Annotated in this window: 50 protein-coding genes, 1 tRNA gene and 1 pseudogene (1 of these 52 running past the window's edge); 22 read left to right on the top strand and 30 right to left on the bottom strand. The window is 56.0% G+C overall.

Going from position 1 to position 57,671, the window contains the following annotated elements; genetic code table 11:
• The 3 genes from hemC to ACFQ14_RS09100 all read left to right on the top strand — a co-directional run.
• Window positions 1–310, top strand: partial view of a hydroxymethylbilane synthase gene (gene hemC / locus ACFQ14_RS09110; protein ID WP_377212422.1) — the 3' portion only. Its footprint begins 620 nt before the window's first position; 310 of the gene's 930 nt are visible here — the last part of the coding sequence; its start codon lies beyond the left edge, outside the window; its stop codon occupies window positions 308–310.
• Window positions 311–368: 58 nt separating this feature from the next.
• Window positions 369–1,982, top strand: coding sequence for a bifunctional phosphoribosylaminoimidazolecarboxamide formyltransferase/IMP cyclohydrolase (purH, locus tag ACFQ14_RS09105; RefSeq protein ID WP_377212421.1), 1,614 nt, complete (start codon window positions 369–371; stop codon window positions 1,980–1,982).
• A 93-nt stretch (window positions 1,983–2,075) separates the two neighbouring features.
• A complete protein-coding gene (locus ACFQ14_RS09100) occupies window positions 2,076–2,612 on the top strand; it encodes a hypothetical protein (protein WP_377212420.1) in 537 nt (178 codons plus the stop codon).
• A 503-nt stretch (window positions 2,613–3,115) separates the two neighbouring features.
• Here the strand turns inward: ACFQ14_RS09100 and ACFQ14_RS09095 are convergent.
• From ACFQ14_RS09095 to fsa, 4 genes are all read right to left on the bottom strand, one after another.
• The gene (locus ACFQ14_RS09095; RefSeq protein WP_377212419.1) at window positions 3,116–3,904 is read right to left on the bottom strand and encodes an NAD(P)H-dependent oxidoreductase; all 789 of its coding nucleotides are present in this window, start codon (window positions 3,902–3,904) and stop codon (window positions 3,116–3,118) included.
• Window positions 3,905–4,143: 239 nt separating this feature from the next.
• Window positions 4,144–4,752, bottom strand: coding sequence for a LysE family translocator (locus tag ACFQ14_RS09090; RefSeq protein ID WP_377212939.1), 609 nt, complete (start codon window positions 4,750–4,752; stop codon window positions 4,144–4,146).
• Window positions 4,753–4,960: 208 nt separating this feature from the next.
• Window positions 4,961–5,269, bottom strand: coding sequence for a Dabb family protein (locus tag ACFQ14_RS09085; protein ID WP_377212418.1), 309 nt, complete (start codon window positions 5,267–5,269; stop codon window positions 4,961–4,963).
• Between the two features lie 51 nt (window positions 5,270–5,320).
• Window positions 5,321–5,974, bottom strand: a complete 654-nt coding sequence (gene fsa / locus ACFQ14_RS09080; protein WP_377212417.1) for a fructose-6-phosphate aldolase — start codon at window positions 5,972–5,974, stop codon at window positions 5,321–5,323.
• A gap of 116 nt (window positions 5,975–6,090) precedes the next feature.
• Between fsa and ACFQ14_RS09075 the strand changes: the two genes are divergently transcribed.
• Both ACFQ14_RS09075 and ACFQ14_RS09070 read left to right on the top strand, forming a co-directional pair.
• On the top strand, window positions 6,091–8,304 hold the full coding sequence (locus ACFQ14_RS09075; RefSeq protein ID WP_377212416.1) for a primosomal protein N': 2,214 nt from the start codon (window positions 6,091–6,093) through the stop codon (window positions 8,302–8,304).
• Between the two features lie 11 nt (window positions 8,305–8,315).
• On the top strand, window positions 8,316–9,470 hold the full coding sequence (locus tag ACFQ14_RS09070) for an MFS transporter (RefSeq protein ID WP_377212415.1): 1,155 nt from the start codon (window positions 8,316–8,318) through the stop codon (window positions 9,468–9,470).
• Between the two features lie 15 nt (window positions 9,471–9,485).
• Here the strand turns inward: ACFQ14_RS09070 and ACFQ14_RS09065 are convergent.
• Window positions 9,486–9,935: pseudogene (locus ACFQ14_RS09065) on the bottom strand (DUF2780 domain-containing protein); the annotation flags it as partial.
• 110 nt (window positions 9,936–10,045) lie between these two features.
• On the opposite strand from ACFQ14_RS09065, the gene ACFQ14_RS09060 reads away from it, so the two are divergent.
• From ACFQ14_RS09060 to ACFQ14_RS09030, 7 genes are all read left to right on the top strand, one after another.
• Entirely contained in the window at window positions 10,046–10,456 is a 411-nt protein-coding gene (locus ACFQ14_RS09060; protein ID WP_377212414.1) for a hypothetical protein, read from the top strand.
• 39 nt (window positions 10,457–10,495) lie between these two features.
• Window positions 10,496–10,894, top strand: coding sequence for a DUF4345 family protein (locus ACFQ14_RS09055; RefSeq protein WP_377212413.1), 399 nt, complete (start codon window positions 10,496–10,498; stop codon window positions 10,892–10,894).
• Between the two features lie 244 nt (window positions 10,895–11,138).
• Window positions 11,139–11,711: a F0F1 ATP synthase subunit delta gene (locus ACFQ14_RS09050; RefSeq protein WP_377212412.1), complete on the top strand. Its 573-nt coding sequence runs from the start codon at window positions 11,139–11,141 to the stop codon at window positions 11,709–11,711.
• Window position 11,712: 1 nt separating this feature from the next.
• Complete coding sequence (atpA, locus tag ACFQ14_RS09045) at window positions 11,713–13,242, top strand: F0F1 ATP synthase subunit alpha (protein ID WP_377212411.1); 1,530 nt, start codon at window positions 11,713–11,715, stop codon at window positions 13,240–13,242.
• A gap of 58 nt (window positions 13,243–13,300) precedes the next feature.
• Window positions 13,301–14,185: a F0F1 ATP synthase subunit gamma gene (locus tag ACFQ14_RS09040; RefSeq protein ID WP_377212410.1), complete on the top strand. Its 885-nt coding sequence runs from the start codon at window positions 13,301–13,303 to the stop codon at window positions 14,183–14,185.
• Between the two features lie 52 nt (window positions 14,186–14,237).
• Window positions 14,238–15,797 (top strand): F0F1 ATP synthase subunit beta, encoded by a 1,560-nt coding sequence (gene atpD / locus ACFQ14_RS09035; RefSeq protein WP_377212409.1) that lies wholly within the window; start codon window positions 14,238–14,240, stop codon window positions 15,795–15,797.
• A gap of 62 nt (window positions 15,798–15,859) precedes the next feature.
• On the top strand, window positions 15,860–16,276 hold the full coding sequence (locus ACFQ14_RS09030) for a F0F1 ATP synthase subunit epsilon (protein WP_377212408.1): 417 nt from the start codon (window positions 15,860–15,862) through the stop codon (window positions 16,274–16,276).
• Between the two features lie 101 nt (window positions 16,277–16,377).
• Here the strand turns inward: ACFQ14_RS09030 and ACFQ14_RS09025 are convergent, their stop codons facing one another.
• The 14 genes from ACFQ14_RS09025 to ACFQ14_RS08960 form a co-directional block, all read right to left on the bottom strand.
• Window positions 16,378–16,890, bottom strand: coding sequence for an RNA pyrophosphohydrolase (locus ACFQ14_RS09025; RefSeq protein WP_377212407.1), 513 nt, complete (start codon window positions 16,888–16,890; stop codon window positions 16,378–16,380).
• Window positions 16,887–17,999: a divergent polysaccharide deacetylase family protein gene (locus ACFQ14_RS09020; protein ID WP_377212406.1), complete on the bottom strand. Its 1,113-nt coding sequence runs from the start codon at window positions 17,997–17,999 to the stop codon at window positions 16,887–16,889. The genes ACFQ14_RS09025 and ACFQ14_RS09020 overlap by 4 nt, the downstream gene beginning before the upstream one ends.
• Before the next feature lie 110 nt (window positions 18,000–18,109).
• Window positions 18,110–19,456 carry a S41 family peptidase gene (locus tag ACFQ14_RS09015; protein WP_377212405.1) on the bottom strand — a complete coding sequence of 449 codons (1,347 nt, stop codon included), beginning with the start codon at window positions 19,454–19,456 and terminating at the stop codon, window positions 18,110–18,112.
• Complete coding sequence (locus ACFQ14_RS09010) at window positions 19,446–20,852, bottom strand: murein hydrolase activator EnvC family protein (protein ID WP_377212404.1); 1,407 nt, start codon at window positions 20,850–20,852, stop codon at window positions 19,446–19,448. Before ACFQ14_RS09010 ends, ACFQ14_RS09015 begins: the two co-directional genes overlap by 11 nt.
• 106 nt (window positions 20,853–20,958) lie before the next feature.
• A complete protein-coding gene (rlmH, locus tag ACFQ14_RS09005; RefSeq protein WP_377212403.1) occupies window positions 20,959–21,438 on the bottom strand; it encodes a 23S rRNA (pseudouridine(1915)-N(3))-methyltransferase RlmH in 480 nt (159 codons plus the stop codon).
• A 10-nt stretch (window positions 21,439–21,448) separates the two neighbouring features.
• Window positions 21,449–21,829, bottom strand: a complete 381-nt coding sequence (gene rsfS / locus ACFQ14_RS09000) for a ribosome silencing factor (protein WP_377212938.1) — start codon at window positions 21,827–21,829, stop codon at window positions 21,449–21,451.
• A 107-nt stretch (window positions 21,830–21,936) separates the two neighbouring features.
• Window positions 21,937–22,548, bottom strand: a complete 612-nt coding sequence (locus tag ACFQ14_RS08995) for a nicotinate-nucleotide adenylyltransferase (RefSeq protein WP_377212937.1) — start codon at window positions 22,546–22,548, stop codon at window positions 21,937–21,939.
• 37 nt (window positions 22,549–22,585) lie between these two features.
• Window positions 22,586–23,872, bottom strand: a complete 1,287-nt coding sequence (locus ACFQ14_RS08990) for a glutamate-5-semialdehyde dehydrogenase (RefSeq protein ID WP_377212402.1) — start codon at window positions 23,870–23,872, stop codon at window positions 22,586–22,588.
• On the bottom strand, window positions 23,865–25,013 hold the full coding sequence (gene proB / locus ACFQ14_RS08985; protein ID WP_377212401.1) for a glutamate 5-kinase: 1,149 nt from the start codon (window positions 25,011–25,013) through the stop codon (window positions 23,865–23,867). Before proB ends, ACFQ14_RS08990 begins: the two co-directional genes overlap by 8 nt.
• Window positions 25,014–25,017: 4 nt before the next feature.
• Window positions 25,018–26,091: a GTPase ObgE gene (gene obgE / locus ACFQ14_RS08980; protein WP_377212400.1), complete on the bottom strand. Its 1,074-nt coding sequence runs from the start codon at window positions 26,089–26,091 to the stop codon at window positions 25,018–25,020.
• An 86-nt stretch (window positions 26,092–26,177) separates the two neighbouring features.
• Complete coding sequence (locus ACFQ14_RS08975; RefSeq protein ID WP_377212399.1) at window positions 26,178–26,735, bottom strand: DUF3833 family protein; 558 nt, start codon at window positions 26,733–26,735, stop codon at window positions 26,178–26,180.
• Between the two features lie 85 nt (window positions 26,736–26,820).
• Window positions 26,821–27,381, bottom strand: coding sequence for a GNAT family N-acetyltransferase (locus ACFQ14_RS08970; protein WP_377212398.1), 561 nt, complete (start codon window positions 27,379–27,381; stop codon window positions 26,821–26,823).
• Between the two features lie 140 nt (window positions 27,382–27,521).
• Window positions 27,522–27,791 (bottom strand): 50S ribosomal protein L27, encoded by a 270-nt coding sequence (gene rpmA, locus ACFQ14_RS08965; RefSeq protein WP_377212397.1) that lies wholly within the window; start codon window positions 27,789–27,791, stop codon window positions 27,522–27,524.
• 32 nt (window positions 27,792–27,823) lie between these two features.
• On the bottom strand, window positions 27,824–28,495 hold the full coding sequence (locus ACFQ14_RS08960; protein ID WP_377212396.1) for a 50S ribosomal protein L21: 672 nt from the start codon (window positions 28,493–28,495) through the stop codon (window positions 27,824–27,826).
• 348 nt (window positions 28,496–28,843) lie between these two features.
• On the opposite strand from ACFQ14_RS08960, the gene ACFQ14_RS08955 reads away from it, so the two are divergent.
• Window positions 28,844–28,933, top strand: a tRNA-Ser gene (locus ACFQ14_RS08955).
• 232 nt (window positions 28,934–29,165) lie between these two features.
• Here ACFQ14_RS08955 and ACFQ14_RS08950 read toward each other — a convergent pair.
• The 4 genes from ACFQ14_RS08950 to ACFQ14_RS08935 all read right to left on the bottom strand — a co-directional run bounded on the left by ACFQ14_RS08950 (window position 29,166) and on the right by ACFQ14_RS08935 (window position 38,848).
• Window positions 29,166–31,046, bottom strand: coding sequence for a recombinase family protein (locus ACFQ14_RS08950; RefSeq protein WP_377212395.1), 1,881 nt, complete (start codon window positions 31,044–31,046; stop codon window positions 29,166–29,168).
• A gap of 26 nt (window positions 31,047–31,072) precedes the next feature.
• Window positions 31,073–31,639 carry a DUF2924 domain-containing protein gene (locus ACFQ14_RS08945; RefSeq protein ID WP_377212394.1) on the bottom strand — a complete coding sequence of 189 codons (567 nt, stop codon included), beginning with the start codon at window positions 31,637–31,639 and terminating at the stop codon, window positions 31,073–31,075.
• Window positions 31,640–31,651: 12 nt separating this feature from the next.
• A complete protein-coding gene (locus tag ACFQ14_RS08940) occupies window positions 31,652–31,921 on the bottom strand; it encodes a DUF3489 domain-containing protein (RefSeq protein WP_377212393.1) in 270 nt (89 codons plus the stop codon).
• Window positions 31,922–32,437: 516 nt separating this feature from the next.
• Entirely contained in the window at window positions 32,438–38,848 is a 6,411-nt protein-coding gene (locus ACFQ14_RS08935) for a peroxidase family protein (protein WP_377212392.1), read from the bottom strand.
• Window positions 38,849–39,465: 617 nt separating this feature from the next.
• On the opposite strand from ACFQ14_RS08935, the gene ACFQ14_RS08930 reads away from it, so the two are divergent.
• Window positions 39,466–40,185 carry a response regulator transcription factor gene (locus tag ACFQ14_RS08930; RefSeq protein WP_377212391.1) on the top strand — a complete coding sequence of 240 codons (720 nt, stop codon included), beginning with the start codon at window positions 39,466–39,468 and terminating at the stop codon, window positions 40,183–40,185.
• 156 nt (window positions 40,186–40,341) lie between these two features.
• Here the strand turns inward: ACFQ14_RS08930 and ACFQ14_RS08925 are convergent, their stop codons facing one another.
• From ACFQ14_RS08925 to ACFQ14_RS08915, 3 genes are all read right to left on the bottom strand, one after another.
• Window positions 40,342–41,703 carry a transposase gene (locus ACFQ14_RS08925; RefSeq protein WP_377212390.1) on the bottom strand — a complete coding sequence of 454 codons (1,362 nt, stop codon included), beginning with the start codon at window positions 41,701–41,703 and terminating at the stop codon, window positions 40,342–40,344.
• A gap of 200 nt (window positions 41,704–41,903) precedes the next feature.
• Window positions 41,904–42,413, bottom strand: a complete 510-nt coding sequence (locus ACFQ14_RS08920; RefSeq protein ID WP_377212389.1) for a hypothetical protein — start codon at window positions 42,411–42,413, stop codon at window positions 41,904–41,906.
• Between the two features lie 28 nt (window positions 42,414–42,441).
• Window positions 42,442–43,149 carry a response regulator transcription factor gene (locus tag ACFQ14_RS08915; RefSeq protein WP_377212388.1) on the bottom strand — a complete coding sequence of 236 codons (708 nt, stop codon included), beginning with the start codon at window positions 43,147–43,149 and terminating at the stop codon, window positions 42,442–42,444.
• 635 nt (window positions 43,150–43,784) lie between these two features.
• Between ACFQ14_RS08915 and ACFQ14_RS08910 the strand changes: the two genes are divergently transcribed.
• From ACFQ14_RS08910 to ACFQ14_RS08885, 6 genes are all read left to right on the top strand, one after another.
• Window positions 43,785–45,512 (top strand): hypothetical protein, encoded by a 1,728-nt coding sequence (locus tag ACFQ14_RS08910; RefSeq protein WP_377212387.1) that lies wholly within the window; start codon window positions 43,785–43,787, stop codon window positions 45,510–45,512.
• A gap of 160 nt (window positions 45,513–45,672) precedes the next feature.
• The gene (locus ACFQ14_RS08905) at window positions 45,673–47,655 is read left to right on the top strand and encodes a hypothetical protein (protein ID WP_377212386.1); all 1,983 of its coding nucleotides are present in this window, start codon (window positions 45,673–45,675) and stop codon (window positions 47,653–47,655) included.
• Between the two features lie 5 nt (window positions 47,656–47,660).
• Window positions 47,661–49,613: a type I secretion system permease/ATPase gene (locus ACFQ14_RS08900; protein ID WP_377212385.1), complete on the top strand. Its 1,953-nt coding sequence runs from the start codon at window positions 47,661–47,663 to the stop codon at window positions 49,611–49,613.
• A 28-nt stretch (window positions 49,614–49,641) separates the two neighbouring features.
• A complete protein-coding gene (locus tag ACFQ14_RS08895; RefSeq protein ID WP_377212384.1) occupies window positions 49,642–50,979 on the top strand; it encodes an HlyD family type I secretion periplasmic adaptor subunit in 1,338 nt (445 codons plus the stop codon).
• A gap of 345 nt (window positions 50,980–51,324) precedes the next feature.
• Entirely contained in the window at window positions 51,325–51,876 is a 552-nt protein-coding gene (locus ACFQ14_RS08890; RefSeq protein WP_377212383.1) for a Panacea domain-containing protein, read from the top strand.
• Window positions 51,809–52,234: a hypothetical protein gene (locus ACFQ14_RS08885; RefSeq protein WP_377212961.1), complete on the top strand. Its 426-nt coding sequence runs from the start codon at window positions 51,809–51,811 to the stop codon at window positions 52,232–52,234. Before ACFQ14_RS08890 ends, ACFQ14_RS08885 begins: the two co-directional genes overlap by 68 nt.
• On the opposite strand, the gene ACFQ14_RS08880 is transcribed toward ACFQ14_RS08885, so the two are convergent.
• On the bottom strand, window positions 52,231–52,452 hold the full coding sequence (locus ACFQ14_RS08880) for a DUF6471 domain-containing protein (protein WP_377212382.1): 222 nt from the start codon (window positions 52,450–52,452) through the stop codon (window positions 52,231–52,233). The two genes, ACFQ14_RS08885 and ACFQ14_RS08880, sit on opposite strands and share 4 nt — an antisense overlap.
• A gap of 103 nt (window positions 52,453–52,555) precedes the next feature.
• Between ACFQ14_RS08880 and ACFQ14_RS08875 the strand changes: the two genes are divergently transcribed.
• Together ACFQ14_RS08875 and ACFQ14_RS08870 are read left to right on the top strand one after the other, a co-directional pair.
• Entirely contained in the window at window positions 52,556–53,521 is a 966-nt protein-coding gene (locus ACFQ14_RS08875) for an IS1595 family transposase (RefSeq protein WP_377212381.1), read from the top strand.
• Between the two features lie 236 nt (window positions 53,522–53,757).
• Window positions 53,758–54,567, top strand: a complete 810-nt coding sequence (locus ACFQ14_RS08870; RefSeq protein WP_377212380.1) for a KilA-N domain-containing protein — start codon at window positions 53,758–53,760, stop codon at window positions 54,565–54,567.
• A gap of 16 nt (window positions 54,568–54,583) precedes the next feature.
• Here the strand turns inward: ACFQ14_RS08870 and ACFQ14_RS08865 are convergent, their stop codons facing one another.
• The 3 genes from ACFQ14_RS08865 to ACFQ14_RS08855 all read right to left on the bottom strand — a co-directional run bounded on the left by ACFQ14_RS08865 (window position 54,584) and on the right by ACFQ14_RS08855 (window position 57,455).
• On the bottom strand, window positions 54,584–55,012 hold the full coding sequence (locus ACFQ14_RS08865; RefSeq protein WP_377212379.1) for a hypothetical protein: 429 nt from the start codon (window positions 55,010–55,012) through the stop codon (window positions 54,584–54,586).
• A 261-nt stretch (window positions 55,013–55,273) separates the two neighbouring features.
• Entirely contained in the window at window positions 55,274–56,986 is a 1,713-nt protein-coding gene (locus ACFQ14_RS08860) for a DUF4166 domain-containing protein (protein WP_377212378.1), read from the bottom strand.
• Between the two features lie 4 nt (window positions 56,987–56,990).
• A complete protein-coding gene (locus ACFQ14_RS08855; protein WP_377212377.1) occupies window positions 56,991–57,455 on the bottom strand; it encodes a thiol-disulfide oxidoreductase DCC family protein in 465 nt (154 codons plus the stop codon).
• Between the last annotated feature and the right edge of the window lie 216 nt (window positions 57,456–57,671).

The following is a 57,671-nucleotide window of genomic DNA, read 5'->3' as shown; positions in this document are numbered from 1 at the left end:
GGACGATGTGGCGACGCGTGAATTGGTGGCAGCCATCAACGATGGCGATACGGAATTGGCGCTGACCGCCGAGCGTGCCTTCCTGCGGGCGCTGGATGGTTCCTGCCGCACGCCGATTGCGGGGCTTGCGCAAATCGGAACGGATGCAATTTCGTTCAAGGGCATGATCCTTTCTGAAGACGGGCAGACTGCCTATGACGCTGCCGATACTTGCAGTCTGAGCGTCGATGCGGCCCGTGCAATGGGCGAAAAGGCCGGCACGGCGTTGCGCCAACAGGCGGGGGATGACTTCTTTCAGCACTGGACCTGATCGGCCCGCGGACTTTAAGAACAGGCATCCCGCCAACCCCATCTGACGAGTGCCCCTCATGGCCATCGCGTCCCGTTCCTTTCCCGCGCCAGACCGTGTTCCGGTGCGGCGCGCTCTGCTTTCCGTTTTCGACAAGACCGGCCTGATCGATCTGGCCAAGGCTTTGGCGTCCCACGGGGTTGAGCTGCTCTCCACCGGCGGTTCGGCGAAGGCGCTGAAAGATGCGGGGCTTGCGGTGAAAGACGTGTCGGACGTGACGGGCTTTCCCGAGATCATGGACGGGCGGGTGAAGACGCTGCACCCGGCTGTCCACGGTGGCCTGTTGGCGATCCGCGATGCGGACGACCACGTGGCCTCGATGGAAGAGCATGGCATCGGCGCGATCGATTTGTTGGTGGTCAATTTGTATCCTTTTGCGGAGGTGATGAAATCCGGTGCGGATGCGGCGACCATCATCGAGAACATCGACATTGGCGGGCCTGCCATGCTGCGGGCGGCGGCGAAAAACCACGCTTATGTTTCGGTGCTGACGTCTCCTGATGATTACGCTGGCTTTATTGCAGAACTGGCGGACAACGATGGCGCATCGCGCTTGGCGACCCGCCAGAAACTGGCGCAGGCAACCTATGCTCGCACTGCTGTTTACGACGCGGGCATTTCCAACTGGATGGCTGAGCAATTTGACGTTGCCGAGCCTGCCAATCGTGCCTTTGGCGGGCCGCTTTTGGCAACGATGCGCTACGGCGAAAACCCGCACCAACAAGCCGCGCTTTATGGCGGCGGCGTGGCGCGTCCCGGTGTGACGACGGCGCGGCAACTTCAGGGCAAGCAGCTTTCCTACAACAACATCAACGACACCGATGCGGCGTTTGAACTGGCGAGCGAGTTTGACGCCGACCAAGCGGCGGTGGCGATCATCAAACACGCCAATCCGTGCGGTGTGGCTACGGGAGAGACGCTGGAGGACGCCTATCAGCGGGCCTTCGACTGTGACCCGGTTTCCGCCTTCGGTGGTATCATTGCGATGAACCGGCCTTTGACGGGTGCGGCTGCGGAGAAAATGGTCGAGATTTTTACCGAGGTTATCATCGCGCCCGATGCTGATGATGCAGCCCGCGAAGTTTTGGCGGCGAAGAAAAACCTGCGCCTGCTGGTGACGGGCGCGATGGCCGACCCTGCTGAGGCGGGGCTGACCGTTCGAAACGTGGCGGGCGGTTATCTCGTCCAGGGGCGCGACGCGGGGCGGGTAACGGCAGACGATCTGAAAGTCGTCACCAAACGCCAGCCGAATGCGCAGGAAATGGCCGACATGCTGTTCGCTTTCCGCGTGGCGAAACACGTGAAATCGAACGCCATCATCTACGCCAAGGACGGCGCGACGGTGGGTATCGGCGCGGGCCAGATGAGCCGTGTGGATTCCTCCCGTATCGCCGCGCGCAAAGCGGTTGATGCCGCCGAAGCTGCCGGATGGGATGGGCCTAAAACAGTTGGTTCGGTAGTGGCATCGGATGCGTTCTTCCCGTTTGCCGATGGGCTGTTGTCAGCCGCCGAAGCTGGCGCCACGGCGGTGATCCAACCCGGCGGATCCATGCGCGACGATGATGTGATCGCGGCGGCGGACGAAGCCGGCTTGGCGATGGTGTTCACAGGAATGCGGCACTTCCGGCATTGAGGAGCTGTAGGATGCCAACCGGTCTCCAGCGTTAGTCAAGTGGTAACCGTGACGTTTAATGGGCTTTCAATTTGAGAATTGTAATATTTCCAAATGGATAAATTAGACCAGCCAGTCACCGATGAAAACGCAGCTCCGTCCAATCAGAATGGGGTTTTGTTTCCGTATATCGTCAGTTGGGCCAGCGCATTCATGCTCTTTGGCGTGGTCACTTTGCTTGGGTTTTTCCTTTCTATATTAGATGGGCGCGCTGTGTCGGATGAAAAACTCATTCAGATTGTGATGATCTCTGTCTTTATGCCGGTGATCGGTGTGATGTGCGCTTTCACCATAGGTCTACCGGGCTTGGGCCTGATGTTCTGGATGCGCAATGCGCAGATCGAACCATGGTATGCCTATGGCGGTGCGTCGATACTCTATGCTTGCTTCTGTTTGAAATTCGTCGGCAATCTTGGCTTCCCGATTGCGGCCCCTGTGGTGTTCTGGAACCTAGTGCTTGGTGCAATTGGCGGTATGATTTTCTGGGCTATGACCACATCGACATCAAATCGGTTCACATCCATCGTCCAAAGCTTCCAATTCGTGGTTCTTTCAGCCTTGGCCGTCTTGCATCGCGTGAAGCGCCGCTAGGAGCATTGATTGACCAAAGTTGGTGCGCCGCTTCCCACACAGCGTCATCAACTTTTGCCCCCTGCCGGAGTTTCGCATTCAGCATCGATGAATGAAGCGGCGTTCCGTAGCCCCCCGCACTGGGGCGGAGAATGACCTGATAGCGGCAGAAGATGAGGCGGGTCTGGCGACGGTGCGTACGAGAATGCGGCACTTCCGGCATTGAGGGCTGGGCCTAACGGCTCTTCCTATCGGTTCCGTCTCCTGCGCTGACCACCCTTCACCCGAACCTTAGCCACCGTCATTCCGGGGCTGGTATCGCCAGAGCCTGGAATCCAGAACCGCGCGGGCCACCCTCTCAGCACTGGATCCCGGACTCGGCCTCCGGCGTCTCCGGAATGACGAATTGGGGTGCGGTGCTTGAACGGAAATATTTCGAGTGCATCAAAAACCTACGACGGCAGCTTCGAGCCCTCTTTGACCGATGCTGCAACTGCTATGAATGGCGGCTATAAAGCAAATGCTTAGTCAGACTCTGCAACTGGCCAAGGACCGTGCTTGGTCGATGAAATGAACGGTGAATAGATCGCTGCGGCTGTCTTTAGCTGTTTCTTCCCATCAAAATCATCGTCCCTATTGTAGGGCGTCACTCTACGATAAGAGATTGTTTCAAGCGCCTCGCCCCACTGATCAAGCAGCGGTTTAAGTTCACCCAGTCCCTGATCGATCCCCTCCAAATAGGATGTGCTGCCAACGCCGTGAAGGACGAATGGCTCCAAGACGTCAAAGCCAATGTAGCGGAACGGGTAGAGAAGTGGCCAAAGGTGCAAATACGTGTCTCCTTCGATCCCATCATGGCTGCATGCATCGCTAGATGACCCTGTCGTAACACAAGCAATCATTTTCTTGCCACGCCAGATGCCTAGGTCGTGCCGCATGGTGCTCTTGTAAACGGAACCGTAGACAAAGACCCGGTCGATCCAGCCTTTTAGGATCGCTGGCATTCCAAACCACCAAAGCGGGAAGTGGACGACCAAAAGATCTGCATTGATCAATCTATCGGCTTCAGCGGCGATATCCGTCGGTGTTGTGCCAGCCTCCGCATGACGGCGCTGCTCCGATTGCACATGAAAACCAGCCAGATCGCGTTGGTCGTCATAATGCTCCGGGCGGTCGTAGGGATCAAACCGCATGGCATAAAGATCGGAAAACGTAACTTCGTAAGACTCGCTCAGTAGCTGCTCTGTCATACGTGCAAGACTACTATTAAAGGACTTGTGTTCTGGATGAGCTAAAACGATGTGCGCTTTCATTTTGTAATCCTTAAAAATTTTACAACTTTTTAGAATTCCTAGTCATTTGCCAACGTGAAAACCAGACCTCGAATTAGCATATGGAAACGGCAGTTTTGTCCGCTTTGCTGGTCTTCGTTGTCGCCAAAACCATGGTTTTTGCGACAGTTGAAAGGCAAATTTACAGGCAAAAGTTGACGTCAGAGATTGCGTCGCCAATGGTCGTTTCGCTCGATTCTGTTTCGTAAAGCCTTACACAATCAACGTTGCAAAGTCATCAGGCGACCAGCGAGAGCTATGAGCAAAGCGCCAAGCGCTCGATCCAACCATTTTGCTATTTGGGGACTGTTGCGCAGCCGTTCGGTGAACCTTCCACCGACCATAACTAGAGGTGGTTCGATAACAGCCGCCACGGCGATAATCAGGACGCCGTGCAGCAGCAGTTGCGATGGCACAGAGCCTGCGCCCGGCACGACAAATTGCGGCAGGAATGCGAGGAAGAATATCGCGACTTTCGGATTAAGCAGGTCGATTAGTACACCTTGCCTGAAGATTGGCCAGAAAGTTTGCTTTGCTTGAACATCATCGGTGACAAAAGCACCCCCAGATGAGCGGATCATTTGCACACCAAGCCATACGAGATACACGACCCCTGCCCATTTCACGATGGTGAAAGCGACTTCAGATGTTGCTAAAATGGCAGAGACCCCAATAACCGCCAGCAGAACATGGACCAGAGCGCCAGTCCAAATGCCCAATATTGCCGCAAAGCCAGCACGGGTTCCGCCTTTGACCGTGTTGCCGAGTATGAAGGCAATATCAGAGCCTGGTGACAAGTTCAGCAAAACCGCCGCAGATAGAAACGTCATCCAGTGAACAAGATCGTAAGCCAATAAAATTTCCTTGCGGAAGTAACAGTAATCGTTTGATTGAACTGTATGGTTACAACATCCCTTCACGCCGAACCATCCGTCCAGACGCATAAATAGAAAATCCAAAGGAGGTGTCGTCCAGCGACAGGGCTGCTTTGGTCACTTTGTCCGCATTGCTGCCAACCACACAGCACGTCTCGTCCCCCTATACCTCCAAATCCACAACCAGTATCCCGTCTCGTGCGCCAACGGCGTTCTCTGTGAGTTGGGTGCCTAGTGTGCGGTGGTCGGGGTGTTGGGCGTAGGCTTCAAGATCGGCCCAGCTTTCGAAATCGATGACGAAGCCGTGCATGTAGCCCCGTTCGATTTGCTCGGGGCTCTGGGAGCGTCCGCCGGTGAAATTTTGGGCACCGGGGAGCCTGTCCGTGAGTGCGGAAAGGCTTGCGAAGATTTCAGCGATCTTGGCTTCGTCAGTATCCGGCTTGAATTTGATGAGGACGATGTGGCGGATCATGGCTGCTGTTTACGGTGAGTGAACAGAACCGCCCCGCTGTTCATCTCCGCCTCACCCAATCGTCTGACCTGTCTTTTCCCAATCCGCAAGGAACGCGGCCAAACCTTTTTCCGTGAGCGGGTGGTCCAGCAGTTTGGCTATCGTGCTGGTGGGGATTGTTGCCACATCCGCGCCTGCAATCGCGCAGTCTTTGACGTGGTTTGTGGTGCGGATGGAGGCGGCGAGGATTTCTGTCTCGAAATCGTAATTGTCGTAGATGGCGCGGATGTCTTCGATGAGTTCCATGCCGTCGATGCCCATGTCGTCGAGGCGGCCGATGAAGGGGGAGATGAACGTCGCGCCTGCCTTGGCAGCCAGCAATGCCTGCGTGGCGTTGAAGCACAGCGTCAGGTTGGTCTGGTGGCCCTCGTTGGTGAGTATGTTGCAGGCCTTGATGCCGTCGAGCGTGGTCGGCAATTTGATGCAGATGTTGTCGGCGATTGACGCCAGCGCCTTGCCTTCTTTGATCATCGTATCAACGTCGGTGGCGGCGACTTCGCCGGAGACGGGACCGTCGACGATGTCGCAAATCTCGGCCAGCACTTCTTTAATGTCGCGGCCTGATTTAAGAATCAGCGAGGGGTTGGTGGTCACGCCGTCGAGCAGGCCGGTGGCGTTCCATTCGCGGATTTCGTCCACATCTGCGGTATCGAGGAAGAATTTCATGGGGCTTGTCTCCAGAAGTTGCGGCTTTTGGCCTGTGCGCGGTGCGGCTGGCCTTGATTTGACGTCAGCTTTAGCGAACCTGAGGGAGAAGGTCACGGAAATTAAGGCACAGGTGTTTGAGCGCAGCGGGTGATGATCTGTTTGGCAAGACGCAAACCGTCTTCGTGCTGCTGCCTATCCCGGCGGAGCAGGCGTATTCCTATGCCGTGCCGGAGGGGATGAACCTCGCGCCGGGCGATTTCGTCCAAGTGCCGCTGGGGCCGCGCAAGGTGGCGGCGGTGGTGTGGGATGCGCCGGATGAGGCGAAGGAAGTCGATCCGAAAAAGCTGCGGCCTGTGGAGGTGAAGTTCGATTGCCCGCCGCTGGCCGCGGACATGCGCAAGTTTGTCGATTGGGTGGCGCAGTATACCGTCTCGTCGCCGGGCATGGTGTTGCGCATGGTGCTGCGCGCGCCCGGTGCGCTCGATCCGGAATCTGCGATTGCCGGCATCCGCTACCTGGGTGGCACGCCGGAGCGGCTGACGGATGCCCGCAGGCGGGTGATGGAATTGCTTGAGAACGATATGGCGTGGACGCGCTCCGGTCTGGCGCACGCTTCCGGCGTGAGCACGTCTGTTGTTGATGGGCTGGTGAAGCAGGGGCTTTTTGAGGATATCGAAATCCCGCCCGGTCCGGTCGTGCCGCCGCCGTTTCGTGGCGAGGAGGCGGAGGCGCTGGCGGTGGCTCTGTCGGACGATCAGCGAGCGGTTTCCGATGCGCTGGTGGAGCGGGTGCGGGAGGAGAAGTTTTCCTGCACGTTGCTGGACGGCGTGACGGGTTCGGGCAAGACGGAGGTTTATTTCGAAGCCATTGCGGCGGCGCTGGAGCAGGGGCGGCAGGTCTTGATTTTGCTGCCGGAGATCGCGCTGACATCAACGTTTCTTGACCGCTTTGAGGAACGCTTCGGCGCGCCGCCTGCCCAGTGGCATTCGGGCCTTGCGCCAAAGACGCGGGAGAAGGTCTGGCGGCAGGTGGCTGAGGGGCGTGTGCGCGTGGTGGCGGGTGCGCGGTCGGCGCTGTTTTTGCCGTTCTGTGAGCCGGGCTTGATCATCGTGGATGAGGAACATGACAGCGCCTACAAGCAGGAAGACCGCGTATTTTATAATGCCCGCGACATGGCGGTGGTGCGTGCTTCGCTGGGAAATTTCCCCTGCGTGCTGGCCTCGGCCACGCCGTCGGTGGAAAGCCGGGTGAACGCGCAGACGGGCCGCTATCATCACGAGCGGCTTGAGGCGCGACACGCGGATGCGGTGCTGCCGGATCTGTCGGTCATCGACATGCGCAAAGACCCGCCGCCGCGGGGCAAATTCATCTCGCCGGTTTTGACGAAGGCGATGGAAGAGGCGCTGGGGCGCGGCGAGCAGGCGCTGCTGTTTCTCAACCGCCGTGGATACGCGCCGCTGACGCTGTGTCGTGTCTGTGGACATCGGTTCGAGTGCAAGAATTGCTCGGCCTGGCTGGTGGAGCATCGCTTCCGCAACCAGCTGCAGTGCCACCATTGCGGCCACTCGGAACAGACGCCGGAGGCCTGCCCCGAATGCGGCACGCTTGATCATCTTGTGGCCTGTGGGCCCGGTGTCGAGCGGCTGGCGGAAGAGGTGGATGAGACCTTCCCCGATGCGCGGATCATTGTTTTGTCGTCGGACATGCTGGGCGGGGTGACACGGCTGCGGCTGGAACTGGAAGCGATTGCGAAGGGCGAGGCGGATATTATCATCGGCACGCAATTGGTGGCGAAGGGGCATAATTTTCCGTTGATGACCTGCGTTGGCGTGGTGGACGCTGACTTGGGACTTGCCAACGGCGATCCGCGGGCGGCGGAGCGGACGTTTCAGCTCTTGAGCCAAGTGACGGGCCGTGCTGGCCGAGCAGGCGGCGCGTCGGTTGGTCTGTTGCAATCCTATGCGCCGGAGCATCCGGTGATTCAGGCAATTGAGGCGGGTGACCGCGAGGCGTTCTACGAGCGCGAGATCGGACTTCGCCAGTCTGCGGGTCTGCCGCCGTTTGCGCGGTTGGCGGCGATCATCGTTTCGGGTGAGGACAAGCGGGCAGTCGAGGTTCATGCCCGCGAAATGAAATTCGCCGCGCCGCAATCGGGCGACGTGCACATTCTTGGCCCTGCCGAAGCGCCGATGGCGCTGGTGCGGGGGCGGCACCGTTACCGTCTGCTGGTTCACGCGCCCCGTGCCTACGATCTGCAATCATGGCTGCGGGCGTGGCTGGCAGCAGGACCAAAGGAGCGCGGCTCGGTGCGGGTGCAGGTGGATGTTGACCCGCAGAGTTTCCTGTGAGGGCGTTGCTGTTGATCCTGCTGCTGTGGTGTGCCGGGCTGGGCGCTGCCGCCCAATTTGCAAAAATAGCGGTTCCGTTTCCCGCGCTGCGCATGGTCTATCCCGATGCCGGGGCTGAACTGGGCTGGCTGTTGTCACTGCTCAGTCTGGTGGGAGCGGTTCTTGGAATTGTGGCGGGAGAGCTGGTTGGTCGGCTTGGCGCAAAACGGCTTGTCCTCGTGGGCATGGGAGTTGGCGCGGCGGCGTCTTTCTATCAATCGTTGTTGCCGTCTTTTGAATGGATGTTGCTTAGCCGCGTTGTTGAAGGAGCAGCGCATCTTGCCATCGTGGTCGGCGCTCCGACATTGATCGGGCAGATTGCCATTGTGCGTTTTCTCGGGGCTGCCATGACGCTGTGGAGCACGTTTTTCGGCGTTGCGTTTGCGCTGGTGGCTTGGGTGGGGCTGCCGCTTGTCGAAACTTACGGCTTAACTGGCTTGTTCCTGGCCCATGGAACGGTGCTGGTCGTGGCGGGCATCCTGATCGCGCTGGTTGTGCCATCGGTGGAGCCTGTTGCTCACTGCCCAACCACCAATGGTTGGTTCAAACGTCACGCACAGGCTTACAGCTCGCCCTTTGTCGCAGCTGCGGGAGCGGGTTGGTTTTTCTACACCCTCACTTTTGTGGCTCTGTTGGCAGTTGTGCCTGATCTTTTACCAGCCGATCAGGCGGGCCCAACCCTTTCGCGCATGTCTCTTGTCAGCATTGGCGTTTCACTTGCCATCGTGCCTTTGCTGATACGCCGTGCCAGCAGTGTCAGCGTTGTTGTGGCGGGTTTAGCCTTGGCGATTGCAGTCGTGATACTTGGTTTTGGAGGCGAAAACCTTGCTCTTTGGGCTGTGGTTCTGTTTGCGGTGTTGGGTCTGGTGCAAGGCGCCAGCTTTTCAGCGGTGCCGGAACTGAATTCGGCTGTGCAAGATCAGGCCTTGGCCTTCGGATTGATGGCGCAAACGGGCAATATCGGCAACTTGCTGGGCACGCCCATCTTGCTGCTGGTTTTGGCTCTCGGTGATGGAAACCGCGCGGCACTCATTGTCGCGCTGGCTGTGATTTATGCGCTGGCCATCTTGGTTCATGCACTACTGGCGCTGCGTCGCCGGGCCATTGGGCGAGCAGCCGCGCAATAGCAGATGGTGCCGCGCTTAAAGAAACGCGCCGATGCCGGGGATTTTGCTGGTGATCTGATTCACCACGTCTTCTCCAGCTTGCTCTTTGGCGTAAGCGAAGGTTTCGGTGGCCACGCCTTGTATCTGACCCATGTCGAGGCCTTGGGACATTAAGCCTTGCGCCACATCCATCATGCCGCCGCCTTCGCCGCCAGTAACCTTGGAGACGAGGCCCATGACGGTGCCCATGATGCCTCCACCAGCCGCCGCCGCGCCGCCCTCAACGGCCTCTGCTGCGCTGCTACCGTATTGTGCGATGAAATCGGCAGCCCCGGGGATTTGCTCCAGCAAACTTGCAACAGCTGAATCTTCGCCCATGTTTTGGACATAGCCCAAAATGGTGCCAACGGCCTGATTGGCCATGTTCTCGTCAATGCCGACAGTTTCGGTGATTCTGGTGATGAGTTCTTGCATGGGGCGCCTCTTGGTTGGGGTACTTTTGCAGCTAAGTGCGCTTTCTGACGCAGTGGCGCAAGTTTACCTTTTGTCTCACATTTGCAACTGCTGCCCCGCACGCCCGTTTGGAGAATGCCAAGTTGAATTTTTCCCTGCCATCATCATCCAGCGAGACGCTGGCTTTTCTCGTTTTGCTGATTGCGCTGGCTGGTGGATTGATCACGTTATTCGCGCCGCGCATGATCATGCGGTGGACGGGACTGGCGCTGGCAGACGGACGGGCATTTGGTCTGTCTGAAATTCGTGGGGCGCTCGGAGGGTTCTACGTTGGTGTGGCGCTTTACATCCTGCTGAGTGAACCGCGTCCGTATATTATTCTCACATTTGCTTTCGGCTTTTTCTGTTTCGGACGCATTCTCGCATTTGTCGTCGACAGGGTGCACAATCCGCAGCATATGGGCGCGATTATGGGCGATGCTATTTTGGCGACGATTCCGGCCATGCACACGTTTGGCGGCTTTTCGTTTTTGGAAGCCATTCTTGGCTGGTAGTGTCACGGCCAATGCGAATCAGAGCGGCGGCTTCCTTTAATGATTGAGATCTCCTTTCCCGACCAATGGCCGGAGCGTTTGGCTTGGATAACAGCGTTGGCAACCGTTCTCATTGGCCTTGGCCTGATGCTTGCGCCGCGTCCTTTTATGAAGTTTCTTGGCCTTGCGACCGATGGAAAGACTCAAAACGGCGTGTCGGAAGTGCGCGGGCCGTTTGGTGGCATGTGGGTGGGCATGGGGCTTGCCTGCTTGCTGTTGGCGCAGCCATTCACCTATTTTGCGCTGGGCTTGGCCTTTCTATTTGCGGTGATCGGCAGAGTGATTTCTTTCGCCGCTGACCGCACTTTCAACATCCATTGCTGTGTTGCGACCTTCTTTGAGGTTTTGTCGGCTTATTTTCCGCTCAGATTCGCGGCGGAAGCCTTTGGTTTGCTGTGATCGGTGCAAGCAGCTGTTGATAGGTGCGACAATCGGTACGAAAGAGGCATGGTCACCGTGTTGCGACTCATTTGAGTGCGTGTTAGGGGAAGCGCGGTTTCATCAAAGTGTGCCTGTTTTGGCCGCAGTGTGCGGCTTATCAGGCCTTTGATGGAAAACAATTTTTCACACCGTCCCGGACGGCTTTTCACATATTGTGTGAAAGTCCTCGCCGGGCCTGCTACCGAGAAGAAGAACACAGACCGTGTCTCAATCCTCTTCAGAAAAATCGGGTCCGGTATCCGATGTTGCGGCGCGTTATGCGTCTGCGCTGTTTGAACTGGCTGAAAGTGAGAAGAAGACCAAAGTTGTCGAGAAAGATCTCGGCAGCCTGGACGCCATGCTGAAAGGGTCTGACGATCTGATGCGGTTGGTCCGGTCTCCTGTATTCTCATCCGAAGATCAGATGGCTGCTATCAGCAAGGTTTTGGCCAAGGCCAAGATTTCGGGCCTGACAGCCAATTTCGTGAATGTTGTGGCGGGCAACCGCCGCCTTTTTGTTCTGCCAGACATGCTCCGTGCCTTCCGCCAGATTTTGGCCGATGCGCGTGGCGAAGCGACTGCGGAAGTCACCGTTGCGCAAAAACTGACGGCAGATCAGACAAAAGAATTGAAGGCGACGCTCAAAAGCGTGGTCGGCAAGGATGTGGCGCTTGACGTGACGGTTGATCCGTCGCTTCTAGGCGGCATGATCGTGAAGGTCGGCTCACGCCAGATCGACACATCGCTTAAAACCAAACTTTCTTCCCTGAAGCTCGCACTTAAAGAGGTCGGCTAACATGGATATTCGTGCTGCGGAAATTTCCGCAATTCTGAAAGACCAGATCAAGAATTTCGGCAAAGAGGCGCAAGTCTCGGAAGTCGGTCAAGTCCTTTCCGTCGGTGATGGTATCGCCCGTGTCTATGGGCTGGATAACGTCCAGGCCGGTGAGATGGTGGAATTTCCCGGTGGTATTCAGGGCATGGCCTTGAACCTGGAAACCGACAATGTCGGTGTTGTTATCTTTGGTAATGACCGTTCCATTAAAGAAGGCGACACCGTTAAGCGGACCGGCGCCATCGTGGACGTTCCCGTGGGCAAAGAACTGCTCGGCCGCGTGGTCGATGGTCTCGGTAATCCGATTGACGGCAAAGGCCCGATCAAAGCCAAGCAGCGCGCCCGCGTGGACGTGAAAGCGCCGGGCATTATCCCGCGTAAATCCGTGCATGAGCCCATGGCGACCGGCCTGAAAGCGATCGACGCGCTTATCCCCGTTGGCCGTGGCCAGCGTGAGCTTGTGATTGGCGACCGCCAAACCGGCAAGACGGCGATTATTCTCGACACGTTCCTCAACCAGAAGCCGGCACACGCAGGCAGCGATGAGGGCGAAAAGCTCTATTGCGTCTATGTGGCTGTTGGTCAGAAGCGTTCGACCGTTGCGCAGTTCGTGAAAATTCTCGAAGAACGCGGCGCGATGGAATATTCCATCGTTGTGGCGGCGACGGCCTCCGATCCTGCTCCTATGCAGTATCTGGCACCGTTTACCGGCTGTGCGATGGGCGAATATTTCCGCGATAACGGCATGCACGCGCTGATCGGCTATGACGATCTGTCGAAGCAGGCTGTGTCCTACCGTCAGATGTCGCTGCTGCTGCGCCGCCCGCCGGGCCGCGAAGCTTATCCCGGTGACGTGTTCTATCTGCACTCCCGCCTGCTGGAACGTTCGGCCAAGCTGAACGAAGACAACGGCTTGGGTTCTTTGACGGCGCTGCCGGTCATTGAAACGCAGGGCAATGATGTGTCCGCGTTTATTCCTACGAACGTGATTTCGATCACGGACGGTCAGATCTTTCTGGAAACCGATCTGTTCTTCCAGGGCATCCGTCCTGCTGTGAACGTTGGTTTGTCGGTCTCCCGCGTGGGTTCTGCCGCTCAGGTGAAGGCGATGAAGCAGGTTGCTGGTTCGATTAAAGGCGAGCTTGCGCAGTATCGCGAGATGGCCGCGTTTGCCCAGTTTGGTTCCGACCTTGATGCCTCGACCCAGCGTTTGCTGAACCGCGGTGCGCGTTTGACGGAATTGCTGAAACAGCCTCAGTTCTCGCCGCTGAAAACCGAGGAGCAGGTTGCTGTTCTTTATGCGGGCGTGAATGGCTTTTTGGACAAGCTTGAAGTCTCGCAGGTTGGTCAGTTCGAGCAGGGCCTGTTGGCTTCGCTTCGCACAGACCATGCAGATCTGCTGGGCGAAATCGCTTCCAAGAAGGCGCTCGATGACGACCTGACAGCCCGCCTGAAAGACGCCATTGAAGCCTTTGCTAAGGGCTTTGAATAAGATTGAAAGTTCGCGGTCGCACTAGCGGCCGCGGCACTTCCAAGAGGATCACACCTTAATGGCTTCCCTTAAGGATCTAAGAAATCGGATCGCCTCCGTTAAGGCGACGCAGAAGATCACCAAGGCCATGCAGATGGTTGCGGCGGCAAAGTTGCGTCGTGCGCAACAGGCCGCCGAAGCGGCTCGTCCGTTCTCGCAGCGCATGGACGCTGTGATGGCCAATATCGCGACCGCTCTAGGTGATGCCGATGGCGCGCCGAAACTGCTTTCTGGCACGGGCGATGACAAGACCCATCTGCTGGTGGTTTGCACCGCCGAGCGCGGCCTGTGTGGCGGCTTCAACTCGTCCATTGCGCGTCTCGCTCGCGACAAAGCACGTGAATTGATGGCCGCTGGCAAAACGGTGAAAATTCTGCCTGTCGGCAAAAAAGGCGCGGATGTTCTGAAGTCAGAATTCTCGTCGATCATGATGAAGACCGTTGATCTGCGCGAAGTGAAGCAAGTCGGCTATCAGAACGCTCAGGACATTGCCGAACAGGTTTTGGCGATGTTCCAGGATGAAGAGTTCGACATCGCAACGCTGTTTTATTCCGAGTTTCAGTCGGTCATAAGCCAGGTGCCAACGGCACAGCAGATTATTCCGCCACAGATTCCGGTGATCGAAGAGGGTGCTGCCGATAGCGCCGCCCTGAATTATGATTACGAACCGGACGAAGGCGAAATTCTGGACGATCTGTTGCCGCGCAATGTGGCCGTGCAGATTTTCCGCGCATTGCTCGAAAACGCCGCTTCCGAACAGGGTGCACGCATGTCTGCTATGGACAACGCGACACGCAATGCTGGCGAAATGATTGACAAGCTGACGCAGTCGTTCAACCGTCAGCGTCAGGCACAAATCACGACCGAATTGATCGAAATTATCGCGGGCGCGGAAGCGCTCTAGTTCATGGCGCTCCGTCAAGAACACCGAGTATGAAAGAAAAGGGTTAGACATTATGGCGAAAGCAGCAGCCCCCAAAAAGGCACCCGCTTCCAAAGCAGCCGCTAAAAAAGCGCCTGCCAAGAAGGCCGCCCCAAAAGCAGCAGCAGCGAAATCTCCGGCACGTTCCGCAGCAGCCAAAGGCGCAGCGGGTAAAGTCTCGCAGGTTATCGGCGCTGTCGTTGACGTGCAGTTTGACGAAGGTCATCTGCCGCCAATTCTGAACGCTCTGGAAACAGACAATAACGGCAACCGCCTGATCCTCGAAGTAGCGCAGCACCTTGGTGAAAACACCGTGCGCACCATCGCGATGGACGCGACCGAGGGTCTGGTTCGCGGTCAGTCCGTTGTCGATACCGGAACCCCAATCATGGTTCCTGTCGGTGAAGAAATGCTGGGCCGTATCATCAACGTGATTGGTGAGCCGGTGGATGAGGTTGGTCCGATTACGGCTACCGAGAGCCGCGCCATTCACGCCGACGCGCCCGATTATGTTGATCAGTCCACGGAAGCTGAAATTCTCGTGACCGGCATTAAGGTTGTTGACCTGCTGGCACCTTACGCAAAGGGCGGTAAGATCGGCCTGTTCGGCGGTGCTGGTGTGGGCAAGACGGTTTTGATCATGGAATTGATCAACAACATCGCTAAAGCGCACGGCGGTTATTCTGTGTTTGCCGGTGTCGGCGAGCGCACCCGCGAAGGCAACGATCTGTATTACGAGATGATCGAATCCGGCGTGAACGTCGATCCGAAAGAAAACAACGGTTCCACCGCAGGCTCCAAAGCCGCGCTGGTTTACGGTCAGATGAACGAGCCTCCCGGCGCCCGTGCACGTGTTGCGCTTTCCGGTTTGACGATTGCGGAAGACTTCCGCGACAAAGGCCAGGACGTGCTGTTCTTCGTGGACAACATTTTCCGCTTCACGCAGGCCGGTTCGGAAGTGTCCGCTCTGCTGGGTCGTATCCCTTCCGCTGTGGGCTATCAGCCGACATTGGCAACCGATATGGGCTCGATGCAGGAGCGCATCACAACAACCACCAAAGGTTCGATCACATCAGTGCAGGCGATTTACGTGCCTGCGGATGACTTGACCGACCCCGCGCCAGCCACATCGTTTGCTCACCTCGACGCAACGACCACGCTGAACCGTTCGATCGCTGAAAAAGGCATCTATCCTGCCGTGGATCCGCTGGATTCTACATCGCGCATGATGGACCCACAGATCGTTGGTGAAGAGCACTACAACATTGCCCGTCAGGTCCAACAGGTTCTTCAGCGCTATAAGGCACTGCAAGACATCATCGCGATTTTGGGCATGGATGAATTGTCTGAAGAGGACAAATTGTCGGTGGCCCGTGCCCGCAAAATCGAGCGCTTCCTTTCGCAGCCGTTCTTCGTGGCTGAGGTCTTTACCGGTTCGCCCGGTAAACTCGTCGATCTGGAAGACACGATCAAAGGCTTCAAAGGACTCGTTGCTGGGGACTACGATCACCTTCCCGAAGCTGCATTCTACATGGTCGGCAACATGGATGAGGCGATCGAAAAAGCGCAGAAACTGGCAGCGGAAGCAGCATAAACATTTTCCTTCGGCCCTGCATGACGGCGGGGCCGAACAATTTCTCACAGTGAAGGCAAGTCATGGCTGACGGCTTTACATTTGAACTCGTTTCTCCCGAAAAGCTTCTCCTTTCCGGCGAGGCCGAAATCGTGTCCGTTCCTGCAACTGAGGGCGACATGGGCGTTTTGGCGAACCACTCGCCAGTGATGACCTCTTTGCGTCCGGGCATGGTGGAAGTGACCATGGTCGATGGATCGCAAGAAACCTTCTTCGTGCGTGGTGGTTTTGCTGATGTAACGCCAACGCAACTGACAGTTTTGGCCGAGTTCGCTGTTGCGAAAAAAGATATGACCCGCGCGATCTACGATGAGCAGATTGCAAAGGCTCAGGAACTCTACGACGCCCACCACAAGGCTGGTGACGATGAGAAAGCGGCCAACGCGCAAACAATTTTGCATCAATTGCAGACGCTGGAAGGTGCTATTCTTCCCGCGTAGCGTGATTGATTATATCGGATTTCAATCAGGGCAGCCTTCGAGCTGCCCTTTTTGTTGCCTTCGGCAGCTTTACCAAACGATGCGACTGTCCGATCTGGTGTTTAGGCCGGTAAGTTGGCCCAACGCTCAAATCTGGCGACGACCTTCTCATAAACACCACGTTTGAACGGCACGATCAGATCCGGCAGTGACGCCATATCTTCCCATCGCCAAGTGTCGAATTCCGGTTTGTGGCCATCGGGTGGTGGATTGACCTGGATTTCAGTCTCGTCACCGATGAAGCGAAAGACAAACCACATCTGCTTCTGTCCGGCCCATTTCTCAAACTTCTTGCCAAGGACTTCAGGTGGGAAGTCGTAGCGGATCCAGTCTTCCGTTTTATCCAGAACGCGGACGCTCTTGATGCCTGTTTCTTCGTACAGTTCGCGCAAGGCGGCCGCCATCAGCTCTTCGCCTTCATCAACTCCGCCTTGCGGCATCTGCCAAAGTTGCGGCTGATTTTCATATTCCGAGCCGTTGGTCGCGCCCTTACGTCGCCCAATCCAAACTTTGCCCTCGGCGTTCAAAACCATGATGCCAACATTGGGGCGGTAAGGCAGCGCCGGCTCGTTCATCGAGGGTAATCGCGCATAAGGTTGCTCAGCGGCACAATTTGAATGCCGCGCTTCTTCGCGTCGGCAATGTAAGCCTGCACTTGCGCGATTGTCTCGGGAAACGCGGTGCCCGTCGCTATTGCGAAGCCGCGTCTTTGGGCGAGCAACTCGATGTTGCGCAATTGATTTTCGATAGCCTTCGGATCGCGAACATCATCCAGAATGATGCTTCCGACACCATTGGGAAGACGCAATTCTTCGGCCAAATCCAGTGCAATGCTGGCAGCACTTGAGCCATCATCCAGATAGGCTAGGCCACGGTCGCGAAGCTCTTTCAAAATCGGCTCAATGGCTTCGCGCTTGTTGGCGAAATTGCCTCCCAGATAGTTCATCACCACGGGATAATTCGTCATGCGGCCCAGGGCGCTGTGCAGGCGTGCAATGTTTTCTGCTGGCGGCGCGTCGGCGAGCAGGGTGTTGCGGCCGGGATCGACCGTGGGGTAGCCAATCGGCTCCATAGGAATTTGCAGAGCGACCTCGTGGCCCTGTTTGCGGGCGACCTGCATCCAGCGGTTAAGCGAATTGCCAACTGCTGAAAACCCAAGCGTCACTTCGCTGTCAAGATCGTCGATGGCCTTTTGCGTTCCTGTCTGTGAAATGCCCAAGCCGCCGATGACAATGGCGATGCGCGTGGGACCGATGGTTGTGAGCGGGTTGGAATAGGCGTCGAGCGGGCGGATGCCACCTGTTGAAATCTTCGGCAAAATGCCGTTGTCGGTCTCCTCCGCCAATTCCGGCATAAACACCCATGCGGGACGTTTTGGCGTGTCGTCTGTGCGGGGGCGGAAAGCGGTCTGCGAAGGTGGATCCGGTTGTTGCGCAGTTTGTGGTGCTGGCTCAACTGGTGCGGGTGCGACAGGCTGTGCTGGCTGTGGTGGTGGGACAGGTTCGGGCTCAACTTTGGCGTCTTTGATGGCGACCACGGTATCGGGCTGGTTTGCGCTTTGGCTTGTCCAGAACAGATAGCCAAGCCCTGCGACGCCAAGAGCCAGAGCTGCTGCCCATAAAGGGGCGCGAGACCGCGCTTGTTTCGCAGGCTTTTGCCCCAGCGGTTTGTTGAGATCGTCCATTACGACTGATTCCGCATCATCACAGGCTTTGTTCTAAACAAAAGCGCCACCGGGACCAAGACCCCGATGGCGCGATAAGGCGTTTGAAGCCAATTGCAAAGCAGTAACCGTTATACCCGCTTGCAGGTGGTTCCTTTCGGAATGTTGTTTGGGTCTGGTGGGAAGGCTGCATTGGTGGTTACACCGCGCAACAGATCCATCGCTGCCTTGAGTTGGATGTCGTCTTTTGGATCCGGTGGGACATAGGCGATTGAGCCTGAGCCGCTCTCGTCCTGTGCGTCGCCCTGGATTGAGTTGCGAAGCGAAGACTCGCCGCTTGGCTGAGCGCGTCCCTTGAGTTCTTCTGGCAATGGCTGTTCAACCACGATGTCCGGGTCGATGCCCTTGCCCTGAATGGAACAACCGCTTGGCGTGTAATACAGCGCCGTGGTGAGACGCAGCGCACCGTTCTGGCCCAGCGGGATGATGGTTTGCACCGATCCCTTGCCAAATGAGCGTGTGCCGAGGACGGTGCCGCGGCGGTGATCTTGCAGGGCGCCGGCAACGATTTCCGATGCGGAAGCGGAGCCGCCGTTGACCAGAACGATGACCGGTTTGCCCTTGGTCAGATCACCGGGCGTTGCGCTTTCGCGCACCACGTTGTCTTTCTGGCGACCGCGGGTGGAAACGATTTCGCCGCGATCAAGGAAGGCGTTGGAGACAGATACAGCCTGATTGAGCAGACCGCCCGGGTTCAAGCGCAGATCGATAACATACCCTTTGAGTTTGTCGTCCGGCACTGCCGCTTGAATTTTCTCGATGGAGTCCTTCAGGCCGCTAAACGTTTGTTCGGTGAAGCCGTTGATATCGAGATAGCCGATGTCGTCGCCTTCGATGCGGTATTTGACGGATTTGACGACGATCGTATCGCGCACGATTTTGATTTTGATGGGTGCGTCCGCGCCTTTGCGCAGGATGGTCAAATCAATGGGTGTGTTGACGAGGCCGCGCATTTTCTCGACCGCTTGTTGCAGCGAAAGGCCACGAACTTTCTCGCCGTCGATTTCCGAAATCAGATCGCCGGATAGAACGCCTGCTTTGGAGGCTGGTGTGTCGTCGATTGGTGCGATGACTTTCACCAACTCGTCTTCCATAGTCACTTCGATGCCCAGGCCGCCGAATTCGCCGCGTGTCTGGGTCGACATGGCCTCGCGTTCTTTGGGGTCCAGATATGATGAGTGCGGGTCAAGCGATTGCAACATGCCATTGATGGCTTGCTTGATCAGCTCTTGTTCGTTGGGTTCGTTGACATATTGCGAACGGACACGCTCGAAAATGTCGCCAAAAATATCGAGTTGGCGATAAGTTTCCGGCCCTGCCGCGTCTGCGCGGAAGGACAATACGCCATCATTGATAGCGAAAGCGGCGACTGCGCCCATGGCGGCCCCTGCCAGAAGCATGGAGTATTTACGTATCATCGTCCGTCCCTTTTTCGTTCTCTCGTGCCCACCACGGCGTGGGGTCGATGGGTTTACCACCCTGTCTCAGTTCAACATACAGCACTGGCTGGGTGCTGGAAAGATCAAGCGCGGTTGCTGAGGCAACTTGCGTCAGGCCCATGCGGCCCACTGGCTCGCCTGCCAGCACGAATTGGCCGACGCGTACGTTCAGGCTGTCCATGCCGGAAAGAATATAACGATAAGAATCGCCTGCGTTCAAAATAAGGATGTTGCCGTAGGAACGGAACGGGCCTGCATAAACAACCCAACCGTCTGAGGGCGAACGCACCCGCGCGTTGGGGCGGGTAGCATAGCCGACATTGGGCAAAACGACCCCTGCGGTGGATTTTGCTCCAAATTCATGGGTTTGTTCACCGCTAACGGGCTTAGGAAGCAAACCTTTCGCCGCCCGAAACGCCATTGCAGGCGCGATGCGGCTGTTGTCGGCAAAGCGTGGGTCTAGCTTGGCGAGGCGGTCGCGGCGCTCCAAAGTCTCGGCCGTTTCACCTCGGGCGAGGGCCTCACGGGCGGCTTTCAAACGCTCGGCTTCGGCTTGTGCGCGGTTTCGGTCGGACGCGCGAGCTGCTTCCGCCGCCTGATTTGCGGAAGTGATTTGCGTCTCGATTTGCTTGATCAATTCTTCGAGAGACGTGGCCTTTTGTGCCAGTTCTCGCGCCAAAACCTGCTCGGCTTCGAGTTGTTGGCGCGATTGAATGGTTTGGGCGTCGCGCTCCTCTAACAGAAGGGAAAGACGGGTTTCGTCTTCGGCCAGTTTATTAAGATCGGTGGCAAGCAACTGACGTTCGTTTTCAATTTGGCGGCCAATTTCTGCAAGTGTGCGAAGCTCTGCCAAAAGGGTCGTCGTTTCGGCACGCACTTCCGGCACAACTGCTCCCAGCAGAATGGCGCTGCGCACCGATCCAACGGCGTCTTCGGGGCTTACGAGAATGGCTGGTGGCGGATTCTTGCCCATGCGTTGAAGCGACGCCAAAACCTCCGACAGAAGCCCCCTCTTGCGGGCGAGCGATTTGCGCAGGGTTTGGCGCGAGCCATCAAGTTGTGCGAGCTTCTTTTCCTGCTCGGCAATGCCTGCATCGAGTTGCTGGCTACGGTTTGCCGTTTCGATGAGTGCGCGGTTGATCGCGCCTTTGTCCTTATCCAGCCGATCAATTTCCTCGCGAAGACGACGCTGGCGTTCGGTGACTTGCTCAAGGCTTTCGCGCAGCGCTTCGAGTTCAGCTTTGCTTGCCTCTTTTTCCTCGTCGGGTGAGATGCGGTCTTCCAGCTTCACCTGAGCCTGCTGCGCGGTCGCGTGTGTAGCGGGAGAGAAGGCTACACAGGCAAAAGCGGTCAATATGGCGGTGGGGCGAATCACGGGTTTGGCTCATCTTTCGGGTGGAAAGCGCAGCTTGGGGTGGCGCGTGTTAACAGACGTTTAACCAGCCCAAAACGGCACAAATTTGCCGACGAAATTCTCTGGTCTAGTCTCGGTGATAGGGATGGTTGGTGAGGATGGTTGTTGCACGGTAGGCCTGTTCTGCCACCAAAAGACGCACGATCTGGTGTGGCATGGTGAGTTTGCCGAAGGCGACGACGTGGCTGGCTCTGGCACGAATGGCTTCGTCCAACCCGTCCGGGCCACCGATGACGAAAGCAAGCGCAGGCTTGCCGTTGTCTAGCGCGGTTTGGATGTGGGCAGCGAAGGTGCGGCTGTCTGGGGATTTGCCGCGCTCGTCAAAGACGATCATTGCCGCATCGCCCAAGCGGGCAAGCAATGCTTCGGCTTCTTCGCGCTTGCGCTGATCGGCGGCGCTGGCGCGGCTTTCGGGTAGTTCGATAGTTTCCAGCGCCGTGATGCCGATGGCCTTGCCGGTCTTGATGAGGCGATCGGTGTAGCGGGCAATCAGGTCTTGCTCTGGCCCGGTTTTCACCCGGCCAATGGCTGCGATGATGAGGCGCATTCAGTGCGCCTTATTCTTCGCCCTCAGCGACGGCGTTCCACATCTTTTCCAGATTATAGAATTCGCGCACTTCGGGGCGGAAAAGATGGACGATCACGTCGCCCGCATCGACCAACACCCAATCGCAGGCGGGCATGCCTTCGACTTTGGGCGTGCCCCGACCATCATCCTTCAGGTCACGCAAAAGCCTGTCGGCTACCGCGTTGACGTGCCGGTGCGAACGCCCGGACGCGACTACGATGTAGTCGGCGAGCGAGGATTTTCCGGTGATCGGGATGGACGAGACTTCCTCGGCTTTGGAATCGTCCAGACTGGTGAGGACGAGGTTGAGGAGGGTTTGAGCGTCGGTGTCGGGTGACGCAGCTTTGTTCGAAAGCGTTGCAGCGTTCAGGGTTCTTGCCTCTCATGAGCATGACGTCGGCGACAGTGCCGATATGGTTAGATTAAGCCCTTTTCGCGAAAAAGGGCAACTTTTCATTGCCTTCCTGTGGTGTGCCGTTATTCGGCGTCGTCCTGCGAAATGTTCATAGCCTGCTTTGCGCGCAAGGCGGTGGAGGAGAGTGACGATCTGGGACCGTGCAGGAAGGTCCATGACGGTGGCTCGAGCAATGGCAGGCGGGCGGCGTCGGCTTCGTCCAAGCGGTAGCGGCGCAGTGTTTGCGCGGCGGGTGCGGAATGAAGCGCCATCGCGGAACCGGGGCGGTCGATGACAGCGATGGGCACAAGCTGGGCGATGTCGCGCCAGCGGTCCCAGCGGTGGAACTGGCCCAGATTGTCGGCGCCCATGATCCACACAAAATGGCACTCAGGATTGCGGGAAACGATGTGCTCCAGCGTGTCGGCGGTGTAGCGCGAGTGGAGGCCTGCCTCGATGGCGGTAATTTTCATGCGGGGATCGGGCGTGATCGCTTCGCACAATGCCAGCCGCTCTTCCAGCGGCGCGAGGTTTGACGTGTCTTTGAGCGGATTGCCTGGGGTGACGAGCCACCAGATCCAGTCGAGTTCCAGCCGCCGCAAGGCCTGTTCGCAGACATGGACATGGCCATCGTGCGGCGGGTTGAACGAGCCGCCGAACAGGCCGATGCGCTGGCCGGAGCCGGCAAAGGGCATTTTGGCGTAGCGGCGCAGACTGGCCGCGCTCACGCCATCAGCCACGTATCTGACCGCTGCCGCGCACGCGGTATTTGAACGAGGTAAGCTGCTCCACGCCAACGGGGCCGCGGGCGTGCATCTTGCCGGTGGCAATGCCAATTTCGCCGCCCATGCCGAATTCGCCGCCGTCGGCAAACTGGGTGGAGGCGTTGTGCAGCAGGATGGCGCTGTCGAGTTCGTTGAAGAATTTCTCGACCACATGTGGGTCTTGCGCGATGACCGCTTCAGTGTGGTTGGATGACCATGTGTTGATGTGGTCGATGGCTTCGTTCACACCGTTGACCAGACGCGCGGAAATGATCTTGTCGAGATATTCGGTTGACCAGTCTTCTTGTTTGACGGCAACCACGTCGGGCGAGAGCGCCTTGATGGCCGCATCGCCGCGCACTTCGCAGCCGCGGTCGATGAGCGCTTGGATAAGCGGGCCAGCGAGGCGGTCGGCGTCGTTCGCGTCGATCAGCAGAGTTTCGGCAGCGCCGCAAATGCTGACGCGGCGCAGTTTGGCATCGAGGATGATTTTGGCCGCCATATCGAGATCGGCGCTCTTGTCGACATAGACGTGCACCAGTCCTTCCAGATGGGAAAAGACCGGCACGCGGGCATCGTTTTGCACCCGCTCAACGAGGGAGCGCCCACCACGCGGCACGATGACGTCCACGGTTCCGCCCAAGCCTTTGAGCATTTCGCCCACGGCCTGACGGTCGGTGACGGGGACAAGCTGGATGGCGTCTTCCGGCAGTCCGGCCTTCTTCATGCCGTCCACCATGCAGGTATGGATGGCGCGGGAGGAATTGAAGCTGTCGGAGCCACCGCGCAAAATCACCGCATTGCCCGCTTTCACGCACAGCGCACCCGCATCTGCGGTGACGTTCGGGCGGCTTTCATAGATGACGCCGACGACGCCGAGCGGTGTACGCACGCGCTCGATGTGCAGGCCGTTGGGGCGGTCCCACTCGGCCATGATGGAGCCGACCGGATCAGGGAAGGCGGCGATGGCCTGCACGGCAGCAGCCATGTCCAGAATGCGGTCTTTGGTGAGGTTGAGCCTGTCCAGCATGGGCGCGGAGAGGCCGGCTTCCTCGCCGTTCATCATGTCGATTGCGTTGGCGTCGAGAATTTCGCTGGCGCGTCTTTGCAGGGCTTCGGCGGCGCCGGTGAGTGCGGCGTGTTTGCGGTCAACGCTGGCGGTGGCGAGCGCGCGGGCGGCCTTGCGGGCCTTCGCGCCCATGTCGAGCATCAGTGCGGTGATTTCTGTTTCGGTGTGGTTGGTTTTTTCAAGCATGGTTTTTTGTATCACTTTTGGGCGCAAGCGCCATATCATCGCGGTGTATCATCGTCGAGCGGCCTTCATAGCCAAGCAGCGCGGCTAGATCTTCGCTGCGCTTTCCTGCGATGAGACGGGCTTCATCGCAATCATAGGCGATGAGGCCGTGGCCGAGAATGGTGCCTGACAGCGATTGGATGGCCACTGCATCGCCCCGATCGAAAGTTCCATCGACTGTGCGCACACCGGCGGGGAGCAGGCTTTTGCCGTTGGTTAGAGCTTTGGCTGCACCATCGTCGATGGTGATTGTGCCGGAGGGCTCCAACTGACCGGCGATCCAGTTCTTGCGTGCCGTGCCGTGGGCGGGGGCGGCGTCGAACCATGTGGCGCGTTCGCCCGCTTCTAGCGCGGCAATCGGGTTCATGCGCGTACCGGAGGTGATGACCATCGCCGTGCCTGCACGGGTTGCGATTTTGCCGGCCTCGATTTTTGTCACCATGCCACCGCGCGACAATTCCGAGCCGGCGGAACCGGCCATCGCTTCGATTTCGGGCGTAATGGCATCGACCTGCGGGATGAATTCGGCGTCCGCATTTTCGTTTGGCGGAGCGGTGTAGAGGCCGTCTATGTCGGAGAGCAAGATCAGAAGATCGGCGTCCATCATGGTGGCGACACGGGCGGCGAGGCGGTCGTTGTCGCCGTAGCGAATTTCTGATGTGGCCACGGTGTCGTTCTCGTTGACCACAGGAACCGCGCCCAGTTTCAGCAGCCGTTCGATGGTGTCTCGGGCGTTGAGATAGGAGCGGCGGCTGGCTTGGCCCTCTGTATCGTTGAGCGTGAGCAGAATTTGTCCAGCCACGATATCGCGCGCGCCCAGCGCGTCTGCCCATGCCTTGCCGAGCGCGATCTGGCCGACAGCGGCTGCAGCTTGGCTTTCGTCCAACTTCAGCGGACGGCGGGGAAATTTCAGCACGTTTCGGCCCAGCGCAATCGCGCCGGAGGAGACCAGCAGCACCTGCTTGCCGCGCTTGGTGAGCGCGGCGATATCGTCGGCCAGCGCGTTCAGCCAGTCCTGTTTGACGCCGCTCTCGCGATCAACCAGCAAGGCGGAGCCGATCTTGATGACGATCCGTTTGGCTTTTGTCAGACGTGCAGGCATCGGATCAATCGGTGGTCTCTTCGCGGTGATCGTGTTCGGGCAGATTCGTCGCCCAACGCTCGTCGTCTTCGTCTGGCTGTTCGGCCTTTTTCTGCGCCTCTACCTCGTCCGCCAAAGCGCGAAGAGTGTCTTCGATGCCGCGGTTGGTGGCGGAGGACAGGGCGAGGACTTTGGAGCCGCAGACGGCCTCCAGTTCTGCGCTCAGCATGGTGATGAGTTCTTCGTCCAAAGTGTCGACTTTGGACAGGGCGACGATTTCCTTTTTGTCCGCGAGGCCGTGACCATAGGCCTCCAACTCGCCGCGCACGGTATTGTAGGCGGTGACCAGATCGTCCTCCAGCGCGGAGACCAGATGCAGCAGCGCGCGGGTGCGTTCCACATGGCCGAGGAAGCGATCACCGATGCCAACACCTTCATGCGCGCCTTCAATGAGGCCGGGAATATCGGCCAGAACCAGCCCACGGGTATCAATCCGCGCAACGCCCAAATTGGGGTGCAGTGTTGTGAAGGGATAGTCGGCAATCTTCGGCTTGGCGGCGGAAACGGTGGCGAGATAGGTGGATTTACCGGCATTCGGCAGGCCGATAATGCCAGCATCCGCGATGAGTTTCAGCCGCAGCCAGATCGTGCGTTCTTCGGATTCCTGACCCGGATTGGCGTTGCGGGGCGCTTGATTGGTGGCGCTTTTGAAGTGCGCGTTGCCGAAGCCGCCATTGCCGCCCCGCGCAATGCGGAAGCGTTGACCTTCTTCGGTCAGATCAACGATGAGCGTTTCGTTGTCTTCCTCGTAAACCTGCGTGCCAACGGGCACTTTCAGCGTGATGTCGTCGCCGTTTGCGCCGTGGCGGTTTCGGCCCATGCCGTGGCCGCCGATTGAGGCTTTGAAATGCTGCTGGAAACGATAGTCAATCAGCGTGTTGAGGTTGGTGATGGCCTCAACCCATACATGGCCGCCGCGCCCACCATCGCCACCATCGGGGCCGCCATATTCGACATATTTCTCGCGGTGGAACGACACCGACCCCGCACCACCGGCGCCGGATTTAATGTAGATTTTGGCTTGGTCGAGGAACTTCATGGGATCGGCAGCGGTGGCTATGGGATGTTCGGGCAGTCATACCCGCTGCGACGGCTTTTGCGAAGGGAATAGATGAAACTTGGGTTTTAGGGTCGCTTCAGGTTTTTGATGCTCTCCGGCCGGGCGAAGTTTACCACCACGCGGCCAACCGGCAGGCCGAGTTTGAACACGGTGGCGGTGTTGCGCACGTTGCCATCGTCCTTCAGCACCATCCTGTCGCGCAGGCGAACAAGGTTGCTGCGGTTTTCGGCGTCGAGATAAAGCTTATAGCCATAGCGTGCCGTGTTTCCACGAATGCGGACATTTGCAACACCTTCGACGTCATCGCGTTTGCCGACATAGCGGCCGGGGCCTGTTTTAGTGAAATACCAGATCTTGCGCTCGTTAACGCCATCGTCATAGGCGAAGTCTTCGACCAGTTTCAGCGTCTTACCGTTCCACGTGCCGCGAAGGTCGACGCGGAAGGTTCGGCGGGTGCCGTTGATGGCCCAGAATTTGCCATAGGCGACGGTTTTGCCCAAGAAATACTCTTCGAACTTGAAGGTTTCTTTCGTGTGGCCGGATGCGCTGGCGGGCAGCAGGGCTGCCGCCATGACCGCAAAGGCAGCGAAGAGAAGAGTAACGGTCGATTTCAGGGCGCGCATGGCGGGGTCTCCAAAAGGTTTGTGCGGCAGCTACGTGCGCCGCACACCGAACGTTTCATAAAGGGTGGCGCCCGGCCACCCCGCCTTACGCCGCATCGGCGGTTTCGAGTGTGCCGAAGCGGGCTTCGAACTCGGCGCGGGTCAGCAGGGTGCGCTTGCACGGGAATGTGCCGGGGCCGCGCGTCGGGCACGGGCGCTCGTCTTCGCCAACTTCGACAAAGCCCAGCTTTTCCTGAACGCGCAGTGAAGCGGCGTTGTCCTCTAGGGCACTAGAATGGATTTCATCGCAGTCAAACCTGCGGAAGGCCACCGCCAGAAGCGCGCGGGCGGCTTCCGTGACATAGCCCTTGTCCCATTCTTCCTCCGCCATCCACGCACCAAGCTCCACCTTGCCGTCGACTGGTCGTGCTGAGACGACGCCGATCAAGCGTTGTCGATGGATCGTGTAGTGCAAGCCATCGGCCGTGTTGCGCGAACGGTCTATCCAGTCGATGGCATCCTGCAAGCCATAAGGGTGCGGCACGCCGGTGAGATTGCGTGTGATGTTGGTGTTCTGGAATTGCTCGTTGATCGCCTCTGCATCCACTTCCAGCGGTGGGCGCAGGGTCAGTCTTTTTGTAACGATGATATCCATAGATGTGGTCATGGGGGCGTTCCTTCTTGGATGGCCCTTTTTGCGAATCCCTCGAAACGCAAAAGGGGAGATGGTGGCCCATCTCCCCTTTCAAAATGTCGCTATCATGACATCCGGGGGTCTGAGCCACCGGATGAAATGAAATATCCGGCTTATTCGGCAGCTTCCGCCTTTGGCATGACGGATACGTAGGTGCGCTTGTTGGCTTTGGTCGCGAACGACACGTTGCCATCAATGAGCGCGTAAATTGTGTGGTCTTTGCCCATGCCGACGTTTTGGCCTGGGTGCCACTTGGTGCCGCGCTGGCGCACGAGAATGTTGCCGGGAACGACGTTCTCGCCACCGAACTTTTTCACGCCAAGACGGCGGCCTGCGCTGTCGCGGCCGTTGCGGGAGGAACCGCCTGCTTTTTTATGAGCCATCTGTTTGTCTCCTTAATCCGTGACCTCGGGGTTTAGCCCTTGGTCATTTCCTTTGCCTGGGCGCGCCAATCGCTGATCTGCTCAGCGGAGAATGGCATAGCCTCGTCGATGATGACAATCTCTGCGTCGGTCAATGCGGCAACCTGTGCGAACTGGGTGATGCCCTGTTCGGCCAGTTGGCCTTTTGCGACAGGGCCGATGCCCTTGATCTTCGTCAGATCGTCTGGATCGCCAGCGGGCGCCTTGAAAAGCGGAGCGCCGGAAGCGGCAGGGGCTGCTGCATCTTCCTTCTTGGGAGCGGCCTTTGCAGGCGCTTCCTTCTTCGCTTCTGCTTTGGTGTCTTCCTTAGGCGCTTTGGCAGGCTTTTTCGTGCCGCCTGTTGCTTTTTTGGAGGGCTTCTTGCCGTCGGTCAGAATTTCCGTGATCTCGATGAGCGAGAAATGCTGGCGGTGACCGATCGTGCGGCGCGAATTCTGGCGGCGACGTTTTTTGAAAGCGATAACCTTGCGGTGGCGTGCCTGGTCGAGAATTTCGACCGCGACGCATGCGCCATCCAGCATCGGTGTGCCGATTTGGTCGCCGACCATCAGCACTTCGTTCAATTCAACGATATCACCGGCTTCGCCGGGCAATTTTTCAACGCGAAGCTGGTCGCCGACTGCGACACGGTATTGCTTCCCGCCTGTTTTAACGACTGCGAACATCTTTTTTCCTTCAAAGGTTGTGTTCAGGCTCCGCCTTGCCGACCCGAAGGGCGGTGGCGTCTTTTTGCCAGTCTGGTTGCAATAAAAAGTGGCGCGGGAAGTACCCACGCCACGGTTCGAGGTGTGAATTATAGGAAATCAGGGCAGAGTCAAGGTTTTTGCGCCTTCCGCCTACCTTTTGAGACGGGCACGGCTCTTGGATGGCGGGCGTTTCAAGTCTGCGCGATTATTTTGGCTTGAATCCTCAATCATTGTGCTGCCCTGCACTCGCTTTGCCCCTTGAAAACTCCGCCCAGTCCCGATATCTGCCACCCAGCTTGAAAAGCCCGACCCAACATCAAGCCTCGCGGAGAGGTGCCGGAGTGGTCGAACGGGGCGGTCTCGAAAACCGTTGTGCCTTCGCGGGCACCCAGGGTTCGAATCCCTGTCTCTCCGCCACAAGTCTCTGATATTAAACAATTTTCTCTGTTTTGACATTTCCTCTTGATATAACGGGAGGTTACGCAAGGTTCGGTTCGAACCGTCTCTCGCTTGTCTCTGATTGGGGTCGATTTAGCGCGTCGGTCTCGAATGCCAGTTTCGGTGGGTATGATTTTGGTGTTGGATTTCTGGCGGTGCTGCTCTCGGCACTAGCCGACAGTTTTCTCGGTATCGGTGATTGTATGAGGCTTTAGCGCAGCTGGAACAGCTTCGCTTGTTCATCCCAGTCGCTGGGGATGACGATGTCCCGCAGCTTGCGACTGGTGAGTTCGGGCGGATGCTGGCCGGTGCAGATTGCTTCAACGACTTGCGATGACAGGAACGCTAGCGGAAGAATACGGGTGACCATGGAGACGGTGGTGTTGTTCGTCCTCGCTATCCGGGCAAGCGACGAACCGTCTTTCAACTCACGATACCAAGAGCGGGCTTGAGCCAGATTACGAATGAGCATGGTGTCTATCTGTGGAGATGCATGTCCCAGTATCATGCGTGTTTCCACTCCGCGCTTGCGCTGGTTGAGGGGAATGCTTGTCACAAGAGCATCTGGGTTTAGTCGATCAACGCCTATTTCCAGGGTATTTGTCATCTGGCGGTCATCAAACCTGATGATCACCTTGCCGCTTCGTCCATCACCTGACCACAAATCGATGCGTTCTACCAAGGTGGCCAATCGTACAATCGGACTGTCGTCTGTAGATGCAGCATTGCGCATAGTCGCTATTTGACGCTGAACGCGCATCTGCTCATCCGCCGATCCGTCAATCAGTAACTCAGAAGGCCGAGTTGATCCGGCAAGCCAATCCAAGACAACATCGGCTATTACGCTTTCCAAGGCCTGTGCTGGCAGTCTCCACCCACCGATTGGCTTGGTGGTATTGTTTATTTTGTGCTTTCCGCCTTCATAACTATTGTCGGCTCTATCAGGACCTTCCTGGTCCACTGCCTCCCGCTCACCGCTACGGGCAATCAATCTGTTGGAGATGTAGTAGCGGTATCGTTTGCCCTTCTTGTTGGCGTGACTCGGCGTCAGGCGATCACCGGTCTCGTCAAATACCTTGCCGACCAGCGGGGATGGATCGGTCCGATACGATCGCTTCGGTCTGGCCGGTGATGGATGTGGGGTAGGCGACATGGATGAGAAAGAGAACGACAGTTCTTGCCCTTCCGCGTTCTCACGGTCTTGGCCATCCTTCGCTGCATCGAACTCACCATCCGCACCAGTTGATCGATCCAGTTTGGCAATAGACAACTGATCCTGCACCCGCTGCCAGATAGCTGGATCAACAATACCGTCATGTTGGCCTTTATAGGTTGCTCCCTTGTGGTGAACCAGACCAGTATAGATCGGGTTGGTCAGGATCCGATAAAGATGCCCCCGTGTGAAGAGCAGGCCACCGCGATCCTTGCCTGTCCTGGTGGTCCAGCGTCTGGATCGAAGACCGAGGCTGTCGGCTTCAGCCTTGGTCTCTCTGATGGTGCCGTGCTTGAGATAAAGATCGTAGATCCGACGAACGATGGCGGCTTCGTCCTCTCTCGCAATCAGCGTGCGGTCTTTGACGAGATATCCCAGCGGCACCGGACCACCCACCCACATGCCCTTCTTCTTCGATGCGGCGATCTTGTCCCTAATCCGCTCTGCTGTGACCTCCCGCTCAAACTGGGCGAATGACAGCAGTACGTTGAGTGTCAGCCGCCCCATGCTGGTGGCGGTGTTGAACGATTGGGTGACAGAGACAAATGAGGCTTGCGCCTTGTCCAGCCGTTCGATCAGACGACTGAAGTCGGGCAGGGAACGGGTGAGGCGGTCCACCTTGTAGACCACGATCTGATCAACCAGTCCGTCATCAACGGCATTCAGCAGATTCTGCAAGGCCGGACGGTCCATTGTGCCACCCGATAAGCCACCGTCGTCGTAGTGGTCTTTCAGCAAGACCCAGCCCTCGTGCTTCTGACTGGCGATATAAGCCTCGCAGGCTTCCCTCTGGGCATCGAGCGAGTTGAACTCCTGTTCCAGTCCCTCCTCCGATGACTTGCGGGTGTAGATGGCGCATCGGATCTTGGTTCGCCGCACGTTTTGTTCATTACTATTACTCGTCGTCAGGGCCGCAATCCAAAGAACCTTGGCCCAGACCAGTGGGCACCTGTGATCATCTTCGCAATAGCGGACAACGATCTGTATCGTTTGCCTTTGCATACGAACCCGCCGTTCACGACTTCGACCTGCCAAGTGCGCCCGTTCCACTCTCGAACCAGCTGCGTGCCCGCAGCGAGTTTGGGTGTGAGTTGGCTAGGCTTCAGTCGAGGTTGACGAGATGCAGGCTTCTCGGTGGGAGTAATCCCAACATCATCTATAATGCCTCCACGCGCCAGCAGCGCCTCCGCACCCACGGCTGAGACTGGAGCGGCACCATATCCACCCGTACGATCCTCGCTCAAACTTCCGGCAAGCACACGCTCGACCCGCTTGGGCACTGTCCCAAGCGCCGCCGTCTGAAGTTCGTAAGCGATCACACTGCGCAGCAGGCTCACAGATGTATGGGGTGGGGGTGGCCTCCCGACCAGATCTCGCCATTGATTAACGAGCGCATCCCTCCCAGCACCATCAAGTGCGGCAAGGGATGCGATCAGTCGAGGCTTGGCGGCGGACATTCGGACGACCGTCATCAATCCGCCCCGTTATCTGACAGCCTCCGCCGGACCGGCTGTCGCGCAATAAGTGCCAGCACTTCCGTTCCCGGTCTTCGTCAATTCAATCGAGTATCCGGCTTTCCTCAGGCCCGTTAGCGCAGCGCGGGTTGTGTGCTGCTGCCAGCCGAACTTCGCGCTTGCCTCTGCAATCGTCATCCCGCTCTTGCGCTGAAGCAGGGTCACAAGCTGCGCTTTCTTGGTTAGCCTCTCTGCTTTGGCGGCGGCGGATGCTTGCTTGTTATCTGACGTCTTGGTCATGGTGATCTCCTCAGTTGTTCCAGAGGCAGATCATTCTGCCCCCGTACCGAGGCAAGCCCGATCAGGCGGGCCGGGAGACCGGCAGCTTACACCTACCGGCAAACGCATGAACGCTTCTGCTGTGGCAGAAGTCCAGTTAAACATGCAGAAAAGTTAGGAGGAGACGTGAAACGGCTGAGTGCTGCGGAAGTCTGTTATTGGGGAACCGGACGTTGGCTATGAGTGTTCCAGAAGTCCGCTATCGCCCCCAAACACGACTTTCCTGCTATCAGATTATTCTCAAATGCGGATACTATAGCTCTGCTCAGTGAATGCCGACCATCTGAGCAGTGATGGGTGCCGAAAGAATATGCACGCTGGACTTAGAATTAAGCGGCAAGGTAGTTGTCTTTTTTAAGTTTTCCCCAGTGCTAGAAAGGGTCTAAGCCGCCTTGAGTTGGACAGGTCCTTCTCAAGGCGGCCCAGCATGACCGCGACGCGTTTTCAGTTCAGTCGATAGCGGTCGGGGAAGCGGTATCAATAGAACTGAAGGTCGCCGTCATCGATAAAGACGCTGGCGCCCCCAGCGCCGTTTAAAGTGATGGTGTTCAATGGATCAGCATTGAGCGTCATCAAAACGGAACTGGTGCCATTGCCCGTGATTGTGAAATCCGAAAGCTCGTCGGCTACTGCCGAGAATATACGTAAGTAGTCAAGCCCATCTTCATAATCGTGTATGGTATCCTGGCCGAAGCCTGCATTTATGAAGCGGAAATTGTCGCGATCGCTACCGCCTGTGAGATCGTCATCGCCTGTGCCACCTATTAGCACATCACGCAGTCCGCCGCCGAACAACATATCATTGCCGGCATCTCCTTGGATGTAATCGTGCTGGGCACCGCCAATCAGCATATCGTCGCCACCGGAACCGGCGAAACGAGCCCGGCCATCTCCTGCCATCATAAAGTCAGATGCAGTGCTGGAACCGACATATGTTTCCATCGAGCCGAAGGTGTCATCTTGAACCGCACCTGCGTTGAGGCTTTGGTCTTCAAGATGCAATTCCAGCCCAATGAGACTGCTGCGCGCATCGAACGTGTCGCGGCCACTGCCACCTGAAAAGATATCGGCACCGCCAGCATCAATCACAAACTTATCCATGCCCGCGTTACCTTCGATGCGGTTATCACCCGCATTACCTCGAGCAACGTGATTGCCTCCGTCAAGGAAGGTCAGTCGTTCGATATTGTCGGCAACGGTGATGGAGGCGACGCCGTCAACAAAGATGCGATCTGCACCCTCTCCCGCCAGCTCGGTTACAACATCGTCGGCGTGGTCAACGAAATAGATGTCGTTGCCCAACCCGCCATACATTGTGTCCAAGCCGGTGCCTCCATCGAGGATATCGTTGCCGAGACCGCCATGAAGAGTGTCGTCATCGGCATTGCCGTAGATCTCGTCATGACCACCATGGCCACTCAGCAAATCATTGGATTCCATGCCATAGATTGCATCACCGAATTGGCTACCGTGAAGACCGTCAGCGAATGGCGTTCCCGTCACAACTTCCAGCGCTCCATTTATATCAAGAGTGATGATTTGCTGTGTACCGTCAGCGGCCTCAACGGTGATTGTGTCTTGGAGCACCTCACCACCGTTCAGTTCGTTCACAGCCGCGTTGCTGTTGTCGAGGCTATAGACCCACTCACCCGAGGCATTGATCGACAGTGTGCCGTATGTGCCTTGGGTTACCACCGCAGCATTCCAAACGTCATCTGCGTCTTCTGGATCAAGATCGTCTGCATCCAGATCGCCAATTGAGACAACGCCACTTTCTTCTTCAACCGTATTGGTCGTGTCGCCAGTAATGACGGTCCCATCGGACACGGCAGCCACATTAATTGTGACAGTCGCTTCAGCACTATGCGACGTGCCGTCAAAGGCTGCATAGGTGAAAGTGACGGGGCCATTAACATCCGCCTCCGGGTTGAACGCTATAGATCCGTCCAGGTTCAACATTACCGTTGCACCAGCACCGGAGGTCACTGAACTGATTTCAAGTGGGTCCATTTCAGCGTCGGTATCGTTGCCCAAGAGATCGATGGCAGCAAACATCGTTGGCGTATCTTCCGTCGCTGTCAGCGTGTCATCATTCGCTACCGGCGGATCGTTCACCGGTGCAACATTCACGACCACAGTTGCTGGCGGGCTGTCCACGGTGCCGTCATTGGCGGTGTAGACAAAACCAGCCACTCCGAAGAAGGCTGGAGTGGGTGTGAATGTTACCGATCCATCTCCATTGAGAACAGCCGTTCCTCCCGTTACCGACATCACTGACGAAATCGTCAGCGTATCGCCATCGATGTCCGCGTCATTGCCGAGCAGATCTATGGCTGCGAATGTGACTGCCGTATTCTCGGTCGCCATGAGGGTATCGCCATTGGCAACCGGATCATCATTGACAGGTGTGAGGTCAAGAACTGCCGAGTATGGCGTCGTGTTTGCCCCATCTGTCACGCTGTAGCTAATGACAACGTCCGTGTCGTCGTCGGCTGCCGGTTGGTAGCTGTAGAAGTCTATGCCACCACTTGAGCTAACGAAACTGATGGTGCCTTTGCCTGCAGGCACCGAAACATCGGTTACGTTTAGCGCATCTCCATTGATATCAAACGACCCGTTAACGAGATCCGTGCTGTTGATGATAAGGACTGGCGAATCTTCTGCCAAAGCGCCAAGGTCAGCCGGTTCATTCGGCACAACGGGGGCGTTCGAGAACAGCGCTACTGCCGGGGAAGTGCCCGGAGTGCCATCAAATTCAAACAGCTCCACATTCTGCAACAAGTCTGTTCCGTCTGGTGAACCAGGCCGATTATCGATGACTTGTAACGTGCCGTCAGTGTCAACGATGTTGAACGAATAATCACTGATTGCGCCGGTATAGTGGGCCGTATCCGCGCCATCGCCACCAGCACCTTCGACATCGTCGTTGCTTTCAAAAGCGTAGATCGCATCGTTGCCTGAATTGCCAACAAGATCATCCTCGCCGGGAGTGCCGTTGATCGAGCCCATAATGTCCATCACGTGAACGCTCAAGGCCTTGGTCACTGTGGGGTGCACGCCGTCTGAGGCTTCGATAACTACGTCGTAGACGTTGTCACCATCCGCATCTTGCGGGTCTTCGTAATTTGGCGATGTACCGTCGAACCGCAATTCGCCATTGATCAACGTGAACTGATCAGCATCAGGTCCAGCCAGTGTGTAAACGATAGTGTCTCCCGTTGTATCCATATCGTCCATTGTTGGGCGATAGAGCACTTCATGGGCGATCGAGACCGGCATGTTCTGCGAGACTTCGTTTATATTGACGCGGTCGCCTGAGGTGAACACTGAAGCGTTATCGTTCACGTCTTGCACGTTCACGGTCAGGTTGACCGCTGAAGTGCCGGAAGCGTCTGTAACGTTCACAGTCACCTGATACATGGGTTTAATGTCGTAGTTGACTGCGCTGAGAGCGCCGCCACCGATGAAGAACAGAGCCGGTCCACCTGGTGTGTTGACGATGTCAAATGCGGCAGCGTCCCTTCCGACAACAGCAAGGGTGCGAACCCCGTTTGGCCCATCTGGGTCTGCAATCAGAATGTCAGCAACCTGGATTCCGGCACCTCCCACCACTGTGCCATCGACAAGATCAACATCGGCCTCCAGTTCACCGATGACTTCCGTCCCATTTTGCATCCGCGTGTGCGTATCGCTGAGATCAATCAACGGCACGTTCTGACCCGTCGTGAGGTCGAGAATGAGATCGTCGAATGACAGCAGCTCAACATCGTTGGCGACAAAGTCAGACCCTTCATCACCGTCGGCGACGTTCATGTCCGTGACGGTAACGCCGCCCACTGCTGGATCCAAAACGAAGTCGGCGAAATTGCCACGGAACAGAGCTGTATCGATGCCAGCACCACCCAAGATGGAGTCGTCGCCTTCACCACCGATCATGGTGTCGTTGCCGAGCCTGCCAGTGAGATCATCATCTCCCTGGCCACCGACCAGAACGTTGTCGACATCGTCGCCAAGCAATTGGTCGTTGTGGATTGAGCCACGAATAACTTCGATATCACCGAACTGATCATCGCGTGCGTCTCCGGTGGAAAGTGCCGGATCAAGCATGTCGACGGTAAGCCCAGGCACAGTGCCCGAGACGAAGCTATCGCGATAAGTCTCATACGATGCGATGTCGTATCCACCAACGCCACCGTCGATTTGGTCGGCACCTGCGCCGCCAATCATCAGATTATCGCCGTCGCCGCCGAACATACGGTCGTCGCCGTTGCCGCCGTAGATGACATCGTTGCCGTCTCCGCCATCAATGCCGTCAGCGCCATTGTCACCGTAGAGAGTGTCGTTGCCCAAACCACCAAGGATTTCGTCGTCTTGGTTGCCACCGAAGATGGTGTCATCGCCAGCATTGCCCAAAATTGCATCAAAGCCTTGATCGCCGTAGATCAGGTCATCACCGTCACCGCCGGAAATGGCGTCGTCGTCTGCGCCACCATGGATTTGGTCGTCGCCTGCATCGCCGCGGAGGAAGTCAAAACCAACCTCGCCATAAATGAAGTCGTCGCCGTCGCCGCCATAAACATGGTCGTCGTTGGCGCCACCGTTGAGCATATCAATGCCGCCCTCTCCATAGATAGTGTCGTTGCCCGCACCCCCTTGAATCGTGTTGTTGTTGTTGTTGCCGCCAATCACCTCATGGACGAGGTCCAGAAGCTGCGACGGCGTCTTGATGAGATCGTCGATCTGCAGAGAGGAAAGCTCCGTCAATACATCGGTAAAGCCGAACGCATCGCCGTTCAGATGTGTTGCACCTGTGGCGCGTGAAATCATGTCAGCAAAAGTCTGTGACTCGATTTCATCGAGCATGTTGGTGCCGCCGAGTCGCGCCAGATAATAGAATCGGTCACCATCTTGCAGCGCAATCATTTGCTGAGCGAAGATGAAATCAAAGGTGGAACCAAGCATGCCCAAAGGCACTTTTTGTTCGGCAAGTCCGCCCATCCACAAGTCGATGTCCCAGAAACCTTGGTCTCCACCGATGCCCATGAATGCTGCATCGTTGTCGATCTTGTCTTGGGCAAGCAGTCGCGCCGCATCCAGGTCCGGTTCTTCGCGGTTATCGACCGCGTTGAAATAGATTCCGGTCCCGTTTCGAGCGTCAGTAATGTCTGCATCGTGAGAATAGGCCGCAATGAAGTTCACCAGCGACGTTGGATTGAGCAGGTTGGCACCAAACTCGTCCCAGCTGTGGTACTCTTCCAGTGAAGCCTCACCGGTTTGCGCAAACAAATCCGAACGAACTTGGTTGAGCGAACCGATACCGGTATCGCGTCCCCGTGCGATGTTCAGTGACGCAAGGTCCAGTTGCAGCCCCACAAGGAAGTTACGCAGTCCATCGACCACGAATTCGTCGATTTCCGCGCCCTGTTCCTGTTGAGCGCCTTTCAGGAAGTCAGCGCCGCCAATATTGGAGAACAGAATTGGGTTGAGGAATGCATCAACCAAAGTGTTGTCAGTGACCGCGCCCAGTGCATCGGTCGCTTTGACGTTGTCCGTCAACATTGAGTGACCGAGACGGTAAACGGCGTCAGCAAACTCGCTCGAGATGTTTGGGTTGATGTTCACATCATAAGAGTTGAACTCATCGATGTTGGGGCTCATTCGGCGCCCGAACTCTTCAAACACCATGTGTTGATATTGCATTTCGTTGGCCAATTTTGCGGCTTGGAAATACATATCGCCATCCCACTGGGCGGCAAATCCGGGTGTAAGAATCTCCTGCTGTGCGACGAAGTCCTTAATCTGCGACAACAGCCTTGAATGCTCGTTGTGAAACACCTCATGGATAGACGTCAGAGCCGTGTTTTCATTGACCCGACCATCGCCGGCGATGAAATGCGCTTCCAGCAGTTCGTTGTCGAACTCCCCGGCCACTTGCGGATTACCTACGTCAGAATCGATGTCTGCGGTCAGCGAGGCGCCCATACTGTCAGCCGGGTTTGCAGAATGTGCTATATCAGCGAGGAATGGTTGGCCGGTCTCTGCACCAGGCAAAAAGCTGGCTGTCGCCACATCCCACATGGCATGATTGGGGATGTTCAACACATGCTCGTCAAGCAGCATTTCAGTCGGGATTGGCCCGCCCTCTTCGATAGCTTTTGCGACGGCCCAGCCCAGAGCGTTGGCTTTGATGTCCGCCCACGTGGCCATACCATCTTCGCCGCCCACCAAATCACCGGTTGCGACGCCGTTTTCATATTCCTTCAGATAGAAGGTGGTCTCCGCGCGCGAGCCATAGGTTTGGCTTTGCTCGATGAAAGGCGCGGTGGAATTTTCAGCGTCACCGTTTGCATCAACAGAAGCGCGGCTCAAGAACATCATGTTCAAGCCACCTTCTACATAGAGATCGTCACCGGGCAGGATTTCAATCGCCACCGTGCCGTTACCACCCTTGCGCACGAAGTCCAGACCGTGGTCAAAAAACTGGCCAAAGAAGGTGAACAGGCTGTTGAATGGCAACACGTCGTTGGCCGGATCGCCAGCGTTCAGCGGATTGCCCGTAGGCTGATCCACATCCGCAATGAGATTGCTCACCGTGCGGGGTGAGGAATCTATGATAAATGGCGCAGCAATTGCTGGCGCATCGTAGGCGAGGTCAGATGTACTGCCTGACAGATGAAAGAACTTCTGATCGAGCAGGCCAAACGTATCAGTATGAACCACCTGACCGTGCTGATCGACAATAGTCTGATCAAGCAAGTTGTTGTTTGCACCGTCCAGCGCTCGAATACCCTGTAAGCTGAACGGATCTGTTCCTTGCGGCGGTGAATCGCCAAAGATGATGTTGTCGAACATGAATTGCATGTCGAACCAATTGATCTTGCCGGTCATAATAATAATTCTCCACAACAAACCCAAAACGGGCTTACTTCGCTAACCCTTGAACAATAACAGTGTTATGATAATGCTTTTTATTCACGTGAATAATTTCGTAATATTCAAAATTGCGAAATATTACATATTTCTATGATATTTCAAATTTCTTATTATTACATAATTTATTAATTTCGAAATTTCGAAATATTACAAGCGGATAAAATATTACAATATTAGAAAATTTTCGTGTCTTCAGCGGTACCTTGCGGTGCGGACTCTTTTGTCCACAAAGGCCCGAATTCAGCTTCGAACGAATGGACATGGCACGGAAAGAAAAAACTGAACAGAGAGTCGGCGCTCAAATATTAGACTAAAGTCTAATATACAAAAATGAGGAATTGACGGGTGAATTTGCAAATAGCTTGATTTGTTTTGCGGAGCATCACTCTCAATTCTTTGCTCAAACCTCAATGAATCCAGTGTGAGTCGTGATGTCAAAAGATGACTGATTGTCAGCATTGGCGCTCAAAGTGACAACTGATTGAGCGAACCAAGGGTTTGTAGACAAAGATTTTTTTCTAAATATAATCGTGGCACGGGGCCCGCCTTTTTTAAGACGTGGGGGGAATTTTATGAGCATTTATCATGGTGCTGGACAAGGATATCTACTGATTATCGAAAGCGCTTCGCAGGAGCCACTTGCTGGCGCCAACAAGCAGGCAAAATTATTTGCCACAGCGTGCCTGCACAGCAGGGCAGCTGCAAACTACGAAGCAGCGCGCTACCAGATTGAGAACGGTGACGTATCAGCAATCATTTTTGTGCAATGGGCGGCTGATGAAGCCGGGATTTCCGCACTAAGACATGCGCGAGCAACACTTCCAACAATACCTATTATAATCTGTGGAATTTCTTCTGAAGCCCACGAAAGTATCTCTGCCTACGAAGCTGGAGCAGACAACTATTTTCCGTTCCCAAGTTCAGTTGAGTGCATTCTGGCGCGCATTAAAAGCTTGCTGCCCTCGGTAAGCGAAGCAGAGGCCGCCATTAGTCTCTCCGATCTTGAGGTTTGGGAAAAAAGTGGCGTCGCTATCCGTGGAGGAAGTCCGATACGGTTGAGCTCGAAAGAAATGTCTATCCTTGTTTGCCTTGCACGTCATGCGCACGAACCCGTTAGCCGTAAACGGATCTTAGAGGAAGCCTTTGGACTCGCCTTTGAACCGGGAACGAATGTGGTGGAGGTCAATATCCATCGGTTGAGACGAAAAATCGATGGCGGTCACACGAAAAGGCTTTTGAACACGGTGCGGGGCAACGGTTACGTTTTAGGATACCCTAAACCAACCTCCTAATAATTAAGCGTGTGAAGCTTCTGCAGGCAAACGCTTGATAGCATGCTGTCTGCCTTTAAACATACAAAACTGAAAGTCCGCTTCGGGCCGATTTTGTTGAAAAAGTCCGATTTTTGAGCTGCTTGTAATCGGCTTGAGACCACCTTCCTGACCGTCTTACACCGCCACCGGAACCAGTTTCGCCAGTTTTCTGAGGTTCTGAGCTGTGGCGGCTAGGTGGAACTCGTCTCTCGCTCCGTTTGGTCCTCGAAGACGTAGTCGGTCGAGCTTCAGAATGCGTTTGAGATGGGCGAAGAGCATCTCGACCTTCTTTCGCTGGCAGCGCGATATGACATAGGCATCAGTCTTGGCGATGTCATGTGCCATATCTCTTGCGCCTTCATTAATGGAACGCAGGATCTTGCGCGCAGGCTCTGTGGGAACGCAGCGGTGTTTTAACGGGCAAACCTCGCAGTCATGTTTGCTGGCGCGGTAACGCCGCACACCATCGGAACAGATCGTGTCACGTGGGTTCTTGAAGAGGCGCTTGTATTGGTGAAGCTGTTTGCCGCCGGGGCAGTGATAGACGTCTTGGGTGTGATCGTAGCGAAAGTCGCTGCGCGTGAATGTGCCATCACGGCGGCCTGATTTATCGAAGACGGGAATGTGAGGCTCGATTCCGTGCTCATAGACCAGCCATCCCAGCATCTCGGCTGACCCATAGCCGGTGTCTCCAGCCAGTCGCGCTGGGTAGAGACCGAACCGGTCCATTGTGCGTTCGATCATATCGCGGGCGGCTTTGTTCTCTGCCTGCCTGATGGGTGCGCTGGGCTCCACATCCACGATGATCGCGTGGTCGAGATCGACAAGATAGTTGGTGCAATACCGGAAGTAGGCCTTACCCCGATCCGCAGCCGACCAGCGCGCCGCAGGATCGGATGGTGAGATGTATTTAGGCACGACCGGTGTAGCAGCGCCGAATGCGGCGTCATCAAGCGTGTCGAGATATTCGCTTGTTGCGCGGCTGGCATGGTCGGCAGACGACCATTCCTTTGGCTCTATGCCGTCTTCGCGGTTGGCATCCGCCTTGATCAGGGAAGCGTCCACACCGAAAGCTTCGCCGCTAACCAGCCCTTCTGTAATGCACCGTGACAGGACATGCTCAAAAAGCTTGCGGAACAGATCGCTCTCGCGGAAGCGCCCGTGGCGGTTCTTCGAGAATGTGGAATGGTCCGGCACAGCATCCGTTAAATCCAGACGGCAGAACCAGCGGTAAGCGAGATTCAGGTGGACCTCCTCGCAAAGCCGCCGCTCCGAGCGTATTCCGAAGCAATACCCAACGAGCAGCATCCTCAGCATCAATTCCGGATCGATGGAGGGGCGACCGATAGCGCTGTAGAAGGGTTCCAATTGCCGACGAGGACTTGCCAGATCAACGAACCGATCGATCAACCGCAACAGATGGTTTTGGGGAACGTGTTCCTCCAGATTGAACTCGTAGAACAGCGCTGCCTGCACCTCGGATTGCTTGCCCATCATCGCCGAATCCTCCTCCGTTGAGGAGAATTGAATCAGCACTTTAAACCAACAGCAACACCGCCTTTTTCAACAAAATCGGCCCATAGCGGTCATTCGTCGGCAATCGTAATTTGCCGCCCAAATTCCCAAAAACTTTCCCTTATGTAATCAGCCTATTCTGCTCCCTTACCGCCAAAGGCGAACATTCCAAGAAGCAATTGTCAGATGGGGTAACTCTGCTTCAATATGATCGCCCAAAGATGGTCATTTATGTCTCGTAAATCATCGAGCACCTGCTCAGTCTTTGCGATCGTACCGGCGTTAACCGCTTGTGATTTTCCGTACTGGATTTGTGTGGCCCGATCTTGAATGCGCATCAAAATTGCCTGCGCGCTACCGTCGTCAGCGTTGAATGAATAGATGCAGTGATTGAACTTGTTGCGCAGCGCCAGAGCCTGTGAAAGGCGCTTGGTCAGCGCCAGAATTTCTTTCCGTAAACTGTCCGATTCCCGCTCCAACTTGACCAGCCGCTCAACAAGATTGATCCGCGCCCTTGTGGTGTTCAGCGTTAGAAAAACCAAAGTCGCGGTATCGATATCTGTGCGCGCCAATCCCGCGATGACATGTATCAAGACGCTTTCTGTGTTGGTCCATACATAGTTCAAACGTCCAAGGAGCGAGAGAAGTTCTTCAAACTCTTGTCCACCGGGTGCGCGTGGATCGTGTTGCATCACATGTCTGGGTTGCTTGGACATCGACCTACTTGGCCGCACGATAAACGTGATAATGTGCGGCAGCCTCCGTTCTGTTGGACACATTCAGCTTGGTGATGATGTGATGGAGATGGAGTTTGACTGTATTCTCCGAAAGACCCAGATCGGCCGCAATAATCTTGTTTTGATGACCAAGTGCAACAAGGTCCAGGATCTCCAGTTCTCTCGGTGTTAAGATTCTGATGGCTGCCGGACAGTCTGGTTTTGTGGCTGCGGTTTTGGTGGCCGGAGAGTCTCCCTCAAACTGCTTGCTCAGAAGACCGCTTACCAAGTCGGGCGGTATGTGGCGACCACCTTTCAGCAAGAGTCCAATGGTTGCGAGCCATGCATCAATGCAGATGTCCATCGGGAGAAAGCTGTCAACGGCCCGTTCTTTCAAAAACACATGCAAACACTCCGTTGAAACCGATGCTCCACTATAGGCCAATGCGATTTGTGCTCGACCAAATTTGGTTTTGGCATCGTGGCAATCTTCGACCAATTCGCAGCAGCAATTCTCATCGATCAAAACGAGTTCCGGTGCTTCATCCACATCGTCCAGTGTTTCTCTGACGGTCCTGAATTCAGAAATCTGCAGATTTGGATACTCCTCCGCGAGCAGCCGTTTGGGCAGACTTGGAAATGCTCCACCAAATCCTATGATTACAAGCCTGCTGGAGTAGGTTGCAGTTCTGCCATTTCCAATGTCAGACATCGGATATCCCTCCTCACCGCATCGCAACCAGTGCTTTGCGAAAACCCCTTCTAGTCATTCGGTTGATTGTTGGACCTAGCTTAGTCGGCCTCACGACCCAGGGTAAATATATCAGAAGATTTAGTTTTTTCGTATCGGTGGCATTTCTCACACTGCCAATACACGCGCCAAAATCCAGCACGACGTTTCATATAACGCCCCGACATGAGGCATCTTCTTCACGTCATTTGGATTGTGGTTCCTGCCTCAATCAAAGGCGTACCAACACCCGTCTATATCCGATCTAGAGCAGATCTAGCTCATGTCAGAGCAGGTTAGCCCGATGGGTTTAACCGAAATTGTTGGCTGTCAATCGAGCGGTTTTTCAACGCAAAATTAGTCATCCGCCACACGCGGATTTCCAAATCAGGGGCAACACGATGACCGCAACTACCAAGTGTAGCTGCATAGTGACGTGCATCCTGATTTCGCTCAAGGGATGGGAGGAAAGCCAACGAAAACAGAAACTTGCATCTGCTCATTTTGTGATGAGCAGGAATTCGAATGAGCTGCAACGCAGCTTCAAATCAACCCGCGGCAGAGTGCCATTCAGCAGAAGAATGATGGCGACGCCGCCTTCATAAAGGATGAAATCAATGTCTGGTAAGAAAAACCTATGGGGCCTTTGGGGAGGTAAACAACACCAAGGGCAAGACCAACATCAAGGCCAGGGCCAACATCAAGGCCAGGGTCAACACCAAGGCCAGGACCAAAGCCAATCGAGTGACAACCTGAACCTCAACGGGAACGGCAACCTCAACCTGAACGGCAACGGAAACGGCAACTACAACGGCAACCACAACACCAATTCCAGTGATGCAACTGGTGCAGGTGTGGGTGCCGGGCTTGGTGCCGGCCTGGGCGCAGGCGTGGGTGTGGCAGACGCCGCCAGCCACGCCAAGGCCAACGGAATGGGTACCGGTACCGCTACCAGCAAGGCCACAAACCACTCCACAAACACTTCGAAAACTGACGTGAAGAACAATTCGAAGACGGATGTGGACGTGGATGTGAAGGTCGGAATCAAAGGGCTCGACAACCCCGATGACAACGACTTCGTCGATCTGGACCATGCCTCGATCACTGACTCGATTATCAACCGCGACGGTAAGGTTGATTTCGATCCCGGCAATGACGTTTCGTTCAAGGACATTTTGAACAATTCGCTCAATGGTGCGGGCAATGACACCGGCATGGCGCTTAGCCAGCAAGCCAACCTTGTTGACAATGACACGCTGAAAAATCCCAGCGTTCAGAACAACAACAACTGGCAGCAAAATGGTAACGCCAACGGCGGAACGGCAACCTCTGACGACGGCATCGATGCCGGCGGCAATGGTGGTTCTTCGCGCGATTACGCCAAAGCTAGCGGTGGCGACGGTGATGATGGCGGCGACGCGTACTCTCTTGCGATGGCCAAAGGTGCTTACGGCGGACACGCTAACAGCGGCCTGAACCATGCTGGCGACGGTGCTGGCGGAACCGGAACTGGTCTGGGCGTCGGCGGTATCGGCCTCGGTGCTGGCGAAGGCGCAGCAGGCGGCACAACAGGCGCAGGCGGCACGGCAAGCGGCGGCCATGGTGGCCAAGGCGGCCAGGGCGGCCAAGGCGCGTCCGGCGGATCAGGCGGCCAAGGCGGAACTGGCGGCGCATCTGGCGCTGGTGGCGCTGGCGGTGATGCCATTCCTGGCGAAGATGGCGGAGGCATCATTGATGCGATCGGTGATGCAATCGGCGACATCTTCGGCGGCGGCGACTCCCTGCCCGGCACTGGTGGCCCCGGTGGCGCATCCGGTAACGGTGGCGCAGGTGGTGCTGGTGGAGCCGGTGGTTCCGGTGGTGCCGGCGGTGCAGGCGGTCCCGGTGGAACCGGCGGCGCGGCAACAGGCGGAACTGGTGGAGCATCCACTGGCGGCGACGGCGGCGGCATCGGCTTCGGTCACGGCCTCGGCCTCGGCGCAGGTTATGGTGAAGGCGGCACAGGCGGAAAAGCCGATTCCGGCAACGCCATGGGCGGCCAAGCATCCGGCGGAAAAGCCTATGCCAAGGCAATCGGCGGTGACGGTGGAGCAGGCGGTGCCGGTGGCACAGCTTCTACCGGCGGTGTCGGTGCAGCCGGTGACGGCGGCATGTGGGGTTCCAACAATGGCGATGATGGTTTCACCACTGCCATTTCGGAAGCTCAGGCAAGTGCCGTCATCGATACGGACGCCTTCAACATGGACGTTGTGATGGGTGCCAACATTCTCGGCAACACGGTCGATATGAATGTGGTTGGTGGCAACTACATCTCAACGATCACCGGCGAGGACGACGCCGCGTAGAACAACACCAAGGCAGCAGGCCGGATGTCAAAATCCGGCCTGCTGCTCCCATTTTACAAAAATGAAGGTTCGACAAAACAACGGATTTGAAAGCGAAACGTGCAGGGGCAGTTAGTCAAAGGTTGGTTCCAGACCAGCCATTCTACGGAGGCTCGCATCAATGGATCATATCACAGAGACCATCGCGCATTTCATCGGGGTTTTTTCAATCCAACTCGAACGCGCCAGAATGCGCGAGGAATACGACGAATTTCCCCTCTGGAAGCCTCCTCTGCCCGACGCGGCTCCCATCACGCAAGTCACAGTAACGGTTCTGGCGGATTACGATCTTCGCGGCATGAAGCCCAACGTCGATTACGAGTATGAATGGCCAGAATACCCTTACTTTTCCGAAGATCAATTCAAGCTGTCTCCCATTTTTTCCCCGTCGCCTGCACCGCTGTCTGACGCTGCGGCGCTCACGCCGGCGCCCTATCCGTTTGGCGACGTCTTCGTTGGCCGGCCTTCTGCGGTAGGTGGACCCTACGATTTGGACCCAGCCGGATCGGTTGCCATCGTGATTGGCCAGAACACCGCTCTGCTTGACCGGGACGTTCTCTCCAACGCGCCTGTGGATTTTGACCCCATCTCCTACGACAGCTTCGAACACCAGCTGGATTTCCTCACCAGCCAAGCCAACACACTGGTTCCCTTGTCTGTGGACGACAATCTGGCGAACGAAGATGCCATCATGCAGAAAATCGAGCATGCCGCAGAGGCGTTGAAGGCGCTTCACGCTGAAGGCGAGGCGGAGCCGCCGGAGACCAGTGAAGGGGCGCTTCACTTGGGCGGGGCGGCAAAAGGTTTTCATTCCAACGGGCAGGCTGGCGATGCATTGACCAGTTTCAATCTGGCAATCGAGCATCACCAGCCGGAGGACGCTGCGGAAACAAATCCCCCTGCCACCGACCCGGCCACTCAACCACAGCTCAACGGAAGTTCCGCAGGGGCTTCGCAAGAGGGCGGTTACACGGCCTCAGCCGGCAAGAACGAGATGTCCAATCAGGCCGTGTTACAGGATGCGTGGACTGACGCTCCCGTCATGGCCGTTATGGGAAACTACACGTCGCTCCAAATCGTCATGCAGACCAATGTCTGGCAAAACAACGACTACGGAGCCTTCACCCACGCGGTTGAAGATCTTGCAATGAACACTGCCGGTATCACGGTGGCGTCAGCACCGATCCCAGCCATGACCGGCGAAACGTCAGGCACGCCAGACTTCCCCGAGAACTGGGGCATCGCTCGACTGGAGACCAATCTGGTCAGCTTCAACTGGCTGGAACAGTTCAACACTGTCTACGACGAAGACATCATCTCATGGGAGCACCAAGGGTCTGAGCTGATGCTGCAGATGGGTGACAACCTTTCCACCAACCTCGTGTCGTTGTTCGAGTTGGGATTGCAATACGATTTGATCATCGTTTCGGGCAGCGTCTTCGCTGCCAACATCATCGACCAGCGAAACATCCTGCTGGACGATGATCGTTTGGCGGGGGATGACGGATCCTCGATCCTGTCTTCCGGGAATGTGCTCTGGAACGGAGCGCAAATTCACACAATCGGTCAGACCAGTTTCGAGGCGCTGCCTTCTGCCTATCTGGAAGCCGCCAGCAATCTGCAGGATGGTGGAAGCGATCTCACAAAGAGCATTTTCAGAGACGACCACTTTGCCGGAAACGATTTCCTGAGCGTTCTCTATATCGAGGGCGACTTAATCGATCTCAATTACATCCGACAAACCAATGTGCTGAGCGATGCCGACCAGATTCAATTCGCTGGTGGGCTCACGGATGGAGACAGCGGTTTTGAGGCTGGAGGCAATCTTCTCGCGAACCTCGCTACCATCATCGACTACGGGACAGACACCACCGCCTATGTGGGTGGTGAGATCTATTCGGATGCTCTGTTGCATCAGGCCAATTTTGTAGAAACCGAAGCCCCTCTCGCACCCATCGGCTCAAGTCAGCTTGCTTCGGAGGCTGTCTTGTTTTTGGCTGACGACATGATCGGCATGACGTCTGAAGAAGACGAAAACTTCATCTGCGCGACCGCATCAGCCGAGACAAACACCGTCGACGTCATGCAGTCCGTCACAGGGTAACGGGTATGAAAAGAAAAAAGCAGAAGTCCCCCAAGGACACGCAGCCGACAAACGAAAAGCTCAAAGAGGCGGAGGATGGCATCAGCGAGTCTTTTGCCAAAGTGGATAACGCGGTTGAAAACCTCAAGAATGCCGAAGAAAAAGAGGATGATGGCGATAAGCCATACTTGAAGACGATTGACGGTGATCGCGAACCGGTTGGCCCCGATCCCGCCTCCAAGAAGATTGCAGGTGTTTCAGGCTTTCACGAGCGTTTGGGGCCAATCGACTTCACAAAAGCCCTGACCGCCGCCAAACGCGCGGTTCGACGCAACATCATGATTGTGATGGTGTTCACCTTCGCGACCAACCTGCTGGTTTTGGCGATACCGATCTATCTGTTCCAGATTTCCGACCGGGTGTTGACGAGCCGCTCCGTCGATACGCTCATCATGCTGACGATCATCATTGCAGCGGCGGTGATCCTGCAGGCGCTTTTTGATGCCATCCGGCGGTTCATTCTCATGCGCACCGCTGTTGAAGTGGCCGCACAGCTTGGATCACCCATCCTGAGCGCCGCTGCGCGGGCATCGCTGCACGGTTCCGGCCGCGAGTATCAGACGCTGGGCGATTTGCAGCAATTGCGATCATTTTTGGTATCGGGAACGCTGATGTCGTTTCTCGATGGACCGTTTGCGCCCATTTTCATGCTGGCGATCTTTCTGATCCACCCCCATCTGGGTTTCATCGTCTGTGCCACCGCCCTTGCCCTCTTGATCGTTGCGTTGATCAACCAGAAGGCAACGTCCAAACCGTTTGCCGACGCCAACAAGCATCAGTCTAAGGCCAACGTTCACTTGGATTCGATGTCGCGCAATTCGCAGATCATCAATGCGCTGGCGATGATCCCCGAAGCCGTGCGCATTTGGGGACGTGACACGGCAAGTTCGCTGACCTCTCAAGTTATCGCTCAAGACCGCAACATCTGGTTTGCCGCCCTGTCAAAAGGCATCCGTTTGCTGACGCAGGTGGGAATGCTCGGTTGGGGCGCGTTTCTTGCCATTAATGGGGAATTGACGGGCGGCATGGTGATTGCCGCCTCCATCATTGCAGGTCGGGCGCTCGCTCCCATCGAAGGGGCGATTGAAGGCTGGAACCAGTTTCTTCTGTCACGCTCGGCTTATGGCCGGATCGCGTCGCTGCTCAAGGCGTCGCCTTTGAACTTTGATCGGTTGAAGCTGCCCGATCCAAAGGGACGGCTTGATGTCGAACGGCTGCTTTATGTGCCCGCAGGCACCAAGCGGGTGGTGCTGAACGGTCTTTCCTTCCGGCTCGATCCGGGGGAGTCCATCGGCATTATCGGCAATTCCGGCGCCGGTAAAACAACCTTGGGCAAAATGCTTGTCGGGTCGATTCTCCCGACCTCTGGCAATGTCCGGCTTGACCTCATGGACCTACGCAACTGGGACCAGCGTCAATTTGGAGAGAACATCGGTTATGTGCCTCAGGATGTGCAACTCTTTCCTGGTTCAATTAAAGACAACATCGCGCGTATGCGCAGCGACGCCACTGATGAACAGATTTTCAAAGCGGCGGTTCTAGCAGACGTTCACGACATGATCGCGGGCTTTGCTGAAGGATATGAAACCGTGGTGACGGCTGATGGCAGTCCTCTCTCAGGCGGGCAAAAACAGCGCATCGCACTAGCACGAGCGTTCTTCGGTAATCCCCGTTTGCTGGTTCTCGATGAGCCCAATTCCAACCTCGACACATCAGGCGACAATGCACTCGCTCGGGCGCTCGATCATGCGCGCAAGCACCGCATTACGACCGTCACAATCACGCAGAAGCCCTCGCTTCTAGCCCATGTGGGCAAGATCATGGTCCTGCATGAAGGGGTCGTCACGATGTTCGGAGAACGCAATGAGGTGCTTCAGGCGCTTGCGGAGCGCCAGCAGGCAGGAATGCAGACCGTTTGAAGCTTTTTGAAACCTGATGGAGACGGCTATGGCTGGAAAACAAGAATTGGCACACGAGGAATGGTTTGCGGAAGTGCCCCGCTCCATCGTCAAGCACTCGTTGTTGGGTTTCGCCCTTCTGTGCTCCTGTGTCGGTGGTTTCAGCGCGTGGGCGTTCACCGCGCCGCTTGCCGCAGCCGTGATCGCTCAGGGGAGCTTCGTTGCGACCGGGCAAAACAAGATCGTCCAGCATTTGGAAGGCGGCATCATCAAGGAAATTCTCATCAGCGAGGGGGATCATGTTCTGGTCGGTCAACCAATTATCCAGCTTGACGAAACCGCAGCAGCAGCCAGAGAGCGTGAACTATCTTTGCGGCGCGCGCGGCTGGAAGCAACCAATGCAAAGTTGATGGCTGAGGAGCAGGGTAAAGACCGTATTGAATGGCCGCCTTACATTTTGGAGCGCATGGCCGACCCCGAAGTGGCCTCCATTCTGCGAAGCCAAAAACTGTCTTTTGAATCCACCCGCCGCAAGATCAAATCCGATGTGACCATGCTCGGCTCCAACATTGAAGCGCTGCGTTTTCGCGCCCACGGATACCAACAACAACACACATCCATGAACCGGCAACGGGAATTGCTGTTGGAAGAATACAAAGGTAAAAAAACACTTTTTGACAAAGGTCTGATCCGGAAACCGGAAATTCACAAAATCGAACGCGCGATTGCCGACGCCGCGGGACAAATCGCACGGCTTCAAGCCGAGGTTGACGAAACCAACGCGCAATCGGATCGCTTCATCGAACAGATTGCCCAAACGAAATCCACCTATCGGCAAGCGGCAATCGACGAAATGCAAACAATCCAGGGCGAGCTGGATGCGGTGCGTGAACAATGGCGTTCCGCCGCCAATATGCTAGAACGGGCGACAATCAACGCGCCGGTGTCTGGCACCGTCGTTCGGCTTCATTATCACACGCCGGGAGGGGTGATTGAATCCGGCAAGGCAATCGCCGAGATTATTCCAACAGACGTGCCGCTTATCATTGAAGTGCAGGTTCCAAGATCGGACATTGACAGTGTGCGCAATGGTCAGATGGCCACCGTTCGGCTCACCGCTCTGAACCAGCGCACGACGCCCGTTTTAGAGGGGTGGGTAGATTATGTGTCAGCCGACGCATTGCCCGATGGCATCAAGGCATCGGAAGCCGAAGTCTACGTTGCTCGTGTCAGCTTGTCGGCCAAGGAACTCTCCCGGGTTCCCGGTTTCAAACCGACACCAGGCATGCCTGCCGAAATCATGATCCAGACAGCACAACGAACCTTTTTTGACTATCTATCCCGTCCAATTCGAGACTCGATGATCCGCGCGTTTCGTGAACAGTGAGCCAAAGACCTAAATGACCTCTCGCTTTGCGGACAACGTCTTTCCTGGTTTTGACGCAAGGAGATCATAATATGCAGAGTTGGATTAACGACGACTTCAAACATGACGGGTTGCGTCAATTGTTGAACGCATTTGGCCGTAAGCGGACGTTCGGCATCAGGCCGCCCAAATGCAGTTAACGCGGCCTTATGCATCAAAGGTAACAAGCTTTGGAACGGGGCTTAGGCCGTGATCGCTCGATCAGCGCTAGGCGTAGTGAGCCTGCTACAAAGTGCCTATAGGAAAATTATCCCCGCCGTAGACTTGACACATAGAATCGTTAAAAGACTTGACAGGGAGACAATTGTGACTCGCGCCCGTTGGGAGGACGCCTGCGCACAATTCAATGGTGATATGACCGCAACGCCGCAACAAATTGCAAACTATTTTCTTGACCGAGCGGACCAGGAAGGCATCACGATTACGCAAATGAAGCTAGTTAAGCTAGTTTACATCGCTTACGGATGGTACATAGCGTTGACTGGCAAAAAGTTGTTTGATGAAAAAATAATTGCGTTAGATCATGGCCCCGTAATCAGTTCGTTGCTTAACGAATTTAGACGTTTTGGCCGAGAGCCAATTACCGAGAGGGCAACTCAAGAGGATCTATTTACCGAAGAAGTCATTGAACCTCGTATTTCTCTTGAAGATAGCGAGCTTCAGTTCATTCTGAGCAAAGTTTGGGGTGGTTATAAGAGATTTAGTGCTTCAGCCTTGAGAAACAAAACACACGAAACCGACTCGCCTTGGGCGGAAGTCTATAGCCCAAAGAAGCGAGGCGCAGCATTGAATGACGAAACCATCGCCTCGCACTACAAAGAGCGCATCTCCAGATACCTCGACGCAGCACAAGAATAAACTTTCCGATTTAGAGCGTCTAAAGGAAACTGGAGATGATGATCTCGGGCGAGGAATTGCCCAAACCGAAGGCTTTTCAACTGGGGATGAAGATAACCACAAAAGAAAAGTTCGTTCTGATAATCGAACGACAACAAGCAAAATCCGCAGATGGTTTCTTTGGTTTGCTTTTGGCTTAACCTGCCTTGTAAGCCTTTTACTAACCTTAGGTTTCCTTTATCTGATAGCTATCTGGGTAGGTTCTTTCATTGATAATCCTACAAAGTTGGAGAGCGTTATTTTCAACGTGATTTGGGGCCTTTTGGTAGTGCTAGCAACACTGTTTTTGGAGCAAGCGTTTAGGCATAGAGATGACTAAATCCTAATTTCTCGCTCTCCAATCGCCTCCAGACACTGAAACAGAAACGCCGCACTGAATTTGCCGCGCGATAGCTTGTTGGCGATGTTAATTTCTTTCTCCTCAACACCAATATCGGCAAGCTTTTCAACAAGCTGACCGTAAGTGACGCCCTTGCGCTTCAATTCAGCTTTGAGGGTATTGGAGACCTTTGATTCCCATTCTGTTTGCGTTGGCATATATCGCTCCTGTTAAAATACTAACGTAAATGTTATATATCCTATTGCAAACGTTATGTCACCATACTATACTCGTTAGGAAGATAACGAGGATATTAGTTTCATGGCACAGCATTTCAGACTTTCAGCAGCTTCCCGCACCTTGTCTCTGAAAGAGATTTACAAGGGCGGTGAGGAAAAGGCGAAAGCCATGTTCCGCAAGCTGCGTTGGCCTGAGACAGACGGTCAGCCCGTATGCCCAAAGTGCGACTGTGAGCGTTCATATGACGTGCCAAGCCGTAACCGCTTCAAGTGTGCCGCCTGCCATCACCAATACAGCATCACTTCCGGCACGATCTTTGCCAGCCGCAAGATGGACTTCACCGATTTGCTGGCCGCTATCACGCTTGTTGTAAACGGCGCTAAGGGCATTTCCAGCGTCCAGCTTTCCCGTGATCTGGACTGCCAATACAAGACCGCCTTCGTGCTGGCTCACAAGCTGCGCGAAGCAATGGCTATGGACGTTCATACAGGCGAAGAACTGGACGGTGTTGTGGAAATCGATGGTCAATATCACGGCGGCCACGTTCGCCCTCACAACTGGAAAGAGGACCGGGTTGATCGTCGCCTCGCCAAAAACCAGACAGGCAAGCGCCGCGTTGTGGTGGCCCTGCGTGAGCGTTTCGGGCGCACATTGCCATTTGTCACCATGAACGAAAGCGAAGGCGTGGCACTGGCAATCGACAATGTATCGCGTAACGCAACCATGGCCGCTGACGAAGCCTCACACTGGGATTTGCTGCATGATGGTTGGGAAGTTGACCGCGTGAACCACAGCCGCGTTTATAGCGACCACGGCAAGCATACGAACATGGTGGAATCGTTCTTCTCGCGTCTGCGTCGCATGGTTGAAGGCCAACATCACCACGTTGGCCCACAGTATCTATATCAGTATGCAAACCAAGCTGCATGGCTTGAAGATCACCGCTTTGAAAGCAACGGGAAACTTGCAGCCCGTGCAGTTGGTAATGCCATGAAATCAGCTGTTAGCCGGAATTGGAAAGGCTATTGGCAACGAAAGGCTGCGTAATTTGGGGATAATCAGCATCAGCAGTTGTCTGTAGGCCCGATAGATTCAATCGTTTGAGTTTGATGGCTGATTCGCTGTCAAAAACGCGAAAGCCAGCGTGGGTTAGACGCTGGCTTCCTAAACCAACCTTGCGGCTGGAGTTTGTTATAACAAGGACACATAGTCTGATTTGGTGACATTTTGTCAACACCGTTATCCACAGCTTCAGCCGCATCGCATAAAGAAAGTTTAATGTGATGCAAGCACACTTAGAACTAATCCCTCACAAAGCGGAGGGTGCAATAATCTATCAACGGCCAGAAGACGGTTATATTAATGCCACGGCAATGTGCCAAGCCGCAGATAAGCGTTGGAACGATTATTCAATTCTGGCAGCTACACGATCATTCCTAGCAGCCCTTGAAACCGAAACCGGAATTCCGGTTTCGGGGCTTGTCGTGTCACAAAGGGGTGGGGACCTTAGGTTCCAAGGCACCTGGGTTCACCCGCAGGTCGCAATCAATTTGGCGCAATGGCTTTCTGGCGAGTTCGCAGTGAAGGTCAGCCAATGGGTTTATGACTGGATGAATGGCAAGGCACCGAAGTCTGCCAATGGTGACCTTCCATATCATTTACGACGATACGTCGCGAACCAGCAAAACCTTCCAGTTGGGCATTTCTCCATTTTGACAGAATTGACACAGGCGCTAATCGCCCCATTGACACAGGCGCTAATCGCCCCATTGACACAGGCGCTAATCGCCCCAATGGAGATTTGGGGATACACTTTACCTGAATCAATGATGCCCGACATATCAGATGGCCGCATGTTCTGTGCTTGGCTGCGGAAGAAGGGCGTAGATACAGATGCCCTTCCTAAATACACTCACGTTTTTGAAGATGGTCGCCGAGTAAAGGCGAAAGCGTATCCTGAAAGCCTTTTGGCTGAATGGCGACAACATTTCCGAGAGGTTTGGTTGCCAACCAAGGCCGTAGAATACTTTGGGTCACGCGACCGCAAGGCGTTGGAGTATCTCCCGAAACTACTTCCAACAAAAGCTGCGTAGTCATTTATCAGGCGGCTTAGGTCGCCCGTTTCCACAACGCCCCATTCGGCCCAAAATCCGACACAACCCTATCCGTATTCTTAAGCCGCTGGAGCGCATGGCGAACCCGCTTGATAATCTCCAGCCTTAACTCGCCATCGGCTTCCCAGCCCTTTGTCTGAATGATTTGGTCCGCAATTGCCCGATCATCGGCGGGGATTTCTTTCAAGCGCCCCATAATCATTAGCTTCAACTCATTCCGAACAAACATCGTCTTGTATTTGCCACGTGGCTCTATTCCGTGTGGGTCGCCCTTATAACCGCATATGGCTAGTGCGCGGTCCAATGCGTCCAGATCTGATTTGATTGCGTCAGCGGCCTTTACAGCGGCTTTGTGCTGGCCTGCTATCTCACCGCGCTTGCGGATAAGGCCGGAGACTAGGTGGGTATCAGTGCTTTTTGTCATTCACCGATTTTATCGCAATCGGGATTCTCATGCAGTCGGAAACTTGTTACCTTTGCTACCTAAGACCGAGTTAACGGACGTTCCGAGTGAACGACAGTAGGTCAGGAAAGCAATGCCTGAGGCGGAATGCCTATCAACGAACGACAAAAGGAACGTGCAAGGCGAGGGCGGCCTCCGCCAGCTCAAGGGGTTAAAGTTGTGAACGTATCTCGCTGCATTAAGCAGGAGCTGATGCAGCGAGCATTGGTCGTTGCTAACCCGTCAGCTTTCGGCGCTCTGTTTCGCTAATTCCGAAATGGCCGAAGTCGCTGCGGCTTCCTCATCCGGCTTCAGCCAACCGACATAACGGACGATCAAGCCGAGGCCGAAAGGAGCATGAAGGCCGACGTCGAAGCTGAAGCCGTCTGACGTTACGTGTTCGCGGGTATGGCTTATAGGAAGCAGCTTGCCGGGGAGCGGCACACCGAAACACCATCCTCGTTCGACATGCCAATTCACGCCCGACGCTTCTGCCTCAAGCCTCAGTTCGAACTCCAGCGGGCCGAAGCGCTCCCGAATGTGGCCAGCGCGTTGCGAGGGTCTTAGTTGCGACATGAAACGCTGACGCCCGAAAAAGCGTTCCCATCGCTCGCGCGGGGCACCGGGAAGACCGTGTCTCGTTTTCTTGACGCGAACGGATACACTCTCCGATGCGTTTGGAAATCCGAAGACCGTCCGCACGATACGAGCGACAAAAGAACGCCCTGTCTCGACCCGCGCGATACCCGAAAAGCTCTCCATCTCATGCACGTCGTGCAACTGACGAACCTCGGCGGGCAACGCATGCCAGTTTGACCCTATGGCCGAACGGAACAGCGAAGGAAATGGCCGTCGGTATCGTGTTGTTTTGACCGCCAGATCTCCCAAGGCATCCTCGATCTCCTCCAAAGTGGCCTCGGCCAGACAGGGGCGGGCGCCGGGCGCAATGTCCTTCTGCTCGTTGGCAATGCGACGCGCGAGGGTGCGGCAGACTATCCCCGGCATGAAGGGGCCTTCGCCCGCTTCCGCAACAAGACACCATTCGGAGAGTTCGACCTCTTGCCCTCCGGCCTTCCGCCCCACAACGGCGACTCGCATGCCTCCTCGGTCGGTGCCGAATGGCTCTAGGAGGGTGGCGAGCTGCCTTAGCCAACCAGCGCGTCGTGTCGTGACGGCAAAAGGGAAGCGGCGACGGACCATCGCGAGAATTTGCATTCCCCTGTCCAGTGGCCAGATCTCCATTCCCGCGCGGAACGTTACGGAACGGGCACCGAATTCCGCAGGAAAGAGCGCAAGATCGGGCACCTCGATCATGCGACCAACGCGCTTTAGGTCAGGTGCTAATCGGATAGCGGCCGGCTCTCCCCAAACGGGTGTTGGCCGCCAAACGCCGCCGCGCCATACGCGTATCGATCTGCCCAATTGGCTCACGATTCCGGCAATAACGGATGTACCCCGTGGCGCACGGTTTCCCGGGAGGATGGCCGTCTCAATCGAGACAACCTCGGACATGTCTTCCACTAACGTGCTCGCTACGATCGAGGACAGACCCGGCACGCTCGACGCCCCCGACAGGACGCGTCGGCCCAAACGTTGAGCTTCCTCGTCGAGCGCAACGATGCCCTGAGTATACGTGGCGTCGTCTGACAGATCGACATAATCGGCACCGTGGTGCAGGCAGGCGCGCGGGACCGCATAAGGATCGGGCCGGTCGGTATAGGTCCCGAACGGACCAACCGCATCGATGACAAGTTGCGGATTTGGTTCGAAGATCGGGGACAGATCGCCGTCAATATCCACTTCCAGTGGTCTGGCCAGTGATCCCAGACGCCGCACCTCGGCGTCCACCGCCGATCGACGCCGTCCGGCGATCCAGACCTCCATGCCGTCACGGACCAGAAGTGTCGCGATCCTTGATCCAAAAACCCCGTAACCGCCGAGAACCACAACGCGCATACATTTACTCCATCAACCGTGCGCGAAGGCGCGGATCGGGTAATTCGCACATCTGCGTGCGCCCGAACATGCGGTAGCGGTTGCGAGCAAGACGGACATAAAGCCAGTCCTGTACAGCCCGCGGGACAATACGCAACGACTGGAGGAGCCAGCCCACCCCACCGACCCTACGTCCAGCGCGGATCATTCCATCCATCGAGGTATATGCGTATCCATCTTCGAGATAGAGCCAGCTTTCGGGGTCGTCAGGATCGAGGTCAAAGTGCATCAAGAGGGAACGACCCAATAATGTTTGCGCCCGACAGATACGAAACTCCTCGCGCTGGTCGAACCGCGCGATAAGCCGTGCTCCAAAGCTGCACAGAGCACATTCACCATCCATCACTGTGATCGGACCGCTGTCGTCGAAGGCCGGCACATCCGGATCGGTGCGGTAACTGTAACGCGCTTTGTTCGGAAAGATGTTCATTGGTAGGAACCCCCTAGAGAAAAGTCTATCACGCAATGGCGGGACGTTGATGAGACCCTTTGCCACTCTGGCCGAAACCGGACGTTCGGTTTCGCATTGCGAAGCGCGATAAAGCGGATGGTGTGGATGGCTCCTCCACCGCGGCGTCTAATTCGCCATAGTGCAGTTTTCATCACTGTTATGAAGGAGCCACCTCATGCAGATTATCACGATTGG

Source organism: Pseudahrensia aquimaris, assembly GCF_042676045.1.
Lineage (GTDB): Bacteria > Pseudomonadota > Alphaproteobacteria > Rhizobiales > Rhizobiaceae > Pseudahrensia > Pseudahrensia aquimaris.
Note: the sequence above shows the minus strand (reverse complement) of the source record. Positions and strands in the feature narration are given on the sequence as shown.

Excerpts from the sequence above, each read along its gene's own strand:
- purH (WP_377212421.1), top strand. The coding sequence starts at position 369 with ATGGCCATCGCGTCCCGTTCCTTTCCCGCGCCAGACCGTGTTCCGGTG.
- ACFQ14_RS09100 (WP_377212420.1), top strand. The coding sequence starts at position 2,076 with ATGGATAAATTAGACCAGCCAGTCACCGATGAAAACGCAGCTCCGTCC.
- ACFQ14_RS09095 (WP_377212419.1), bottom strand. The coding sequence starts at position 3,904 with ATGAAAGCGCACATCGTTTTAGCTCATCCAGAACACAAGTCCTTTAAT.
- ACFQ14_RS09090 (WP_377212939.1), bottom strand. The coding sequence starts at position 4,752 with ATGACGTTTCTATCTGCGGCGGTTTTGCTGAACTTGTCACCAGGCTCT.
- ACFQ14_RS09085 (WP_377212418.1), bottom strand. The coding sequence starts at position 5,269 with ATGATCCGCCACATCGTCCTCATCAAATTCAAGCCGGATACTGACGAA.
- fsa (WP_377212417.1), bottom strand. The coding sequence starts at position 5,974 with ATGAAATTCTTCCTCGATACCGCAGATGTGGACGAAATCCGCGAATGG.
- ACFQ14_RS09055 (WP_377212413.1), top strand. The coding sequence starts at position 10,496 with ATGATTGAGATCTCCTTTCCCGACCAATGGCCGGAGCGTTTGGCTTGG.
- atpA (WP_377212411.1), top strand. The coding sequence starts at position 11,713 with ATGGATATTCGTGCTGCGGAAATTTCCGCAATTCTGAAAGACCAGATC.
- ACFQ14_RS09040 (WP_377212410.1), top strand. The coding sequence starts at position 13,301 with ATGGCTTCCCTTAAGGATCTAAGAAATCGGATCGCCTCCGTTAAGGCG.
- atpD (WP_377212409.1), top strand. The coding sequence starts at position 14,238 with ATGGCGAAAGCAGCAGCCCCCAAAAAGGCACCCGCTTCCAAAGCAGCC.
- ACFQ14_RS09030 (WP_377212408.1), top strand. The coding sequence starts at position 15,860 with ATGGCTGACGGCTTTACATTTGAACTCGTTTCTCCCGAAAAGCTTCTC.
- ACFQ14_RS09025 (WP_377212407.1), bottom strand. The coding sequence starts at position 16,890 with ATGAACGAGCCGGCGCTGCCTTACCGCCCCAATGTTGGCATCATGGTT.
- ACFQ14_RS09020 (WP_377212406.1), bottom strand. The coding sequence starts at position 17,999 with ATGGACGATCTCAACAAACCGCTGGGGCAAAAGCCTGCGAAACAAGCG.
- ACFQ14_RS09015 (WP_377212405.1), bottom strand. The coding sequence starts at position 19,456 with ATGATACGTAAATACTCCATGCTTCTGGCAGGGGCCGCCATGGGCGCA.
- rlmH (WP_377212403.1), bottom strand. The coding sequence starts at position 21,438 with ATGCGCCTCATCATCGCAGCCATTGGCCGGGTGAAAACCGGGCCAGAG.
- ACFQ14_RS08995 (WP_377212937.1), bottom strand. The coding sequence starts at position 22,548 with ATGCCCTTTGCCGGCTCCGGCCAGCGCATCGGCCTGTTCGGCGGCTCG.
- ACFQ14_RS08990 (WP_377212402.1), bottom strand. The coding sequence starts at position 23,872 with ATGCTTGAAAAAACCAACCACACCGAAACAGAAATCACCGCACTGATG.
- proB (WP_377212401.1), bottom strand. The coding sequence starts at position 25,013 with ATGCCTGCACGTCTGACAAAAGCCAAACGGATCGTCATCAAGATCGGC.
- obgE (WP_377212400.1), bottom strand. The coding sequence starts at position 26,091 with ATGAAGTTCCTCGACCAAGCCAAAATCTACATTAAATCCGGCGCCGGT.
- ACFQ14_RS08975 (WP_377212399.1), bottom strand. The coding sequence starts at position 26,735 with ATGCGCGCCCTGAAATCGACCGTTACTCTTCTCTTCGCTGCCTTTGCG.
- ACFQ14_RS08970 (WP_377212398.1), bottom strand. The coding sequence starts at position 27,381 with ATGACCACATCTATGGATATCATCGTTACAAAAAGACTGACCCTGCGC.
- rpmA (WP_377212397.1), bottom strand. The coding sequence starts at position 27,791 with ATGGCTCATAAAAAAGCAGGCGGTTCCTCCCGCAACGGCCGCGACAGC.
- ACFQ14_RS08960 (WP_377212396.1), bottom strand. The coding sequence starts at position 28,495 with ATGTTCGCAGTCGTTAAAACAGGCGGGAAGCAATACCGTGTCGCAGTC.
- ACFQ14_RS08945 (WP_377212394.1), bottom strand. The coding sequence starts at position 31,639 with ATGACGGTCGTCCGAATGTCCGCCGCCAAGCCTCGACTGATCGCATCC.
- ACFQ14_RS08940 (WP_377212393.1), bottom strand. The coding sequence starts at position 31,921 with ATGACCAAGACGTCAGATAACAAGCAAGCATCCGCCGCCGCCAAAGCA.
- ACFQ14_RS08935 (WP_377212392.1), bottom strand. The coding sequence starts at position 38,848 with ATGACCGGCAAGATCAATTGGTTCGACATGCAATTCATGTTCGACAAC.
- ACFQ14_RS08930 (WP_377212391.1), top strand. The coding sequence starts at position 39,466 with ATGAGCATTTATCATGGTGCTGGACAAGGATATCTACTGATTATCGAA.
- ACFQ14_RS08925 (WP_377212390.1), bottom strand. The coding sequence starts at position 41,703 with ATGATGGGCAAGCAATCCGAGGTGCAGGCAGCGCTGTTCTACGAGTTC.
- ACFQ14_RS08920 (WP_377212389.1), bottom strand. The coding sequence starts at position 42,413 with ATGCAACACGATCCACGCGCACCCGGTGGACAAGAGTTTGAAGAACTT.
- ACFQ14_RS08915 (WP_377212388.1), bottom strand. The coding sequence starts at position 43,149 with ATGTCTGACATTGGAAATGGCAGAACTGCAACCTACTCCAGCAGGCTT.
- ACFQ14_RS08910 (WP_377212387.1), top strand. The coding sequence starts at position 43,785 with ATGTCTGGTAAGAAAAACCTATGGGGCCTTTGGGGAGGTAAACAACAC.
- ACFQ14_RS08905 (WP_377212386.1), top strand. The coding sequence starts at position 45,673 with ATGGATCATATCACAGAGACCATCGCGCATTTCATCGGGGTTTTTTCA.
- ACFQ14_RS08900 (WP_377212385.1), top strand. The coding sequence starts at position 47,661 with ATGAAAAGAAAAAAGCAGAAGTCCCCCAAGGACACGCAGCCGACAAAC.
- ACFQ14_RS08895 (WP_377212384.1), top strand. The coding sequence starts at position 49,642 with ATGGCTGGAAAACAAGAATTGGCACACGAGGAATGGTTTGCGGAAGTG.
- ACFQ14_RS08885 (WP_377212961.1), top strand. The coding sequence starts at position 51,809 with ATGACGAAACCATCGCCTCGCACTACAAAGAGCGCATCTCCAGATACC.
- ACFQ14_RS08880 (WP_377212382.1), bottom strand. The coding sequence starts at position 52,452 with ATGCCAACGCAAACAGAATGGGAATCAAAGGTCTCCAATACCCTCAAA.
- ACFQ14_RS08875 (WP_377212381.1), top strand. The coding sequence starts at position 52,556 with ATGGCACAGCATTTCAGACTTTCAGCAGCTTCCCGCACCTTGTCTCTG.
- ACFQ14_RS08870 (WP_377212380.1), top strand. The coding sequence starts at position 53,758 with ATGCAAGCACACTTAGAACTAATCCCTCACAAAGCGGAGGGTGCAATA.
- ACFQ14_RS08865 (WP_377212379.1), bottom strand. The coding sequence starts at position 55,012 with ATGACAAAAAGCACTGATACCCACCTAGTCTCCGGCCTTATCCGCAAG.
- ACFQ14_RS08860 (WP_377212378.1), bottom strand. The coding sequence starts at position 56,986 with ATGCGCGTTGTGGTTCTCGGCGGTTACGGGGTTTTTGGATCAAGGATC.
- ACFQ14_RS08855 (WP_377212377.1), bottom strand. The coding sequence starts at position 57,455 with ATGAACATCTTTCCGAACAAAGCGCGTTACAGTTACCGCACCGATCCG.